The following is a 56632-nucleotide window of genomic DNA, read 5'->3' on the forward strand; positions in this document are numbered from 1 at the left end:
CTGGGCGTCTGCAATGCTCCGCGGCCGCCGGGCCGCAAGCTTCTGCTTGAGCTCATTGGACAATCCCACAATCGTATCGAACGTCATATCATCCGGTATGAGCCGCGCTTCTTCTCGCCGCAGCATCGCGGCGTCACTTCCCTGCCGTTCAAGATAGACGGCGTATCGCGCCTCCGTCTCGACGAGCTCCGCGAGCTTCGGAGGGATAGAGGAGAAGTCATTCCAGATGGTAGTAAGTCGGCTCATATCGATATTTGGATAGGACAAGAGATCGTAGGCGGAGCGCCGGACACCGTCCTTGTTCAGCGCTATGCCATGACGCTCGGCTTCATTGGGGCTCAGGTCACGGCTCTTGATCAGCGCTCGCGCATCGTCCAGCGTCGTCTGCATCTCGCTGAAGCGCTTCCGTCTCTCTGACGACGCAATGCCCAGTTCAATGGCCAGAGGCGTCAGGCGCATATCCGCATTGTCTGCCCGCAGCGACAGGCGATATTCCGCGCGCGAGGTGAACATGCGATAGGGTTCACTCACACCGCGCGTCACCAGATCGTCGATCATCACGCCGATATAGGCATCCGCTCGGCCGAGGGTGATCATGCCGGTGCCGGACGCCGACCGCGCTGCATTGATGCCGGCAAGAATCCCTTGGGCTGCAGCCTCTTCATAACCGGTCGTGCCGTTGATCTGTCCCGCCAGGAACAGCCCCTTCACCCGCCGGGTCTCAAGCGTCGGTTCGAGATCTCGCGGATCCACATGGTCATATTCAATCGCATATCCCGGCTGAAGCACCACGGTCTCAGCCAAGCCGGGAATGGTCTTGAGAAGCGCGACCTGCGCATCTTCAGGCAGCGAAGTCGAAATACCGTTCGGATAAACCGTGTGGTCATCGAGACCTTCCGGCTCCAGGAATATCTGATGCCCTTCCCTGTCGCCAAACTTGACGATCTTGTCTTCAATGGACGGACAATAGCGCGGTCCGATTCCGTCAATCGCGCCGGAGTACATGGCCGAGCGATGCAGATTGTCCCGGATCACCTGGTGGGTTTCCGGTGTCGTTCGCGTGATGCCGCACTCTATCTGCCGATTCACAATCCTGTCTGTCAGCAGGGAGAATGGTGTCGGATTGTCGTCCGCTGGCTGCATGTCGAGCGATGCCCAGTCAATCGTACGACCGTCCAGCCTGGGCGGGGTCCCCGTCTTCAAACGCCCGAGCCTGAAGCCAGCCGCTTCCATAGAGAGCGACAGGCGCTCGGCAGCCTGCTCATTCATGCGCCCCGCCGGTATCGTCTTTTCACCGATGTGGATGAGGCCGCGCAGAAACGTACCAGTGGTCAACACAACAGAGCCACAGTTGAGATGACGCTCTCCGGACACAACAACCCCCGTGACCCGCCCCGCATCAATGACCAGTTCCAGCGCCTCGCCTTCGATCACTTCGAGATGCTCTTGAGAACGGATCGCCTCCTGCACAGCAGACCGATAGAGCTTGCGATCTGCCTGTGTACGCGGACCGCGAACTGCCGGACCCTTGCGGCGATTGAGTAAACGAAACTGAATGCCGGCGGCGTCTGCCGCACGTCCCATAATGCCGTCCAGCGCATCGACTTCCCGAACAAGGTGCCCCTTGCCAAGCCCACCGATTGCCGGGTTGCAGGACATCGCGCCGATGGTATCGAAGCGAAGTGTAACCAGCGCGGTCTTTGCACCGCTGCGCGCAGAGGCGGATGCCGCTTCAGCGCCGGCGTGCCCGCCGCCGATCACAATCACATCAAAGGTTTCATTCGTCATTATTCATATCCATCTGCTCTGCGCAAACGTCTCGACCAGAGAAGAAAGCTGGCTGGATTTAAGGACATTGGCTTTGGGACGTTGGATGACATGTCCTTTTCCAACCCATCAGTCAAGAGATTTGAGGTCGATGGGTTTCACGTGAAACAATGAGTCAAGACTGTTCAATCTCCTATCCCGTGTTTCACGTGAGTCATTTGCCAATACAGAACTGCGAGAAAATCGTGTCGAGGAGGTCCTCGACATCAATGCTTCCAGAGATGCGTCCCAGCGCATCTGCAGAAAGTCGCAGCTCTTCCGCGCGCAGTTCGAGTGGTGTGTCCTCGGACGCAATTGCTGTCTGAGCATGACGTGCGGCTTCTTCGATCAGCTGTACGTGACGCTGTCTGAAAGGCAGGATCTCTGTCGCATTCCGGGTCGCATCCCCCACCCGCTGACGTAGTTCTGCCAGAAGAGCATCGATCCCTTCACCGGATTTGACCGAGATCTCAAAGTCGTAGTCCCGCTGATTTCGATCTTTGGCCGGAAGATCAGCCTTGTTTCCGACCCGTAGAGAAGGTGCATCGGCCGGTGCTTCCACAGTGTCTTCAGCAGACATGTCTTCGAGAACAAGGATCAGATCCGCGTCTTTCGCTCTGCTGATCGCGCGTTCGATCCCGAGTGCTTCAACGCGGCCGGGGTTCTCCCGAATGCCAGCCGTATCCGTCAGGATCACTTTCGCACCGTCAATATCGAGTGCGGTCTCCAGCGCATCGCGCGTGGTTCCTGGCTCATCCGTCACGATGGCGATATCGCGTTGGGCAAGCGCATTGAGAAGGCTGGATTTTCCGGCATTGGGCGCACCGAGAATCACGACGCGGTATCCCTCCCTGATGATCTCGGCATTCCGATATCCGGCGGCATGCGTCCGCAAGGATCGGTGCAACGCAGTGACATCGTTCCAGACCTGCTCCGCAACCGAACCCGGAACGTCTTCCTCATCCGAGAAATCAAGCTCTGCCTCGATCATGGCGCGGGCCTGAATAAGTGTCCTGCGCCAGCCATCGTAGAGTGCGCGATGCCGTGTCTCCGCATTGGCCAGCGCAAAGCGGCGCTGCGCTTCTGTTTCTGCGGCAATCAGGTCGGAAAGCGCTTCTGCTTCCGTGAGGTCGAATTTTCCGTTCAAGAAGGCGCGTCGGGTAAACTCTCCGGCTTCTGCCAGACGAAACCCTGCAAAGCCGGACAGCGCGTCAAGCACTGCCTGAACCACGGCGCGTCCACCATGCAGATGCAGCTCCGCACAATCTTCACCTGTGAAACTGTGCGGAGCCGGAAAGAAGAGAACAAGCCCCCGATCGAGAAGCACGCCGTCACGGTTGTGAATCCCGCGCAACGCAGCCTGTCGCGCTACAGGCAAGGCACCCGCCATTTCCTCAAGGGCCTGACGGGTGCCTTCGCCGGAAAGCCGCACAACGGCGACCCCCGATGGCAGTCCACCGCTGGAAAGTGCGAATATCGTTGCCCGCATCTGAATTGCCCTTACGTCCAAAGCGCCCTACCGTGCCGGTAGATATTTTCCATAACGATCCGATGTGCAAGGAATCCTGATGGCTCTGCCAGCAAAAAATCTGCTTTCCAACGAAACCAGTCCCTATCTGTTGCAGCACAAGGATAATCCGGTCCATTGGCGCCCCTGGTCTGCGGCGGCCCTGCAGGAAGCCCGGGAGACGGACCGTCCCATTCTTCTCTCCGTTGGATACGCCGCGTGCCATTGGTGTCACGTGATGGCTCATGAGTCATTCGAGAATCCAAAAGTTGCGGAGGCCATGAACCGGCACTTCGTCAATATCAAGGTGGATCGGGAAGAGCGGCCTGAGATCGATCAGATCTATATGGCGGCCCTGTCTGCGACCGGCGAGCAAGGCGGCTGGCCGCTCACCATGTTTCTCGATTCGGACGGAAACCCGTTCTGGGGCGGCACCTATTTCCCGCCTGAGCAGCGGTATGGCCGGGCTGGCTTCCTCCAGGTGCTCGAGGCGGTCAATGCAGCCTGGAAGAACAAGCGCACCGATCTCCTGAAGAGTGCCACGGCGTTGAAGTCGCATGTCGAGAGTCGGCTCTCCCCCGCTTCCGGTCGCTCCGCCTCCCCTTCTGCGCTACTGGACGATCTTGCGCCGAAAATTCAGCGCATGATCGACATGGAACTGGGCGGCCTTCGCGGTGCCCCCAAATTCCCCAATGTCCCGTTCATGCGCATACTCTGGCTTCATGCGCTTCAATCCGGCGATGTTTCCTCTAAAGAAGCAGTTCTGTTCAGCCTCAAATCCATGCTTTCGGGCGGCATTTACGATCATGTAGGCGGGGGCCTCGCGCGTTATGCGACAGACGATCAATGGATCGTGCCGCATTTCGAGAAAATGCTCTACGACAACGCACAGCTCCTTCGCATGCTGTGCTGGGCGTATGGCGAAACGCAAAATGAATTGTTTCGGTATCGAATCGAAGAAACCGTCGGCTGGCTGCTCCGCGAGATGCGGGACGTGAATGGCGCGTTCATATCCAGTCTGGACGCGGATACTGAAAGCGTTGAGGGGCAAACCTATCTCTGGACGGAAGGAGAGCTCAATTCCGTCCTGGGTGCGGACGGAAATCGCTTTCTGGAAGTCTTCTCGGTCGCTCAACCGGAAGGCTGGGAGGGCGCGCCGATCCTGCATCGTCGTTCGACGCCGGAGTCTCAGGGGCGTGAGACAGAAACCGCGCTGCGCAGCATGCTCGACAGACTGCTTGAAGCCCGCAACTCCCGTGCCCAACCGGGGCGTGACGACAAGATTCTGGTCGACTGGAACGGCCTCACGATCACAGCTCTCGCCGAAGCCGGTCGCACCCTTGGGCGCCGGGACTGGATTGAAGCTGCGCAAACGGCTTTTCGTTTCGTATGCGAATCGATGGATCACGGCCGCCTGCCCCACAGCATCCGCGCCGGGAACCGGGTCTTTCCCGGGCTCACCAGCGATTATGCCTGCATGATTTCCGCTGCAGCGGCGCTTTATCAGGCGACAGGCGATGCAACACTGCTCGCACAGGCAGATGCCTGGCGCACCGTGTTGGATGAATGGCACGCGGATGCTGATGCGACAGGCTATTTTCTGTCCGCTTCAGACGCCGGAGACGTACCCATGCGCATTCGCGGTGATGTGGATGAGGCCATCCCGTCGGCCACCAGCCAGTGCATAGAAGCGCTCCTTGCCCTCTCCGTGCTCCACAACGGCGCTCTCGGCGCCCATCTGGCCCACGTCGTTGAAAAGGCTCTCGGGCGCGCTGCGAGCCAGACCTATGGCCAGGCGGGCACTGTCTATGCTGCGGCTCTGGCGGAAGAACCCATAAAGCTGGTCATGGTTGAACCCGATGCAGAACAGGTTTTTGTTCCGGTAGCGAATCGACATCTGGATCCACGCCGTTTCGACATCGTTCTCTCTGGAGAGAAAGAAGCGATGGAACTGCCCGGCGGTGTCACCGTCGATCCGACACGGAAAGCGGCCTATCTCTGCATCGGCCAGACCTGCCTGCCCCCATTCGACACCGCCAATGCACTGGAAGAGGCGCTGCGCAGAAGGCACTGAGAAGGATTTTATGCTGAACAAAAGATTAAGGCGGCGTCACGGTTTCCGGTGACGCCGCCTTTTAACTGCTGCCAGAACGGCAGATTTCGTCAAACCACCATCAGGTGTTCATCGAATCGAAGAATTCCGAATTGGTTTTGGTCTGCTTGAGCTTGTCGTTAAGGAACTCAATCGCGTCCGTGGTGCCCATCGGAGCCAGGATGCGGCGCAGAACGAAGATCTTCTGGAGATCCTGACGCGCGATAAGGAGGTCTTCCTTACGCGTACCGGACTTGAGAATGTCGATGGCCGGGAAGATACGCTTGTCGGCAACCTTGCGGTCCAGAACGATTTCCGAGTTGCCCGTGCCCTTGAACTCTTCAAAGATCACTTCGTCCATGCGGCTGCCCGTATCGATGAGCGCCGTGGCGATGATCGTCAGCGAACCGCCCTCTTCGATGTTGCGCGCCGCGCCGAAGAAGCGCTTGGGGCGCTGCAGGGCGTTGGCGTCCACACCACCGGTCAAAACCTTGCCGGAAGACGGCACGACCGTGTTGTAGGCGCGGCCAAGACGGGTGATCGAATCGAGCAGAATGACCACGTCGCGGCCATGCTCGACCAGACGCTTCGCCTTCTCGATGACCATTTCGGCAACCTGCACGTGGCGCGAGGCCGGCTCGTCGAAGGTCGAGGAAATAACCTCGCCATTCACCGAGCGCTGCATGTCGGTCACTTCTTCCGGACGTTCGTCGATCAGAAGAACGATCAGGAAGCATTCCGGGTGATTCGAGGTGATCGAATGGGCGATGTTCTGCAGAAGAACCGTCTTACCCGTGCGCGGCGGCGCGACGATCAGGCCACGCTGGCCCTTGCCGAGCGGCGCCACCAGGTCGATCACACGCGCCGACAGGTCTTTCTTCGTCGGATCCTCGATTTCCATGTTCAGCCGCTCATCGGGATAGAGCGGTGTCAGGTTATCGAAGTGGATCTTGTGGCGGATCTTCTCCGGATCCTCAAAATTGATCGTGTTGACCTTGAGAAGGGCGAAATAGCGCTCGCCTTCCTTGGGGCTGCGGATCGGACCCTCGACCGTATCGCCCGTCTTCAGCGAGAAGCGGCGGATCTGGGAGGGGGAGATGTAGATATCGTCCGGACCCGGCAGATAGTTGGCGGTTGCGGAGCGGAGGAAGCCGAAGCCATCCTGCAACACTTCCACGACGCCTTCGCCGATGATCTCGATATCCTGCGTGGAGAGCTTCTTCAAAATCGCGAACATCAGCTCCTGCTTGCGCATGATGCTGGCGTTCTCGACCTCAAGCGATTCTGCGAACGCAATGAGATCGGTCGGCGATTTGCTTTTCAGCTCTTGGAGTTTCATTTCCTGCATGTGCGGACTCTGGAAAGGCAAACAAAAAGATGGGGGTAGGCGTATTTGAAGCCAGCCGGTTTCACTCGGAACGGAAGATGTGCGTGGAACCGGACAAAAAGGAAGGAACCGACTCTTAGCGCCGTCTTGTTCAAAGGGCAAGACGGCATCGCCGGTTCCGCATCAAAGGCAGTCTGTCAAACCCGTATCAGAAGGGTTTGACGATAACAAGCACGACAATCACGATCATCAGAAGCGTCGGCGCTTCGTTCATTATACGCCAATGACGGGCGGGCTTGGTGTTCTGATCAGCCGCAAAGCGGCGAACGGAGGCCGAGAAATAGCCGTGCACGCCCGACATGGCGATAACAAGCGCGATCTTTGCGTGCAGCCAGCCGCCCGAAAAGCCGAAACCGTCCCAGGCCAGCCACAGGCCGAAAACCCAGGTCACGATCATGGCCGGGTTGATGATCAGCCGTAACAGACGCTGCTCCATCACCTTGAATGTCTCGGATTTCTCCGAACCCGGCTCGGCATCCGCGTGATAGACGAACAGCCGCGGCAGGTAGAGCATGCCTGCCATCCAGGCAATCACGGCGATCACATGGATGGCCTTGGCCCAGAGATAGAAACCGGACGGATTGTAGAAAAACAAAAGCGCCGTCAGGCCGATGAAAATCGCCAGCGCCGTGAAGGCCCTGCCCGCAGCTTTTTTGCCGCCCGTGTCACTCGCAGCCATCACTCGGCCTCCCTGATCTGCTTCAGCATGGCTTCTACATGCTCAACCGGCGTCTTGGGCGTGATGCCGTGGCCGAGGTTGAAGATGAAGGGTCCATGTCTCAGGGCGTCCAGAATGGCCGCCACGCCCTCGTGGAGCGCCTCTCCGCCCGCAATCAGCCTCAGGGGGTCCAGATTGCCCTGAACGGCTCCCTCGGCCTGCAGACGGCGCGCTGTGCCCAATGGAACGGTCCAGTCGAGGCCCAGCGCCGTCACGCCCGTCTCCCGGCGATAGCCCGCATAATGCGCGCCCGCGCCCTTGGGAAAGCCGATGATCGGCACATCGGGGTGCTTTTCGCGCACTTTCGCCACGATCCGCGCCATCGGCTTCACGCACCAGCGCTCGAAAGAGAGCTCATCGAGAACACCGGCCCAGGAATCGAAGATCTGAACCGCATCCGCGCCCGCATCGATCTGGCGGATCAGATATTCGGCCGAACAGTCCGCAAGACAGTCGATCAGCGCGGAGAAGGCCTCCGGCTGTTCCAGAGCGAACATGCGGGCCGGCGCCTGGTCCGGCGTTCCATGCCCGGCGATCATGTAAGTCGCCACCGTCCAGGGAGCGCCACAGAAGCCGAGCAGCGTCGTTTCGTCTGGAAGTTCTTTCCGAAGCCGCCGCACCGTCTCGTAGACCGGCGCCAGATGATCATGAAAACCGTCGGTTTCCAGCCTGGCGATGCCGCCGGCGTCGATTGGCGTCAGGAGCGGACCGCGCCCTTCCTCGAAGCGCAGATCGCGTCCGAGGGCATGAGGCACGACGAGAATGTCGGAAAACAGGATCGAAGCGTCGAAGTTGAAACGCCGGATCGGCTGTAGGGTCACTTCCACGGCCAGATCGGGATTGTAGCAGAGATCCAGGAACCCACCGGCGTGTTTCCGGGTTTCCCGGTATTCCGGCAGATATCGCCCTGCCTGGCGCATCATCCATACGGGAGGCGGAAACACCGTCTCGCCTCTAAGCACGTCGAGGATTTTTCGCTGCCCCATCAGGATGCTCCACAGTCAGGATTCAAAAGATAATTACAGATCTGAAGATTCTTCTGATTCTTAGACTCTGTTTGTAATGTGGATTCAAATCTGTCCACGGTTTCGCGCATCGCCCCTTCGGTCTTATTGCCGCGCCCCATGGCAATGCACATCTTCAGAAGAACGGGGATAATGCGGATTCAGCACGCAGATTCAATAGGCTGAGCCAATTTCGTTTTTCCGCGTGTGGTGGACAATGAAGGAAGGTTCGGGGATTGTCGATTGTTCTCCACATGGGCGCATCACAATTCACACCGGGCTGATCTGTGGAAGACTCTATGGACTTATCCAGAGGCGCGGCCTCGCCATTTTTTTGAGCCCGCGTTATCAACAATCATCCACATGGCGGGGCAGAAAACCGTGCAACAGCCGCAGCGCTTCTTCCATCTTCACATGATTTCTGATGCGACCGGAGAGACTCTTCTGGCCGCTGGACGCGCCGCAGCCGCGCAATACAAGGATGCGCGGGCGATCGAGCACATCTACCCGCTGATTCGAAATGAGAAGCAGCTGGCCCGCGTGCTCGATGAAGTGGAGCGCGAGCCGGGCATTGTTCTCTACACAGTGGTGGATCAGAAACTCGCCCGGCAGGTGGATGAAAGCTGTGCCGCGCTCGGCCTGCCCTGCGTTTCCGTGCTCGAACCGGTGCTGATGGTTTTCCAGTCCTATCTGGGAACACCCGCCGGACGGCGCATGGGCGCGCAGCATGTGCTGGATGCGCAGTATTTCCACCGCATCGAAGCGCTCAATTTCACCATGGAGCATGATGACGGGCAGCTTCCGCTGAACATTGAAGATGCGGACGTTGTGCTTGTGGGTATCTCCCGCACATCCAAGACGCCCACCAGCATCTATCTGGCGAACCGCGGTGTGAAGACCGCCAATGTTCCAATCGTTCTGGACATGAAGCTTCCCGAAGCGCTGGCAGAGGCCAGGCGGCCGCTGATCGTGGGCCTCGTTGCTTCCGCCGAGCGCATTTCACAGATTCGCCAGAACCGCATTCTGGGCTCTGTGGATGAAACAGCCTTCAATCCCTATACGGATCGCGCAACAATCTCGCGCGAGATTGCCTATGCGCGCCAGCTTTGCAGCCGGCATGGCTGGCCGGTGATCGACGTTTCGCGCCGGTCCATTGAAGAAACCGCAGCCGCCATTCTCGCATTGTATGCGAAGTCACGAGAAAACAGAGGGTGACACCATGACAGACAAGCCCGCCATCATCCTGGCGTCGGGAAGCGCCTTTCGTCAGAAAATGCTGCGCGATGCCGGCGTCACGTTTCGCGTCGAACGGTCCGAGATCGACGAGCGCGCTGTGGAAAACACGCTGGAAGGAAGCGGCGCGGATCCTGAAACCGTCGCCCAGGTGCTTGCCGAAGCCAAGGCCGTGGACGTTTCCGAGCGCTCCCCCGGCGCGCTTGTCATCGGTGCGGACCAGACCCTGTCGCTCGGTGATGAAGTCTTCCACAAGCCAGCAGACATGGAAGGCGCGCGCCGGCATCTTCTGAAACTTTCGGGCCGCACCCATCAGCTCAACAGCGCCGTCGTCATCGCGCGTGATGGCGAGGTGATCTGGCGGCATGTGGGCATTGCGCGCCTCACCATGCGCGATCTCGATCCCGCTTTCATCGGGCGTCATCTTTCCAGTGTGGGCGAAAACGCCCTGCACAGCGTAGGCGCTTATCAGATCGAAGGTGAAGGCATTCAGCTTTTCGAAAAGATCGAAGGCGACACCTTCACGATTGTCGGCCTGCCGCTCCTGCCGCTTCTGGCCGAGCTGCGCACGCTGGGGGCGATCGATGGCTGATATTCACGCCTTCGTCTGCGGGCATCCCATCGCGCATTCCCGCTCGCCGCTCATTCATGGCTACTGGCTTCATAAGCACGGCATCGCCGGCAGCTATGAAAAGCTGGATGTCGCACCGCTCGATTTTCCGGCGTTTCTCGCTGGCCTGTCATCTTCCGTATATGCCGGTGGCAACGTCACCCTGCCCCACAAAGAAGCAGCCTTTCAGGGTGTCGATCAGTGCGACGAGGCGGCCGAGATGATCGGCGCCGTCAACACGCTGTGGTTCGAGGGTGGAAAACTCATCGGCGGAAACACGGACGCCTATGGTTTTTCTGCAAATCTGAGCGCCATTGCTCCCGGCTGGACGTCTGGCGAGACCGCCGTGGTGCTGGGTGCAGGCGGTGCGGCGCGCGCCATCATCCACGCCATCCAGAAGGCCGGCTACCGCAAGATTCGCGTGGTCAATCGCACCATTGAGCGGGCCGAGGAGCTGGCGCAGCGTTTCGGAACGGGCGTCAGCGCCCATGGCTGGGACGCGCTTCCGGCACTTCTGTCCGATGCGCATCTTCTGGTGAACACGAGCGCGCTCGGCATGACCGGGAAACCGCCGCTGGAGATTTCGCTCGATCCAATGCCTGAAGGCGCGGTCGTCAGCGACATTGTCTATGCGCCGCTCAAGACGGACCTGCTTGCCGCCGCCGAGGCGCGCGGGCTCACGCCGGTCGACGGGCTGGGCATGCTGCTGCATCAGGCCGTGCCCGGTTTCGAGCGCTGGTTCGGCATGCGGCCAGAGGTCACCGGGGCCCTGCGCACGCATGTTCTGTCCGATGGAGAACAGGTGTGACAGTCATTCTCGGCCTCACCGGCTCCATCGGCATGGGGAAATCCACAACCGGCCGCATGTTTGTGGAAGAAGGCGTGCCGGTGCACGATTCCGATGCAGCGGTTCACAGGCTCTATGCGGGTGCGGCTGCACCGCTCATCGAGGCGCGTTTCCCCGGAACCGTTGTTAACGGCGCGGTGGATCGTGAACGACTGGCCAGGGCCGTTTTGGGGAAACCCGAAGCCTTCAAGGCGCTGGAAGAGATCATCCATCCACTGGTGCGTCAGGATGCAGACGCGTTCGTTGCCGAAAACAGGCAAAAGGGAACGCCCATTGTCGTGCTCGACATTCCGCTCCTGTTCGAAACGGGCGGTGAGGATCGTGTTGATCGCATTGTTGTCGTCACTGCGCCGGCTGAAGAGCAGCGCAGCCGGGTTCTGTCACGCCCCGGCATGACGGAAGAAAAGTTCGCCGCGATCCTTGCCCGTCAGGTGCCGGATGCGGAAAAGCGCGCGCGCGCCGACTTCATCATCGACACGGGCAATGGGATGGAAGCGGCGCGCGATGCCGTGAAATCGGTGATCGCAGCACTTTCCCCAGCCGAAACACCATCCCCATAAGGCCATGCTTGCGTCACCCGCATCGGGTGCGCATGTTGCTCACGAACTGGCGCTCTGGAGCGAATGAATGCGCGAAATCGTTTTCGATACGGAAACTACGGGTCTCGACAACAATCTGGATCGGGTGATCGAGATCGGCTGTGTCGAGCTGGACAACCGTTTTCCCACGGGGCGTTTCCTGCATCACTACATCAATGCGCAGGGCCGTTCGGTTCACCCGGAGGCGCAGGCGGTTCACGGAATTTCCGATGCCGATCTGGCCGATAAGCCGGTGTTTGGCGCGGTTCTGCAAGAATTTCTGGAATTCATCGACGGCGCAAAGCTGGTCGCCCACAATGCGAACTTCGATATCGGCTTCATCAATGCCGAATTCGACCGGCTGGGCGTTCCCCCGGTGGAGCCCTCGCTTGTGGTCGATACGCTGGCCATCGCGCGGCGCAAACACCCGATGGGGCCGAATTCGCTCGATGCGCTGTGCCGTCGCTATGGCATCGACAACAGCCGCCGCACCAAGCACGGCGCTCTCCTCGACGCCGAACTTCTCGCCGAAGTCTATATCGAGCTGATCGGCGGCAAGCAGGCCGCTCTTGGTCTGGAGATTTCAGGCGGTGGCGACAAAGCGGGCGAAAGCGCGCTGGCCGCTTCGGTCACCCTCTCGGCGCGACCGACTCCCCTTCCCCCGCGCATCAGCGAGGAAGAGCGCGCCGCTCATGAGGCGCTGGTCGAAAAGCTCGGCGAGAAATCGCTCTGGCACAATCTGCGCGCCTGAGGTCAGGCAGCTTTTCCGGAAAATTCCGGCTTTCTCCGAAAATCGAAAAAACCTGCGCCAGAAATGATGCGCCAGAAATGATTCGGGGCGGCGCCCGAAAGCGCCACCCCGAAAAAAACTCAGAAAATCTGGCTGGATCAGGAAACCTGAACCTGGCCCTTTGCCTGTTCCTCGGCAACGCGCTGCTGGAACATGCGGGCAAAGTCGATCGGGTCGATCATCAGCGGCGGGAAGCCACCGGCGCGGGTTGCGTCGGCGATGACCTGACGTGCGAACGGGAAGAGCAGACGCGGGCACTCGATGAAGAGAACCGGCAGCATGTGCTCCTGCGGGAAACCGGCAACGCGGAAGACACCGCCATAAACCAGCTCTACGTTGAACAGCACCTTGCCTTCGGCTTCTGCCTTGGCGTTGAGCGTCAGCACGACGTCATAGTCGGTCTCGCCAAGCGGGTTGGCGTTGACATTGACGTTGATGTTGATTGCCGGAGCTTCCGAACGACCGCGCAGAGACTGCGGAGCGCCCGGGCTTTCGAAGGAAAGATCCTTCACATACTGGGTCAGAACGTTCAGTGCGGGCTGTGCGCCGTTGCCGGCCTTTGCCGCTTCGTTCGCGCCTGCAGTGTTTTCTTCTGGTTTCTTGGCCATGCGTGTTCTTCCTCAAGCGTGGTTGGCAGCCGCGCGGCTCCCCGAAAATAATTGTTTGCTCGCTAGCATGGGCTTTGGCGCATGACAAGGCGCGGCGGGGTCGCGGGACGGTCCGCTTTAGTCGCGATCGGGTCCGCGCCAGGGCGAATTATCGTTCGGTTCGTCGCTGTAATCGTCTGCCGAAAGATCAATTGTGTGCGGCCCGGTGTCGCGTCGATAGGGGTTTTGGCGCTGTGCGCCGGCGCCTGCCGCCCCGCCCATGACGACGATCCGGCTGCGCAGGAATTTCCAGCCGATGTCGCGGATTGCCGGAATAAACAGGAGGAAACCGAGCGTATCGGTGATGAAACCGGGCGTGAGAAGAAGCACGCCGGCCACCATGATCATCATGCCATGCACGAGATCGCGGCCGGGCACGCCGCCCTCATTCATCGTTTCCTGAATGCGGCGAACGACGCCAAACCCCTGAATTCTCAGAAGGATGGAGCCTGTCACGGCTGTTATCAGAACCAGCGCCAGCGTGGGGAACACGCCGATCTGGCTGCCGACAACGACGAACATGGCGATCTCGCCCAACGGGATGGCGAGAAGGAGGAAGGGAACAATCGAAAATCGCACGAACTTGTTAGCCTTGTTGCCTGTTTAAGCGGATTCTGACCGTTCCATGCTGGCCAGTGGGGAAAACATAGGTATTCTGACCGAAAATTTGAATGATGGCGGTCTGCGTTCTATATGATTTCCGGTAAGGACGGGGTGCCGTCGCCTCTGCACCTGGCCTGAGCCGGCAGGTGCTGCGGAACACAGTGGCTCGTTTGGCTGGACGTTATGGAATTCTTCGATTTCGGCACGATTTTCTTTCTGATTGCCGCTGTGGTGATCTTCTTTCAGCTGCGCAATGTGCTCGGCCGGCGTACGGGCAATGAACGTCCGCCCTTTGATCCCTACACCGCAGGGCGCAGGTCTTCCAGCGAAGAAAAGTCCGGCGACGGCGAAAACGTGGTCTCCCTGCCGCGCCGCAAGGGCGCTCCGGAACCCGACCTGACCTATGCCGATATCGACAAGGCCGCCAAGCCGGGCAGCGAATTGAACAAGGGCATGCGCGCCATTCGCGACGCCGACGCCTCGTTCGCGCCCAAGAGCTTCGTCGAAGGCGCGAAGATGGCCTATGAGATGATCGTCATGGCCTATGCCGATGGCGACCGCCGCACCCTCAAGAACCTGCTTTCGCGCGAGGTTTATGAAGGTTTCGTCGCTGCAATCGACGAGCGTGAGAAGCGCAACGAGAAGATCGAATCCTCGTTTGTCGGCATCGACAGCATGGATATCGTCGCCGCCGAGATGAAGGGTTCGGAAGCCCATGTCACGCTGCGCATCGTCAGCGAGCTCATCTCCGCCACCCGTGACGGGTCCGGAGAGGTGATCGACGGCGATCCCGAGACCGTGGCCGAAGTCAAGGATGTGTGGACCTTCGCGCGCGACAGCCGTTCCCGCGACCCCAACTGGAAGCTCGTCGCCACCGAAGCCGAGGATTGATCCTTGCCGGGCGGAGCGTCGTGCATGGCCGCGCAGTCTGCGGCGCTTTCGCCATCCCTTGAGAGGGTTTCGTTCAGCGACATGCCAGGCTGGCGGGAAGACAAGGTTCTTTCCGCCTTTCGTGCATTTGCCCGTTCCGCCAGGCGCGTTGCCGTAAAGCCCTATCGCACGGGCGCTCTGGGCATCGCGCTTTCCGCCTTCGCTCCCGCTCACAAAGCGGCACTGGCCATGCCCGACGCCGATGAAGCATCGGCCCGGGCATTCTTCGAAGAACATTTCATTCCCTGCCATATCCGCGCTGAAGACGGCGGTTCCGGTTTTGTGACCGGCTATTACGAGCCGGAGGTTGAGGCCTCGCGCGAAAGGACCGAGCGCTTCTGCGTGCCGCTCTACCGGCGTCCCGACGATCTGGTGGATGTGGATGATGAGAACCGCCCCGCCGGGCTCGATCCCTATTTTGCGTTTGCCCGGAAAACGGACAGCGGCCTTGTGGAGTATCACGACCGCGGCGCAATTGACCGTGGCGCGCTGGACGGGCGTGGTCTGGAACTCGTCTGGCTCGACAACAGGGTCGATGCCTATTTCATCCATGTTCAGGGTGCGGCAAGGCTGCGGTTTGAGGATGGATCCGTCATGCGGGTCACCTATGCCGCGAAGTCGGGTCACTATTTTACGGGCGCCGGAAAGGTGCTCATCGAGCGCGGCGCGCTTTCTCCGGAAACGGTCACAATGCAGAGCATTCGGGGCTGGTTTTCGGAAAATCCGGAGCGAATTGACGAAATTCTCTGGCAAAACCGCTCTTTCATCTTTTTCCGCGAAACCGATGCGGGAGCGCCGGAACTTGGTCCCGTGGCAGCCGCCAAGGTGCAGCTCACGCCGGGACGCTCGATCGCCGTCGACCGGCTGTTGCATACATTCGGGACCCCGTTCTTCATCCATGCGCCGGAACTCGATGTGGTCGATGGCCGGCCATTCCGCCGCCTGATGATCGCGCAGGATACGGGCTCGGCGATCACCGGACAGGCGCGGGCCGATCTCTTCATCGGCAGCGGTGCTGCGGCGGGCGAGATCGCCGGTGTTATCCGCCACAGAGCGGATTTTTATGCGCTGGTTCCCAGAGCGCTTGTGGAAGGCTGAGCAATGACCAGCCACACGCCGAAACGTCTGAGTATGGAAGACCGCATTCTGTGGAACCGCGTGGCGCGGACCACGGAACCGCTCAAGGGCAAGTTTCTTGAAGAAACGGCAGAGCCCGATGACGACACGATGGCCGAGCTTTCGCGCCTGGTGGCGCAGGACACATCGCGGCCTGCTGCGACATCCAGCAGTTCCGGCAAGGCTTCGCCTGCTCCGGTCAAGGCGCATCCGACCCGTCCCATCGACAAGCCGACCCATACCAAGATTGCCCGTGGCCGGCTTGTTCTGGAGGGGCGCGTGGATCTTCACGGGCTGACCCAGTCGGAAGCGCACAGCCTGCTTCTCTCCTTCCTGAACCGCGCCCATGCGGAGGGCATGCGCCATGTTCTGGTGATTACCGGCAAGGGCGCATCGTTCGGCAGTGATGGCGTGCTGCGCCGCGCCCTGCCGCGCTGGCTTGCAACACCGCCCTTCTCCGGCCTGGTGAGCGGGATCGACGAGGCAAGCCGGCGTCATGGCGGCGGCGGCGCGTTCTATATCCGCCTGAAGCGCAGGCACAGGAGCGGCATGTGACCCCGCTTGGCGAGAAAATCCGCGAGCTGCGGCGTGAGCGCGGGGTGAGCCAGAAGGAAATGGCGGCGGCCATCGGCGTCAGCGCGGCCTATCTTTCTTCTCTGGAGCACGGTCGCGCCAGCCCACCCAACTGGGCGATGGTTCAGAAGATCATCGGTTTTTTCAACGTGATCTGGGATGAGGCGGACGAGTTGCAGCGGATCGCCGAGCTTTCACACCCGCGCGTCGTGGTGGACACGGCGCATCTTTCGCCCTGTGCAACGGAACTCGCAAACCTTCTGGCGGCGCATATCGCTTCTCTGAAGGATGGCGAGATCAAGGTGCTTCTGAAGCAGTTGAAAGCCGTCACCGGCGACCGGGCGACGGACGGGACATAAGATTCTGATGGTTCAGGAATCCTGGAAAAGCGCCTTCAGCTCATCCAGCTTCTCGTTCACCAGCCAGCCATAATAGTTCTCTTCCGGAAGCTTGACCCGCTGGCCTTTGGCCCGGCGGACGCGGTTTTCCGCTGCCAGACGCGCGGCGCGTGCTTCCGGATTGCCGAGATTGTAGAGCGTGGCGGTGATGCCGGGGTTCTTCGAAATGTCGAAATCGGCAATCTGCCTGTAGGCGGCGATGGACTTCTTCACCGTCGCGGCCACATAGGCGAGCGATTTATCCGGGTCCATGATCGTCTGGTAGACTTCCTGCGGGTTGGTGTGGCTGATCTGGCGGAAGCCGGAAACCCTGTTCACCGTGTCGGTCATCTTGAGGGCGGTCAGCGGATTGAGCTGACCGATGCCGAAGGTCTGGCCTGCATAGAAAGGCTGGAAGAAAACGGCCCCGAACCGGTCGTTCGGCCATTTCTTGCCGTCGACGGATTTGCCGCGGAACGATTTGTCCCAGACGGCTTCGCGGCACGACCAGACGTCGTAGCTGCCCTTTTCCTTTTCGCAGTCGGCGAATTCGGGCCGTTCCACGAACTGGCCGACTGTCTCACCGCCATAGGAGAAGGAGAAATCGCTTTTCAGATAAGAGACCGCCTTCACATAATAGGTCTGGAGGCGGTCATAGGCGTCTACATTGTAGGTGTGCTCACCGACGATGGCGCCGACCATGTGAACGGGATCGATGTTGTATCGGGATGAAATGGAGCGGATCTTGGAAACAAGCCCGCCATCGGTTTTCAGAAGCTGGTAGACCTTGCCATATTTGGCTTCATAGGTGGTCTGGGCCGACTTCGTGCGCTTGGCCGAAACACCGGGCACCGGGGGCTGTTTGGCGTTCCGGTTTCCTTCGGGAACGAGTTTGGCCGCGGAAACGGGAAGTGTTCCGACGCAGAAGAAGCCGAGGCAAATGCCTATAACCAGTCGTGCCCGTGGTGCCATGTCGCGCTGCTTGCGCCCCCTGCGTGGTTCTGACTTTTTTGGATTATCGGCAAATTAGGCAAAGCTACCGACCAAGTCGAGAGGCATTCGCGGCCCGACAATCATCACGCCCCGACCGCGGCAGAGATGTCACACTTGCTTATATGCGGGCCTCTTATGCGCCCCTCTTATGCGCCATGCCCCGCCGGTTCTGAACCGGCGGGGCATGGGACGGGGAATGGGCAGATTTCGGAACTGTACGGGGTCTTCAGAGGATGAAGCGTGACAGGTCCGTGTTTTTGGCGAGGTCGCCGACATTCTTGTCGACATAGGCCGCGTCGATGGAAAGCTCGGTTCCCGAACGATCCGGTGCGTTGAACGAGATCTCGTCGAGCACGCGTTCCATCACCGTCTGCAGCCGGCGTGCGCCGATGTTCTCGACGCTGGCGTTCAGATCGACGGCAATGGCCGCCAGACGGTCGATGGCGTCGTCGGTGAAGTTCAGCGAAACGCCTTCGGTTTCCATCAGCGCCACATACTGCTTGATGAGGCTCGCCTCGGTTTCTGTCAGGATGCGGCGGAAATCGTCTTTTTCCAGCGCGCGCAGCTCGACGCGGATCGGCAGACGGCCCTGAAGCTCCGGCAGAAGATCCGAAGGCTTGGAGACGTGGAACGCGCCGGAGGCGATGAACAGGATGTGGTCGGTTTTGACCGGACCGTATTTGGTCGCAACCGTCGTGCCTTCCACGAGTGGAAGCAGGTCGCGCTGCACGCCTTCGCGCGAAACGCCGGCGCCCGCACCGTTCTCACGGTTGGCGATCTTGTCGATTTCGTCGAGGAAAACGATGCCGTCATTCTGCGCCGATTCCAGGGCCCGCTGGGTGACTTCTTCCTCATCGAGAAGCTTGTCGGACTCGTCGGCGATCAGAAGTTCGTAGGACTCCTTCACGGTCGTCTTGCGCAGCTTGGTCGGCTTGCCGCCCATGGCCTTCTGGAGCATGTCGTTGATGTTCAGAACGCCGATATTCGCGCCGGGCATGCCGGGCATTTCAAAACCGGGCATGCCGCCGCCGGAATCGGAGACTTCCACCTCGATTTCCTTGTCGTCCAGCTCGCCATTGCGCAGCTTCTGGCGGAAACTGTCCTTGGTGGCGGGGCTGGCGGTCTTCCCGACCAGCGCTTCAAGAACGCGCTCTTCGGCGTTCATGTGGGCGCGGGCCTTCACGTTCTCGCGCATCTTTTCACGCACGAGACCGATGGAGACCTCCACCAGATCGCGGATGATCTGCTCCACATCGCGGCCGACATAGCCGACCTCGGTGAACTTGGTGGCCTCGACCTTGATGAAGGGCGCGCCGGCGAGCTTTGCCAGGCGACGCGAGATCTCGGTCTTGCCGACGCCGGTGGGTCCGATCATGAGGATGTTCTTCGGCATCACCTCTTCGCGCAGCTCCGGCTCGAGCTGCTGGCGACGCCAGCGGTTGCGCAGCGCAATCGCCACGGCGCGCTTGGCGTCATTCTGGCCGATGATGTAGCGGTCGAGTTCGGAGACGATCTCGCGCGGGGAAAATGTGGTCATGTGTCCGTCTCGTTGTTCGTGTCGTATTGCATGATCAGGTAGTCCCCTGTGCGTCCGGCCAGATGAGGCACCGGCTGGAAGCCGGCCTTTTCATAGGCGCGGACCGCACGCGTGTTCTTGGGGTCCGGATCGATGATGATGTTTCTGCGTTCCGTCTCCAGAAGGTGGCGCACCATCAGCCTCACTGCGGTGCTGCCGATCCCTTTCGAGAGCAGGTCTTTCGCGCCGATGATCAGGTCGACGCCGACTGTATCCGCCGGAAGGTCGTCCACCCACTGATCGATCCCGTCGCGATTGTCCGCCAGAAACCAGTACTGAATGTAGCCGACAGGCCGCCCTTCCAGTTCGATCATGAAGGGGCGCGTCGTGTCGCGTCCCTCGATCATGTCGCGGATCTGGCCCAGCTCGATTTCAGGCTCGCCCCACCATTCGCGTATGTGCGGCTGGCGGAGCCAGTCGAGGAGCACTGGAAAATGATCCGCGGTTACCGGAGAAAGGGCAACCCGGTCTGCCTCATTCGGCGTCAAGGGTTTCCACCACCACATTGTCATTGGTGTAGATGCAGATGGACGCGGCGATCTCCATCGCCTTGCGGGCGATTTCCTCGGCGTCCTTGTCGGTGTCGGCGAGCGCACGCGCGGCAGCAAGCGCATAATTGCCACCGGAGCCGATGGCCATGATGCCCTGCTCGGGCTCCAGCACATCGCCATTGCCGGTAAGCGCCAGGGTGACGCTCTTGTCGGCCACGAGCATCATCGCTTCGAGCCGGCGCAGATAGCGGTCGGTCCGCCAGTCCTTGGCAAGCTCGACGCAGGCGCGCATCAACTGCTCGGGATACTGCTCCAGCTTGGCTTCCAGCCGCTCCAGAAGGGTGAAGGCGTCGGCGGTAGCCCCGGCGAAGCCGGCGATCACATTGCCCTTGCCGATGCGCCGCACCTTGCGCGCATTGCCCTTCATCACGGTGTTGCCCAGGCTGACCTGCCCGTCACCGGCAATCACCACTTTGTCGCCCTTGCGCACAGTGACGATTGTCGTGGCGTGCATGGATTTTTCTTCGCTCATCGCACACTCCTTTTCGCGCCGCCCGAAGAGGCACGGCGCCGTCAGATCGAATATGTAAGTTGATCATTGTGGAATGCAAACGCGCAGATGGATTTGCCATGTCGGTGCCAGGCGCCCTCGCCCTTCGACAAGCTCAGGTTGAGGGCTGTTGTTGCGTTGTGCGGCGGGTCCCTTGAGGGTTTGAATATGGGGGTGAACATGGCAGCACATCGCTACGTCGCGTCACCATCCGTCACATCAATCCTCATGGTGAGCCTCTTGAGCTTGCTGAAAGGCGAACCACGAGGGTGCCTGGCGGGGTGTTGAGCACTTTGCAGATGTGGCGATGATGGGTATTGCGGGCGGAGTTTGAAATCAGGCTCTGCCGGTCTTGGCGTACCGTCTGGGCGGCAACGGTTCTGGTCTTTGGCGGAACATGCTGCTAGAAGGCTGGCCTTCATGCAGCGCAAAGGGACAGACCATGGCTTCCAGCACAACGCGCACCGCCGAAATCAGCCGCAAGACCAATGAAACGGCCATTGCCGTTCGGGTCGAAATCGATGGCGAAGGCCGTTACGACATGGCTACCGGCGTGGGCTTTTTCGACCATATGCTGGAGCAGCTTTCCCGCCATTCGCTGATCGACATGACGGTGAAGGCCGATGGCGATCTGCACATCGACGATCACCACACGGTCGAGGATTGCGGCATCGCGCTCGGCAAGGCCATCTCGGAGGCGCTGGGCGACCGGCGCGGCATCACGCGTTACGCCTCGCTCGATCTCGCGATGGACGAATGCCTGACGCGCGCGGCGATCGATGTTTCGGGCCGCCCCTTCCTCGTCTGGGATGTTGAGTTTCCGACGCAGAAGATCGGCACGTTCGACACCGAACTGGTGCGCGAGTTCTTCCAGGCCCTTTCCCAGAATGCCGGCATCACACTGCATGTGACCAATCATTACGGCGCAAACAGCCACCACATTGCCGAGACCTGCTTCAAGGCGGTGGCGCGGGTGCTGCGTACGGCCTGCGAAGCCGATCCGCGCCAGCTTGATGCAGTCCCCTCCACCAAGGGCAGCCTGAAGGGATAAGCCGATGGCAAGCTATGTTGTGATGGAGCCGCCCGAACGCAATCCGGAACAGGCGGTTCTGGTGCGCGACGGCTTTGCGATCCTGGCGTTCATTGCGCCGTTCCTCTGGTTCCTGTGGCATCGCATGTGGCTGGAAGCGCTGGCTGCGGTTGCCGCCGCGCTGCTGCTCGGCGCGCTTGGCGCGCTGGAGGGCTGGTCGGTTGCGGCAACGGTGGCCTCGCTCTGCCTGTCGCTGTTCTTCGGGCTGGAGGCGCGCAATCTGCGGGTCTCCATGCTGAAGCGGCGCGGCTGGCATGAATGGGGCGTTGTCGACGCCGACAATCGCGACGAGGCGGAAACCCGTTTCATGGCGGAACTGGTGTTTGCCGACGATGAAGCGCGGCAGGAAACGCCATCCCCTGCCCTCACCGACAGACCCGCACCGGCCAAGGGCTTCGGCCGTGGCAGCGAGCCGGCGCTCGGTCTCTTTTCCTATCCTGGAGCGCGCTGACCATGAAGGTTGCGATTATCGATTACGGCTCGGGCAATCTGCGCTCGGCCGCGAAAGCCTTCGAGCGCGCCGCGCGCGAAAGCGGCATCGGGGCCGAGATTTCAGTTACGGCGGATGCGGATGCGGTGCGCGCCGCAGACCGGATCGTGCTTCCCGGCGTGGGCGCTTATGCCGATTGCCGGCAGGGTCTCAGCGCGGTGCCCGGCATGGTCGAGGCGATCACGGATGTGGCGCTCGAAAAGGGTCGTCCGTTCCTCGGCATCTGCGTCGGCATGCAGCTGATGAGCGAGCGCGGGCTTGAAAAGACGGTGACCGAGGGGCTCGGCTGGATCGCCGGAGACGTGGTGGAAATGACCCCGTCCGACCCGGAATTGAAGATTCCGCAGATCGGATGGAACACGATTCACGTGAAACATTCGCATCCCCTGTTCGATGGAATCCCCACCGGAGAGGACGGTTTGCACGCCTATTTCGTGCATTCCTATCATTTCGCGGCGCGCAATGAGGCCGAGATTCTGGCCACCACCGACTATGGCGGGACGATCACGGCGGCCGTTGCGCGGGACAATCTGGTGGGCACGCAGTTCCACCCTGAAAAGAGCCAGGCGCTTGGCCTGGCCCTGATCGCAAACTTCCTGCGCTGGAGGCCCTGATGACGGTTTCGACCAAAAAAGGCTACTGGATCGCGATGGTCGATATCGCCGATCCGGAAGGGTACAAGAAGTATATCGAAGCCAATGCGAAGGCTTTTGAGAAATACGGTGCGAAATTTCTCGCCCGTGGCGGGCAGCATACCGCGCCCGAAGGCCCTGCCGGCGACCGGCAGGTGATCATCGAATTCAGCTCCTATGAGCAGGCGCTTGCCTGCTACAACTCGCCGGAATACCAGCACGCGCTGGGCATCAGGCGGGATTATTCAACGGCGAAGCTCAGCATTATCGAGGGCGTCTGACACATGATACTTTTTCCCGCCATCGACCTGAAAGACGGCCAGTGCGTGCGGCTCAAGCTGGGCGACATGGACGAGGCGACGGTCTACAACACCGATCCCGCCGCGCAGGCCCGCTCCTTTGAGGAGCAGGGTTTCGAGTGGCTGCATGTGGTCGATCTGAATGGCGCATTCGCCGGCGCAAGCGTGAATGGCGATGCGGTCGAGGCGATCCTCAAGGCGACCAAGAACCCGGTGCAGCTGGGCGGCGGCATCCGCACGCTGGAGCACATCGAGGCGTGGCTCGACAAGGGCCTGTCACGCGTGATCCTCGGCACGGTTGCGGTGCGCGATCCGGCTCTGGTGATCGAGGCCTGCAAGGCGTTTCCGGGCAAGGTTGCCGTCGGCATCGATGCGCGTGGCGGCAAGGTTGCGGTGGAAGGCTGGGCGGAGACCTCGGATCTTTCGGCAATCGAGCTTGCGCGTCGCTTCGAGGGTGCCGGCGTGGCCGCCATCATCTACACGGACATCGACCGTGACGGCGTTCTGACCGGCATCAACTGGGAATCGACCATTGAACTGGCCGACGCCGTTTCCATTCCCGTGATCGCTTCGGGCGGGCTCGCCTCCATTGCCGACATCGTGCGCATGACCATGCCCGATGCGGCGAAGCTGGAAGGCGCGATCTCCGGTCGCGCGCTCTATGACGGCCGCATCGACCCCGCCGAGGCGCTGAAGGTGCTTAAGGGAGAGGCTGCGTGAGCGCTGACGGTCGCCTGAGCCGGGGCACCAAGAGAACCTTCATCGTTCTTCTGGTGGTGATCCTCGTTCTGGCGGCGCTGCCCGTTCTTTCGGTTGTCGCCTCCAGCATCCTTGCCAGCACTTATGGCTGCACGGTTCACGAGGGCTTCAGCAATCCCTGCATGATCGCCGGTGAAGACCGGGGCGACATGCTATATTCCATGTTCGTGATGGGCTGGCTGGGGCTGATAAGCCTGCCCTTCGGCATGGCCGCGCTAATCGCCTGGACAGTGGCGTTGATGATCGCCGTGATCCGGGCCCGCAAGAAGGCGAACCTCGCATGACACTCAAAGCCCGCGTCATCCCCTGTCTCGATGTGAAGGACGGCCGCGTCGTCAAGGGTGTCAACTTCGTCGACCTGATCGACGCCGGCGACCCGGTGGAAGCCGCAAAGGCCTATGACGCCGCCGGTGCCGACGAGCTCTGCTTCCTCGACATCACCGCTTCCAGCGACAACCGCGAAACGATCTTCGACGTGGTGGCGCGCACGGCCGAGCAGTGCTTCATGCCGCTCACCGTGGGCGGTGGCGTGCGCGAGGTTTCCGACATCCGCAAGCTGCTGCTTGCCGGCGCGGACAAGGTGTCGATCAACACGGCGGCGGTGAACGATCCCGAACTGGTGGCGCGCGCCGCCGACAAGTTCGGCAATCAGTGCATTGTCGTTGCCATCGACGCCAAACAGGTTTCCGGCGAAGGCGAGCCGCTGCGCTGGGAAATCTTCACCCATGGCGGGCGCAGGGAAACGGGCATCGACGCCGTCGAATTCGCCCGCAAGGTGGTGGATCTCGGCGCGGGGGAAATCCTGCTCACCTCGATGGATCGCGACGGCACCAAGGCGGGCTACAACATTCCGCTGACCCGCGCCGTGGCCGACGCCGTGCGCGCGCCGGTCATTGCATCGGGTGGCGTGGGCACGCTGGATCATCTGGTGGAAGGTGTTCGCGACGGACATGCGACCGCCGTTCTGGCCGCGTCGATCTTCCATTTCGGCACTTACACGATCGGCGAGGCCAAGGCGCATATGGCGGCTGCCGGCATTCCCATGCGGCTCGATCCCGCGCAGACCCCGGAGCAGGCATGAGCCAGTTCGACCTCACCCGTCTGGAAGCCATCATCGCCGAGCGCGCGCGTTCGGGCGATGAGAACTCGTGGACCGCAAAGCTGTTTGCCAAGGGCACACCGAAGGCTGCGCAGAAGCTTGGCGAAGAAGCCGTGGAAGCGGTGATCGCCGCCGTTTCGCATGATCGCGAAGACCTGATTTCCGAAAGCGCCGATCTCCTTTATCATTGGCTCGTCGTGCTGGCGCTGGAGGGCGTTTCGGTTGATGAGGTGATGGCGGAACTGGAGCGCCGCACCGCGCGCACCGGAATTGAGGAAAAGGCATCCCGAAAGGGATAGATCGTTTCCGCTCTGGGTGGCATCATCCATCGCATGATGGATGGCGACACCGATAAGACAACCATGGCGGCAAGGAAGGGGGCCGCGGACTTCATGGACCAGCTTGTCTCTGGGGAGAACTACTCCCCCTATCGCATTTTCACCGCCGAGAAGTGGGCGAAGTTCCGCGCCGACACGCCGTTGACGCTGACCGAGGACGAGGTGCAGCGCCTGCGCTCGCTGAACGATCCGGTCGATCTGGAAGAGGTGCGGCGGATCTACCTGTCCATGTCGCGGCTCCTTTCGGCGCATGTGGAGGCCACCCAGCTTCTGTTTCGCCAGCGGCAGGTCTTCTTCAATTCCGAAGACGTGGTCAAATCCCCCTTCATCATCGGCATTGCCGGCTCTGTGGCCGTTGGAAAATCGACCACGGCGCGCGTTCTCCAGGAGCTTCTGACCCGCTGGCCGTCGAGCCCGAAGGTCGACCTGGTGACAACGGACGGGTTTCTCTATCCCAACGAGGTCCTGCGACGCGAGAACCTGATGGAGCGCAAGGGTTTTCCCGAAAGCTACGATGTTGGCGCGGTTCTGCGCTTTCTCTCGGCGATCAAGGCCGGTGTGCCGAATGTTCCGGCGCCGCTCTATTCGCACCTCACCTATGACATCCTGCCCGGCGAGTTCCGCACCATCGACCGCCCGGACATCCTGATCTTCGAGGGCATCAACGTTCTGCAGACCCGCGATTTGCCGCAGGATGGCACCGCAATCCCGGTGGTTTCGGACTTCTTCGACTTCTCGATTTATATCGATGCGCCGGAAGACCTGATCCATCAATGGTATGTGGACCGCTTCATGCGGCTGCGCGAAACGGCCTTCCAGAACCCGGAATCCTTCTTCCACCGCTATGCGGCGCTCAAGCCGAGCGCGGCGCTGGCCATTGCCGAGCAGCTCTGGGAGACGATCAACCTGAAGAACCTGCGCGAGAACATTCTGCCGACGCGACCGCGCGCCGATCTGATCCTGCGCAAGGGTGCGGATCACCTGACGGACGAAGTGGCGCTCAGGAAGCTGTGACGCGGCGCAGGGTCAGGTTGATGCGCCCCGGTGCGCTGAGCAGCGTCGAGGTGCCGGGATAGATGCGGTCGACGCCGTGAAAGGCGAGCCGCCCTGCCCCGCCCAGCACCACCACATCGCCGCTTTGCAGCTTGACCGAAACGGTCTTGTCGCCGCGCTTTGCGCCGCCGACGCGAAACAGGCAGGCATCACCGAGTGAAACCGAGACCACGGGTGCGGCGAATTCCTGTTCGTCACGATCCTGATGCAGGCCCATTTTCGCGGTTTCAGCATAGTGATTGACGAGACAGGCCTCCGGCGGAGCCGGGAAATCCGCCACCTCATCCCACAGGGCGAGTAGTCGCGCCGGTATCGGCGGCCATGGTTTTCCGGTCACGGGGTGCGTTTCCTGATAGCGATAACCGCGCTCCCGGTCGGTGACCCAGCCAAGCGGGCCGCAATTGGTCATGCGCACGCTCATTTCCCTGCCGGTTCGCGGCATGACCGGGACGAAAAGCGGTGCCTCGCGCACCACGGCGCGAATGTCTTCAACAAGCGCTTCCTGGGCGGTGCGGTCGAGATAACCCGGCAGATGGCGCACGCCTTCGGTGAGGGTTGGCAATTCAGTCTCCTTACATCTCGAGCACGGTGCATGGTGAGCCGCTGCATTGATGTGGTGCGTGGTTCGACAAGCTCACCATGAGGGATGCAGCGGCCTTGCAGAAAGGTCTGATTCTGCAACATCGCAGATGGGTTTTGCAGGCGTATTTCCACCCTCATGGTGAGCTTGTCGAACCACGCACAACGTCGTTGCCACATGATCGGACACGGCATGTAACCGTGCGATCTCACCCGGGAAACTTACACCCACACAAAAGAAAACGGCGACCCGAAAGCCGCCGTTCCTGTCAGATCGTGCCGGGGGCGCTTATGCCTCGGCGAGGTCGGGAATGCGCAGAACCTGGCCGGGGTAGATCTTGTCCGGGTCATCAAGCATCGGCTTGTTGGCCTCGAAGATCATGGTGTATTTCGCACCCTTGCCCTTGCCGTAATTGGCTTCGGCGATCTTCCAGAGATTGTCGCCCTTCTGGACCGTGTAGAAGACAGGCGCCTTGGCTTCGGCGGCGGCAACCTTGAGCTCGCCTGCTTCCACCTTGGAAATGCCGAGCGTGTTGCCCACGGCCACGACGGCCTTTTCGAAGGCCGACTGGTCAGCGACCTCGCCCTTCAGAACGACCTTGTCCCCTTCAACAACCACGTCGACCTTGTCGGTGCCGAGGCTATGGGAATCGAGTTCCTTCTTCAGTTCGTCTGCTGCCGGCGGCTCCTCGTCCACCACGCCGAGCTTCTTGCCGACGGATTTGACGAAATCGAAAATGCCCATGGATACGTCTCCAGTTTGAGTTGGCGGATATTTGACGTGTAACGGTTGTAGATTTCAACTGTAAAACACTGAATGGTAATAAGCGGCGATTTTGCCCCGGAATCTTCGGCAACTTCTAGTCGTGGCTGACCTTGCCACGCATCTTCTTGATGGAGGAGCGGCCAGCCTTGGCTTTCAGGCGGCGTTCGATGGCGGAGCGGGTGGGCTTTGTCTTCTTGCGCGGCCGTGGCGGTGGCTCGGCGGCGCGGGTCAGAAGTTCGGTCAGCCGGTCGCGCGCATCGGCGCGGTTCATCTCCTGGGTGCGGTAGCGTCCGGCCTCGATGACGATCTCGCCTTCCTTCGTGGCGCGGCTTCCCGCCAGTTCCAGAACCTTCTCGCGAATGCGCTGCGGCAGGCCGCGCGCGTTCCTCGCGTTGAAGCGCAGCTGAACGGCGGTCGCCACCTTGTTGACGTTCTGACCGCCGGGACCGGAGGAACGGATGAACTGTTCCTGCAATTCGTCCTCGAAGACGGTCACGCCATTTCTGATGTTGAGGTCGCCCTCGGCCATTGCGCCAGTCCGGTTGTGTTTTCTTGCATCAAAACAAAGGGCCCGACCAAATGGCCGGGCCCTGAAAATGCGCGTTCAGGTCCTGGGATGCAAGTCTGCGCGTTACTCGGCGGCTTCCGCCGGATGCGGTGCGGCCTCGCGCACGCTGGCGTCGACATGGGTTTCGAATTTCTCGAAATTGTCGATGAACATGCCAACCAGGCGACGGGCCTGCGCGTCATAGGCTGCCTTGTCGGCCCAGGTCGAGCGCGGGTCGAGCAGGCTGGAATCGATGCCCGGAACGTCGACCGGCACGGCGAAGCCGAAATGCGGATCGGTGCGGAACTCGGCATCGTTCAGCTTGCCGCTGAGCGCTGCATTGAGCAGGCCGCGCGTGACCTTGATGGGCATGCGGTTGCCGACGCCGTAGGCACCGCCGGTCCAGCCGGTATTGACCAGCCAGCAATCCACACCGTGACGGGCGATCAGATCGCGCAGCAGATTGCCGTATTCCGAAGGATGGCGCGGCATGAAGGGAGCGCCGAAGCAGGTGGAGAAGGTTGCTTCCGGTTCGGTAACGCCCTTTTCCGTGCCGGCCACCTTTGCGGTGTAACCGGACAGGAAGTGGTACATGGCCTGCGCCGGGGTCAGCTTGGCAATGGGCGGCAGCACGCCGAAGGCATCCGCCGTCAGCATGATGATGTTGTTGGGATGGCCGCTGCGGCCCGTTTCGCTGGCATTCGGGATGAAGTGCAGCGGATAGGCGCAGCGCGTGTTCTCGGTCAGGCTGCCATCGTCGAAGTCGGGGCGGCGCTGGTCATCGAGGACAACGTTCTCCAGCACCGTGCCGAAACGGCGGGTGGTGGCGAAGATTTCCGGCTCGGCCTCTTCCGACAGACGGATCGTCTTGGCGTAGCAGCCGCCTTCGAAGTTGAAGAGACCGGTCTCGCCCCAGCCATGCTCGTCGTCGCCGATAAGCGTGCGCGACGGATCAGCCGAAAGCGTGGTCTTGCCGGTGCCCGACAGGCCGAAGAAGACGGCGGCGTCGCCATCGGGGCCGACATTGGCCGAGCAGTGCATCGGCATCACGCCCTTGGCGGGCAGGATGTAGTTGAGCGCGGTGAAGACCGACTTCTTCATCTCGCCGGCATAGGAGGTGCCGCCGATCAGAACGATGTTGCGGGTCAGATCCACGGCGATGACCGTCTCGGTGCGGCAGCCATGGCGCTCGGGATCGGCGCGGAAGGACGGCAGGTCGATGATCGTCATCTGCGGAACGAAAGCGTCGAGCGCCTCGACTTCCGGACGCAGGAGCAGGTTACGGATAAACATGGAATGCCATGCATATTCCGTAACAACGCGCACCGGCAGGCTGTTTTCCGGATCGGCGCCGCCGACGAGATCCTGCACGAACAGGTCGCGGTCGGCCGCCTGCTTCACGAAATCGGCATAGAGCGCTTCGAAATGCTCCTGCGAGATGGGCTTGTTGTTGTCCCACCAAACGGCGTCTTCAGTGTCGGCGGTACGCACGACGAACTTGTCCTTGGCGGAACGGCCGGTGTGCTGGCCGGTCTCGGCAACGAGCGCGCCATCGGCGGAAAGCCGTGCCTCACCGCGACGCAGCGCTTCCTCATAGAGGGCAGCGGCCTGAAAGTTGTAATAGACGTTTCCCGTCGTTTTCAGACCATTGCTCTCAATCCCGCAAGCCGGGTTGCGCGTGCCGGTTTCGTTCATCGTAACCACCAAAAATCCCTTGAGATGCCTGTCTCCGCAGGCGATCCAAGCTGAAAACACAAATAATCGAGGGATTTCAAACCATTAATCGATTTAAAGATTTTAAAATCGTTTAAATCGTTTAAAAAGTACGTGATTCGACCGATATATGCACAGTTCCGAAGGGGACTGTGATGGCGCATGGCCGTGTCGGTGTGACACAGACTTCTTTATATGCCACATTTTGTACCCAATTTGTCCTGCATCTGCGCAGCCGATTGATGCAGATAGGGACGATATGCCCATGAGGGAGCCGCTAGACATGGCAACAATCGCGCTTGTCGATGACGATCGCAACATTCTCACATCCGTCTCCATAGCGCTGGAGTCCGAGGGATACCGTGTGGAGACCTACACCGATGGCGTTTCGGCGCTTGAGGGTCTGGGTGCGCGTCCGCCAAACCTTGCGATCCTCGACATCAAGATGCCGCGCATGGACGGCATGGAGCTTCTGCGGCGCCTGCGCCAGAAGAGCGACGTGCCGGTGATCTTCCTTACCTCCAAGGACGATGAGATCGATGAACTCTTCGGCCTGAAGATGGGGGCCGACGATTTCGTGCGCAAACCGTTTTCGCAACGTCTTCTGGTGGAGCGGGTACGCGCTGTCCTGCGCCGCGCCAGCACGCGGGAAACGGCGGCCAAGACGCCCGGCAAGCAGTCGGAATCGCTGGAGCGCGGCCAGCTGGTCATGGACCAGGAGCGCCACACCTGCACCTGGAAGGGGCAGCCGGTGACGCTGACCGTGACGGAATTCCTGATCCTGCATTCGCTGGCGCAGCGACCTGGCGTCGTGAAAAGCCGCGATGCGCTGATGGATTCCGCCTATGACGAGCAGGTCTATGTGGATGACCGCACGATCGACAGCCACATCAAGCGGCTTCGCAAGAAGTTCAAGGCAGTTGACGGCGAGTTCGACATGATCGAAACGCTCTATGGCGTGGGCTACCGCTTCCGCGAGATCTAGGCCGAAAATCAATTCGGCTGCGTGGCGTGCGCCCGGACAAGACAGTGGCGATGAGTGTAAAGACGGAAAAGACGGAGCAGCGGCCTTCAAGGGCTGCGCGACCGACGGGCCCGGCCTTTCTTGGCCGGCTCGCCGTGCCGTTGCGCCGTCTTTTCGGGCATTACGTCTTCTCCAGTCTCACCCGGCGCATTCTGTTTCTCAACCTGGCGGGCCTCGGCGTTCTGGTCGTCGGCGTTCTTTATCTGAACGAGTTCCGCGAGGAACTGATCAGCGCGCGCGTGGAAAGCCTGATGACGCAGGGCGAGATCATCGCCGGCGCCATTGCAAGCTCCGCCGAGGTGGAAACGGACTCGATCCTCGTCGATCCCGACAAGCTGCTTGAGCTACAGGCCGGACAGAGCCTGCCCCTGCGCGCCGATCAGCTGGAAAGCCTCGACTTCCCGATCAATCCGGAGCGGGTGGCCCCTCTCCTGCGACGGCTTATTCCGCAGACCCGCACCCGCGCGCGCATTTACGACCCGGATGCGAACCTGCTGCTCGATTCCCAATATCTTGGCCAGGTGCTGCGCTATGAACTGCCGCCGGTGGATGATGAACCCTCGGGCGTGTTCGAAAGCATCTGGCAGCGGCTGCGCGAGATTTTCCGTCGCCGTGACCTGCCGGTCTATCGCGAGCAGCCCGGCGGCAGCGGCGTTGCCTATCCGGAGGTGATGAAGGCGCTGACGGGCACCACCAATTATGTGGTGCGGATCAGCGAACAGGGCGAGCAGATCGTTTCTGTCGCCGTGCCGGTTCAGCGGTTCCGGGCGGTTCTCGGCGTGCTTCTGCTGTCGACGCAGGGCGGTGATATCGACAAGATCGTTGCAGCCGAGCGCAAGGCGATCCTGCGCGTGTTCGCCGTTGCCGCGCTGGTGACGGCCATCCTGTCGCTGCTGCTGGCCTCGACCATCGCCAATCCGCTGCGCCGGCTTTCGGCAGCTGCGGTGCGGGTGCGCCGGGGCGCGCGGTCGCGCGAGGAAATCCCGGATTTCTCACATCGTCAGGATGAGATTGGCAATCTTTCCGCAGCATTGCGCGACATGACCAAGGCGCTTTATGCGCGCATTGACGCCATTGAGAGTTTTGCCGCCGATGTGGCGCATGAGCTGAAAAACCCGCTGACCTCGCTCGGCAGCGCGGTGGAAACGCTGCCGCTCGCCAAGGATGAGCGGTCGCGCGAACGTCTTCTGGAGATCATTCAGCACGATGTGCGCCGCCTCGACCGGCTGATCAGCGACATTTCGGATGCGTCGCGGCTCGATGCGGAACTCTCGCGCGAAGATGCGAGCCGCCTGGAGCTGAAACAGTTTGTGGGTGATCTGGTGAGTGCGATCCGCGAAGCAGGGTCCAGCAAGAAGCCGGTGGAGATTACCTTCGCCACCGAAGAGCGGGATGGCGCGGACGCGACCTATTACATTCAGGGCCACGATCTGCGGCTTGGGCAGGTCATTACCAATCTGATCGAGAACGCCCGTTCCTTCGTGCCGGAAAAGACGGGGCGGATCGATGTGCGTCTGGCGCGTGTCGGCAAGCGCATCATCCTGTCCGTGGAGGACAACGGGCCGGGCATTCGCGTCGAGAACATCGACCGCATCTTCGAGCGGTTCTACACGGATCGTCCGGCGGGTGAGGCGTTCGGCCAGAATTCCGGCCTTGGCCTTTCCATCAGCCGGCAGATTGTGGAAGCCCACGGCGGCACGCTGACGGCGGAAAACATTGCGGGCGGGAAGCCCGGCGACATTCAGGGCGCACGGTTCATCGTCGCGCTGCCTGCGGAGACCTGATCCGCCATGCACAACCGCCACGCCACCGCCATCGTCGTCGCCGGTCACGGCATACTGATCGAAGGCGCGTCGGGCAGCGGCAAGACCATGCTGGCCTTCGAGGCCCTCTCCTTTTTCAAGGCGGCGGGCCTGTTTGCCTGCTTCATTTCAGACGATCAGGTATTTCTTTCCGCCCGCAATGACCGGCTGATCGTGCGCACGCCCGCACCCATTGCCGGGCTGGCGGAAGCGCGCGGGCTCGGGCCTGCAAAGCTTGCGCACATGCCGGCCGCCGTGATGGATCTCGTGGTGCGTCTTGTCGACGAACAGGACGCGCCGCGATTTTCCGAAGGGCAGCAAATGGTCCATGAAGGCATCGCGCTTCCGTGCGTGGAATTGCCGCAACGACAGGCACGAAGGGCCGTTCACGCCATCGCGGCAACCCTTCAATTGCCGCCTTTTGGCCCCTCTCAAGTCACCGTTTGAACTTTATTTAGGCGACTCGCCGCAGTTTTGGGCTTGTCAACGGCCTGTGCGTTGACAAGATAGCGCTCTTGTCGTGAGGCAGTCTGGGGTCTGGTCTTCAGAGATGGGGCCTCAGGGGTCGACCATCGCGGACCGAGGCCTAAATGAGAATAACCGGATATGCGGGCAGGCCCGCAAAGTCAGCTGGATGGAGTGAACGCGTGACAGCCTCGAGCGCAGCCTTGAAAGCCAAACCAGGAAATCGGATGATGTGCCGATGATTGGGCTCGTATTGGTGACGCATGGCCAATTGGCCGAAGAATTCCGCCACGCCGTTGAGCATGTGGTGGGTCATCAGGAAAACCTTGAAACAGTCTCCATCGGCGCTGAAGACGATATGGAGCAGCGGCGGCGCGACATCGTAGACGCCGTGGCGCGGGCCGATACCGGCTCGGGCGTGATCATCCTCACCGACATGTTCGGTGGAACGCCGTCGAACCTGGCCATCTCGGTCATGGATGCGGGCCGCGTTGAGGTGATTGCCGGCATGAACCTTCCCATGCTGATCAAGCTTTCCTCCGCACGCGCCAATGACGACATGGCGCAGGCGCTTGAAGAGGCGCAGACCGCAGGGCGGAAATACATCAATGTCGCAAGCCAGGTCCTGAGCGGAAAATGAGCGAGCCGCAGACGAACGACATGCCGGTTCGCGCACCGGCCGCCGAGGAACTCAGGCGCGAGTTCACCATCGTCAATCAGCGTGGTCTGCATGCGCGTGCTTCCGCCAAGTTCGTGCAGACGGTGGAAGCCCACGATGCCGATGTCGAGGTCGAGAAGGACGGGATCACCGTCGGCGGAACCTCGATCATGGGCCTGATGATGCTGGCGGCCAGCCCCGGCTGCAGCATCCGGGTCAGCGCCAGTGGTCCCGAAGCCGAAGGGCTTCTCGATGCGCTCGAGGCTCTGATCGCCGACCGTTTCGGCGAGGAATGCTGAGACCGCGCCATATCAGTCGACATGCACGAATAAAGATTTCTTTATATCCATTGTGAGCGCCGCATTGTTCTGGTAGTCAAAAGCCAGCATTCGCGCCCGGCCGTTCGCCTGTGGCGCCCGGATTCATCACAATCGGAGAGTACGCCAATGAGCGCTGACAAGGACTATGTGGTCGCCGACATTTCGCTGGCCGACTGGGGCCGCAAGGAAATCGAGATCGCCGAAACGGAAATGCCGGGCCTGATGGCCTGCCGCGAAGAGTTCGGCAAGGAAAAGCCGCTGAAGGGCGCGCGCATCTCCGGCTCGCTGCACATGACGATCCAGACCGCTGTTCTGATCGAGACGCTGAAGGCGCTTGGCGCGGATGTGCGCTGGGCATCGTGCAACATCTTCTCGACCCAGGACCACGCCGCTGCGGCCATCGCCGAAGGTGGCACGCCGGTCTTCGCCATCAAGGGCGAGACGCTTGAAGAGTACTGGACCTACACGGACCAGATCTTCCAGTGGACGGATGGCGAGCCCTCCAACATGATCCTCGATGATGGCGGCGACGCCACCATGTACATCCTCATCGGCGCGCGCGCCGAGGCCGGCGAGGACGTTCTGTCCAACCCGGGCAGCGAGGAAGAGGAAGTTCTGTTCGCGCAGATCAAGAAGCGCATGGCGGCAACGCCGGGCTTCTTTACGCGCCAGAAGGAAGCCATCAAGGGCGTGACCGAAGAGACGACCACCGGTGTGAACCGTCTCTACCAGCTGCAGAAGAAGGGCCTCCTCCCCTTCCCGGCAATCAACGTCAATGATTCCGTGACCAAGTCGAAGTTCGACAACAAGTATGGCTGCAAGGAATCGCTGGTCGACGGCATTCGCCGCGCAACCGACGTGATGATGGCCGGCAAGGTGGCCGTGGTCTGCGGCTATGGTGACGTGGGCAAGGGCTCCGCGCAGTCGCTTTCGGGCGCCGGCGCACGCGTGAAGGTGACGGAAGTCGACCCGATCTGCGCGCTCCAGGCCGCCATGGACGGCTTCGAGGTCGTCACGCTGGACGAAGCCGCGCCGACCGCCGACATCGTGATCACCACGACCGGCAACAAGGACGTCATCACCCTCGATCACATGCGCAAGCTGAAGGACATGGCGATCGTCGGCAATATCGGCCATTTCGACAATGAGATTCAGATCGCAGCGCTGCGCAATCTCAAATGGACGAACATCAAGCCGCAGGTCGACATGATCACCTTCCCGGATGACAAGCGGATGATCCTGCTGTCGGAAGGCCGTCTGTTGAACCTCGGCAATGCGACGGGTCACCCGAGCTTCGTGATGTCGGCATCCTTCACCAACCAGGTGCTGGCGCAGATCGAGCTCTTCGTGCGCGGCGAGGAGTACAAGAACGAAGTCTACGTTCTGCCCAAGCATCTCGACGAGAAGGTTGCCCGTCTGCACCTCGACAAGCTTGGCGCTTCGCTGACCACGCTGTCGGATGAGCAGGCCGATTACATCGGTGTGACGCCGCAGGGTCCCTTCAAGCCGGAGCACTACCGCTATTAAGCGGCGTTAACCAAAGCACAACATATTGATCCCGGACCATTGACTTTTGGTCCGGGATTATTTTTGTCGCCCGTCCTTCTTCACGACGATTCGCTCACGCGGTACAGTGCTGTGATTCGCGAGGCGGCTGACCTTCCGGGCTGTGGGCCTGGCGAAAGGAAGGGGCGGTCTTGCCACACCATGCGGCGAAGAAGGATCAAGACATGCCGGGGCTGGACCCGCTGAACGGCGGATCTATGGGCCCTAGGGGCCGACAGCGCAAAACAGGCATCACACGGGGATTGATGCGGTTTCTGACGCTGACGACGAGCGTGGTCATGCCATTCACGGCGGCCGCGCAGACGAGCGCGCAGGTTGCGCCAGGCGTGTCCTTTGCTGCTTCCGATGTCATTGAAGTCGCGGTGTTCGCCGGCATCATGGGCGCGGCGTTTCTGTCGGCCATCTGGCTGATCCGCCAGCGCGCGCGCATCGCTGCTGAAAATCTGGAGCTTCGCGCCCGTGTCGCTGAACTGAGCGGCGCACTGGGGCGTTCGGAAGCCCTTCTCAATCTCAAGGATCAACGCGCTGTCGTGTGGGGCGGTGGCGCGGACAAGCCGGCCATCGTCGGCGATCTGCCGCCGGGCTGCGGCGCGCCGGATGAACGCTCGGCGTTTCTGGCATTCGGCCGCTGGATGATGCCGCGCGCGGCGTCTGCGCTGGACCGGGCGCTGGCGAACCTGCGCGATGAAGGCGAGAACTTCGATCTGACCATCGAGACGCGCTCGGGCACGCTGCTTGAGGCGCAGGGACGCAAGTCGGCGCAGCACACCGTGCTGCGTTTCATCTCGCTTGCCGGCGTGCGCGAAGAACATGCGCGGATGCAGGTGGAGCAGGAGAACCTGCTTTCCGAGCGCAGGACCGTTCTGGGACTGCTCGATTCCCTCGACATGCCGTTCTGGCTGCGTGACAAGGCAGGCCAGCTTGCCTGGGTGAACCGCGCGTTCACCGGTGCTGTCGACGCGCCGAGCGGTGATGCGGTGCTACGCGAGCAGCTTGAATTCCTGCCCATGTCGGCGCGTGAAGAGATCACCAGCCGCCACCGCGAGGCCAATGAGGTGTTCAGGCAGTCGCTCTCCGCCGTTGTGCGCGGCGAGCGCCGGGTGTTTGCGATCACCGATTATGCGGGTGCGCATGGTTCGGCCGGCATCGCCAGCGATGTCAGCGAGGTGGAGACGATCCGCCGTGAGTTCGAAAGCACGGTGCAGAGTCATTCCGACACGCTGGATCAGCTCACCACGGCTGTCGCCATTTTCGACGAGAACCAGAAGCTGCGCTTCTTCAACCAGTCGTTCCAGAAGCTCTGGGATCTGGACACGCCCTTCCTGGAGAGCGCGCCGGACAATGCGCTTCTGCTCGACCGTCTGCGCAGCGAAGGCACGCTTGCCGAGCAGCCCGAATGGCGTCGCTGGAAGCAGGAGCTTCTTTCCGCCTATCGCAGCATGAAGCCGGAAGAACACTGGTGGCATCTGCCCGACGGGCGCACGATCCGTGTCATCGCCAATCCGCAGCCCAAGGGCGGCGTGACCTGGGTTTTCGAAAACCTGACGGAAAAGTTCGACCTGGAAAGCCGCTACAATGCGGCCATGCGGGTGCAGGGTGAAACGCTCGACAATCTGACCGAAGGTGTGGCCGTGTTCGGCCCCGATGGTCGCCTGCGCCTTTCCAACCCGGCCTTCCAGCGGCTCTGGAGCCTGCCCGATACGCTGATCGCTTCGGGTGCGCACATCGCCGATATCCGCACGGTCTGCGACCCGCTGGCGAAGGAAAGCCCCTGGCGCAGCTTCGTTGCCTCGGTCACCGGTTTCGATGACGAGCGCCGCAGCCAGCACGGACAGGTGGAATTAAGCAATGGCTCGGTGCTGAGCCACGCGACGATCCCGCTGCCCAACGGGCAGGTGATGATCACGTTTGTCGACATGACCGACAGCGTGAACGTGGAACGTGCGCTGAAGGAAAAGAACGACGCGCTGCAGAAGGCGGACAAGCTGAAGAACGATTTCGTTCAGCACGTCTCCTACGAGCTGCGCTCGCCGCTGACCAACATCATCGGTTTCACCGAGCTTCTGAACATTCAGGACACCGGATCGCTGAACCAGAGGCAGCGCGAATATGTGGACCATATCGGTTCGTCGTCTTCGGTGCTTCTCACGGTGGTGAACGACATTCTCGATCTTGCCACGGTCGATGCCGGCATCATGGAGCTGGAGATCGGCGAAGTGCGGGTTGGCGACATGGTCGAGGCTGCGGCCGGGCTCATCTCCGAGCGGCTGCGCGAGCACCAGATCCGCCTCGACGTGCAGATGGACGATGCCGCGCTGGTCTTCCATGCGGATGAGAACCGGGTGCGGCAGGTGCTGTTCAACCTGCTCTCCAACGCGGCCAATTATGCGCCGGAGCACAGCATTATCCGGCTTGTGGCGCGGCAGTATGACGACGCGGTCGAATTCAGCGTGCATGATGACGGTCCGGGCATGGCGCCGGACGTGCTGGAGACGATCTTCCGGCGCTTCGAGCCGCATGTGAATGGCGGTCGCCGTCGCGGCGCGGGGCTCGGCCTCTCCATCGTCAAGAGTTTCGTCGAGCTGCATGGCGGCTCTGTTCACATCGACACGGGCGAAGGGCGTGGAACCACGGTAACCTGCCGTTTCCCCTCCGCGCCGACACAGGCGCGGGTCGCCGCAGAGTAGCCACACCCTATGACCGCGCGCGTTCTGGAACGCTTCCTGCCGGATGAAAACGCAACGACGCTGTTCGGCGAAGACATCGCCGTGGCGCTGCGCGCCGGCGATGTGCTTGCCCTGAAGGGGGATCTCGGCGCCGGCAAGACGACGCTGGCCCGTTCCATCGTTCGCGCGCTGGCCGAAGACCCGGACATGGATGTGCCGAGCCCGACCTTCACGCTGGTGCAGAGCTATGATGCGCGCATTCCCGTGCATCATTTCGATCTCTACCGGCTGGGCGAGCCGGACGAGCTGGAAGAACTTGGCCTGTTCGAAGCGGCGGAAGACGGCGTTGCGCTGGTCGAATGGCCGGAGCGCGCCGGTGACGCGCTTAAGGATGCGATCCGGCTCGAACTGCATGACGAGGGCGAAGGCCGGCTGGCGGTGATCACCGGACCGGACGACGCCATGCTTCGGCTGGAGCGCAGCTTCGCCATTCGCGATTTTCTGAACAAGGCCGGTGAAAAGCGGGCGCATCGCGCGTTTCTTCTGGGTGACGCCTCGCTGCGCGCCTATGAGACCGTGACCACGCGGCTTGGCGCGCGACGCATCCTGATGAATGCGCCGGAACGGCGCGACGAGCCGCTTCTGGCATGCGGGCGGCCCTATAGCCGGATCGCGCATCTGGCGCAGTCGGTCGCGGCATCCGTGGCGATGGCGAACACCATTCGCGCGCGTGGGTTCGCGGCCTATGAAGTCTATGCGCAGGATCTGGAAACCGGGCTGCTTCTGACCGAGCATCTGGGCGTGACGCCGTTTCTTTCGCCCGAGGGCGAGCCGGTGGCCGAGCGTTATGTGGAGGCGGCGCGCCTGCTGGCAGCACTGCACCGCGATGCCTGGCCGACCGAGATGCCGGTGGATGAAGGGCATGTGCATGAACTGCCGCCCTATGACCGGGAGGCGCTCGGCATCGAGGTGAGCCTGCTCACCGACTGGTACATGCCGTTCATGGCGGGCCGTCCGGCAAGCGATGAAGAACGCGCGGGCTATATGGAATGCTGGGACCGGCTTTTCGCGCGCCTTGAAGATTTTGAAAAGAACCTGGTGCTGCGCGACTTCCATTCGCCCAACCTGATCTGGCGCGGCGAGCGCGAAGGGTTTGACCGGCTGGGGCTGATCGACCTGCAGGACGCTGTGTGCGGACCGGCGGCCTATGACGTTGCCTCGCTGGCGCTCGATGCGCGCGTGACGATGCCGGAAGAGCTGGAGCGCGCCGTGGTGGAGGCCTATTGCGCCGCCCGCGCCGAGCAGGGACCATTTGACCGCGCGGCGTTCGACGAGGCCTATGCGATTTGCGGAACGCAGCGCAATTCGAAACTGCTTGGCACCTTCGTGCGGCTGGAGCAGCGCGATCACAAGCCGTTCTACATCAAGCATCTGCCGCGCATCCGCACCTATCTGCGCCGGGCGATGCGCCACCCCGCGCTGGATGAGCTGCGCGGCTTCTACGAAGAGGCGGGTTTCCTCGGCGGAGATGAAGAATGAGCGGGGCGAGACCCGACAATATGCCTGATACGGCGATGGTGCTGGCGGCGGGGCTGGGAAAGCGCATGCGGCCCATCACCGACACGCTGCCCAAGCCGCTGGTCCAGGTCGCAGGCCGCACGCTGATCGACCGCGCGCTGGACATGCTTGAGCATGCCGGCGTCGGCACGGCGGTGGTGAATGTGCATTATCTGGCCGACCAGATGGAGGCGCATCTGGCTGACCGCGTTACGCCGCATGTCATCATCTCCGATGAGCGCGACCGGCTCATGGATTCGGCTGGCGGCGTCATCCGCGCGCTGCCGCATCTGGGCGATGCGCCATTCTTCATTCTCAACGCCGACACGTTCTGGCTCGAGGGTGAGACATCCAATCTGGAGCGGCTGGCCCTTGCCTGGGACGACGCGACCATGGATATTCTCCTCATGGTTGCGGATACCGAACAGGCGACGGGTCATTCCGGCTCGACCGATTACCGAATGGATGCGGATGGCCGCCTTGCCCGCGACCGGGGCGTGGCGGGCGGCGTCATCTATGCGGGGGCGATTGTGCTCAATCCGCGTATCTTCGACGGGGCCGGCGATGAGCCGCAATCACTGAACACCTATTTCGATGCAGCGGAACGCAAGGGCCGGCTGTTCGGCATGAAGATGGACGGCGCGTGGATCACCGTCGGCACGCCGGATGCGATCGCGCCCGCCGAAGCGGTGGTGGCCGCGCACGGTGAGCAGTGCGATGCCGGCTAAGCATCCGCCGCGCGTCTATTCCATTCCCCCCGGCGTCCACTTCCTGGAGACGCTTGCAGAAGCGCTGCTTGACGGGCGGCTTGTTCCCGGTTTTCGTCATGATGGCGATCCGCTGGCGCTGGCGGATGTCACGATCTATCTGCCGACCCGCCGCGCCGCACGCGCGCTGCGCGATGTGCTGCTTGAAAAGCTGAGCGGCCAGTCGGCCATCCTGCCTGTCATTCGCCCGCTGGGTGAGTTCGACGAGGAGGCGGCGCTGTTCGACACGGAGGGCGCATCCGCACTCGATCTTGCGCCGCCCATCGAGGCGCTGGACCGCATCCTGCTTCTGGCGCCGATGGTGCAGGCGTGGAAGGCGCGCCTGCCCGGCCATGTGGCCGCGCTCTTCGAGGAAGGCGTGGTGGTGCCGGCCTCGGCGTCGGATTCCATCTGGCTCGCGCGGGATCTGGCCGCGCTGATGGACGAGATCGAAACCGAGGAAGCGGACTGGACGAAGCTTGCCGGTCTTGCGCCCGACGCGCTGGCGCACTGGTGGCAGGTGACGCTCGAATTCCTGCAGATCGTCACGGCGCACTGGCCCAACCTGCTTGACGCGCTTGACCGCTCCAACCCGGCGGCGCATCGGAACGCCATGCTGGCCGCCGAGACGGCGCGGCTCAGGACGCAGGCCCACAGGGGACCGGTCATCGCGGCAGGCTCCACCGGCACCATTCCGGCGACGGCGCGGCTTCTGGCGACAATTGCCGGGCTGGACAATGGCGCGGTGGTGTTGCCGGGGCTGGACAAGCGGCTCGATGCGCGCGCCTGGGACGCGGTGGGCGATGCGTCCGAGCCATCCGCCTTCGGGCACCCGCAGGCGGGCTTGAAGAAGCTGCTTGCCGCAATGGGCATGGAGCGGGCGGATGTGGTGGAGATCGGCGCGCCCTCGCCGGCGCTTGCGCTGCGGCGCGCGCTGGTGAGCGAAACGCTGCGCCCGGCGGAAACCACCGATGCCTGGCTTGAAAACCGGGCGCTGGCGGACGATGCAACGGAAGGCGGTGCGCTGGCCGGCGTCACGCTGGTGGAAACGGCCAACGAGCGCGACGAGGCGCTTTCGATTGCCGTTGCGCTGCGCCTCGCGCTGACCAGCGACAGGGCCACGGCGGCGCTAGTGACGCCGGATCGCGGGCTGGCGCGGCGGGTGGCCGTGGAGCTGCGGCGCTTCGGCATCGAGGCGGACGATTCCGGCGGCACGCCACTGGCCGACAGTCCGCCGGCGACGCTGGCGCGGCTCCTTCTGGAAACGGTGTTTCGCCCCGGCGAACCCATCGCCATGGTGGCCCTGCTCAAACATCCGCTCCTGCGGCTCGGACTGAAACGCGCCAGAGTGCGACGGGCGGCGGAGACCATTGAACTGGTGGCGCTGCGCGGTGGCACGGGAAGGCCCGATATCGCAACGCTCGACACGCTGTTCGAGACGCGCTGGGCGGGCATCGAGAGCAGCACGCGCAAGCCCTTCTGGTTCGTGCGCGTCAACGATGCAGCCCTTGCCGAAGCCCGCGCCGTACTGGAGGCGCTGCGCGCGGCGCTTACGCCCTTGGTCGAGATGCGCGGCGTGCGCGGTGTTGGCGTGCCGGACATGGCGCGCTTTACCGTGGAGGTGCTGGAGGCGCTGGGGCGCTCCGAGGATGGCAGCCTCACCAATTACTATGAGGGCGAGCGGGGGCAGGCCATGGCCGCCTTCCTGCGCGGACTGGTCGGCTCCGACACGACGCTGCCCTTCGACGCCAGCGAATGGCCGCCGGTCTTTGCAGCGCTGATCGCCACCGAAGTGGTGAAGCCGACCATGGGCGCAGACAAGCGCGTGGCGATCTGGGGCGCGCTTGAGGCGCGGCTTCTCAGTGTCGACACGCTGGTGCTGGGCGGCATGAACGAGGGCACCTGGCCAAGCATCCCCTCCTCCGACCGCTTCATGTCGCGGCTGATGAAGGCCGAGCTTTCGCTGGAGCCGCCGGAGCGGCGTATCGGTCAGGCGGCGCATGACTTCATGATGGCGATGGGATCGGAGAATGTGGTGCTGACCCGCGCCGCGCGCGCCGGCGATGCCCCCGCCGTCGCTTCGCGCTGGCTGCAGCGCATCACTGCATTTGCCGGCAAAGAAGCGACCGAGGCGATGCGCGTGCGTGGCCGCAGGCTGATCGGCTGGGCGCGCCTTCTGGACGACAGACCGGACGAAGATTTCGCTCCGCGACCCGAACCGGCCCCTGCGGTGGAAGCGCGGCCGACGCGCTTCTCGGTCACGGAGATCGAGACGCTGCGGCGCGACCCCTATGCGGTCTATGCGAAGCGCATTCTGGAGCTGGTTGCCCTCGACCCTCTGATCCGCGATCCGGGGGCTGCCGAGCGCGGCAATCTCTTCCACGACATTCTTGAGCACTTCATCAAGGAGGTGGACGATCCGTCCGGGCATGAGGCGCTCGAGTGTCTGATCGCCATCGGGCGACGGCTCTTTGCCGAGGCAGGGCTGCCGCAGGATGTGGCGACCGTCTGGTGGCCGCGTTTCGAGCGCACGGCCGCGGCCGTCATCGAATGGGAGCGGGCGCGCGCGGAGGGCATCGCCAGGCGTCATGCGGAAATCCGCGCATCGGCCATCGAGGTGGCGAAGCTCGGCCTTACCCTTTCAGGCCGCGCCGACCGCATCGACATTCGTGACGATGGCAGCGCCGACATTCTCGACTACAAGACGGGCGCGACGCCCTCGCGGCGTCAGGCGCATACGCTCATCTCGCCGCAGCTGGCGCTTGAGGCCGCACTTCTTCAGCGCGGCGCGTTTGCCGATGTGGGGGCTGCGCAGCCGAACGAACTTGCCTATGTGCGGCTCAAGGCGAATGGCGAGGTGTTTTCCGAGTCCATTCTCAAGATCAAGAACAGCGACAAGACAGCGCCCGGCATGGCCGAGGAAGCGTGGGAGCGGCTGTCGCAGCTTCTCGCGCATTACCACAAGGCCGAGACCGGCTACCGTTCGCGCGTCCTGCCATTCCGCGAAGGCGATGTGGGCGGCGACTACGATCATCTGGCGCGTGTGCTCGAATGGTCGGCCGGTGGCGATACGGGCGATGGCGGAGAGGGCGAATGAAGAAGCTGCCCTTCATCCCCGAAGACACGATCCGGGCGCAGGCGCTGGCCGCCGATCCGGCCAACTCCGCCTGGGTGTCGGCCAATGCCGGGTCGGGCAAGACCCATGTGCTCGCCCAGCGCGTGATCCGCCTTCTGCTGCAGGGGGCCGATCCGTCGAAGATCCTCTGCCTGACCTATACGCGCGCCGCCGCAGCCAACATGGCCAACCGCGTGTTTCGCGATCTCGCGGGCTGGAGCCTGATGTCCGATGATGCGCTGTCGGAGGTCATTGCCAAGCTTGAGGGCGGCAGGCCAGGCCGGGAAACGCTCGCCCGCGCGCGGCGGCTTTTCGCCCGTGCGCTGGAAACGCCGGGCGGGCTGAAGATCCAGACGATCCACGCCTTCTGCGAGGCGATCCTGCATCAGTTCCCGCTCGAGGCGAACATTGCCGGCCATTTCGAGCTACTGGATTCGCAGATGGAAGAGGCGCTGCTGGCCGAGGCGCGGCGCGATCTTCTGTCGGGCGCTGCCGGCGAGGACGCGGTGCTGTCGGACGCCTTCGCCGAAGTGCTGGAGCGCGGTGGCGAGAGCGGTCTTCAGGATCTCCTGTCGGAAATCGTCTCCCGTCGCGACGGGCTGCGCGCCTTCATCGACGAGATTGCCAACGACCCGGTTCCATACAGCGCGCTGTTCGAGGAATTCGGTTTTGCGCCGGGTGAGGACGCCGAGGCGATTGCCGCTTCGATCTGGCCGCTTCCCGGTTTCGACGCCAGCGCGTTTCGCGCGCTTGTGGCCGAGGCGGAGGCGGTGGACGCCAAGACGGTGCTGAAGGGCATCGTGCCAGAGGCGACGCTGGCCTTCGAGGAGCGCGACCCGCTGCGCCGGCTGGAGCATCTGCGGAAGGGTTTTCTCAAGGCCGATGGCGGCGTTTATGGCGAGAGCACGTTCAAGAAGGCGCTGCGCGCCGCCCTGCCCGATATCGTGGAGCGCTATGTCGAAGCGGCGGAGGTGATCCGCACTGCGGTCGACCGTGTGGCGTTGTTCCGCATGCTGGAGGCCACGCGTTCGGCGCTGGTGATCGCCGACGGCATGATTGCGCGCTACGAACGGCTGAAGCGGGCACGCGGTTTTCTCGATTTCAACGATCTTATCACGCGCACGATCCGGCTTCTGGCGCGCGCCGATGCCGGACCGTGGGTGCAGTACAAGCTCGACAAGGGCATCGACCACGTTCTGATCGACGAAGCGCAGGATACGAGCCCCGAGCAATGGCAGATTGTGCGACTGCTTGCCGAAGAGTTTTTTGCCGGCGAAAGTGCGCGCGAGGGATTGCAGCGCACCATCTTTGCGGTGGGCGACGAAAAACAGTCGATCTACTCCTTCCAGGGGGCGGAGCCGGCAGCATTCGGCGAAAGTGGACGGGCCTTCGAAAAGAAGGTGCGGGCGGCGGAGCGCCGTTTCGAGCGCCTGCGCCTGCGCTATTCCTTCCGCTCAACCGAGGATGTTCTGAAAGCGGCCGACCTGGTGTTCTCAAGGGAAGAGGCGGCGCAGGGGCTGACCCATGATCCCGAGCCGATCGAGCATCTTGCGGTGCGCGCGGGCCAGCCCGGCTATGTGGAAGTGTGGTCGCCCATCGCGCCGGAAGTGGTGGAGGAGCCGGACGACTGGACGGAAGCCATCGACCACGCGTCGGCTCCGGCGGTGCGACTGGCTGAAACCATTGCCCAGACAGTCGAGGACTGGATCCGGAATGGCGAGATCATTGAAGGCACGGGCAAACGCCTGACGGCGGGCGATGTGCTGGTTCTGGTGCGCAAGCGCGACCGCTTCGTGCATGCACTGTCGCGCAGCCTCAAGAACCGCCACATCGATGTGGCCGGTGCAGACCGCCTGCGGCTGACGGCGCATATTGCCGTGCAGGACCTGATCGCGCTTGGCCGCTTTCTTCTGCAGCCGCATGACGACCTTTCGCTGGCTGCGGTGCTGAAAAGCCCGCTGTTCGGCATGGATGAGGAGCGCCTGTTCCGGCTTGCCTGGAACCGTGGCCGGGCGGTTCCACTGTTTGACGCCATGCGGGCGCAGGCGCTGTCGGACCCGGCGGTGGCCGGCATGGTCGAGACGCTGCAACGCTGGCAGAACGAGGCGGCGTTCAAGCCGGCCTTTGAATTCTATGCCGGGCTGCTTTCGGGCAGCCGGGACCGGGAAGGCGCGCGCCGGCTGTTTGTCGCGCGGCTCGGTCATGAGGCGAATGACATTCTCGACGAGTTCCTGTCATTCGCGCTGGCCGGCGAGCGGGCGGGGCTCAACGGTCTTGAGGCGCTGCTCTCGGCGCTTGACGGGCAGGCCCCGGAGATCAAGCGCGAGATGGATCAGACGCGCGACGAGCTGCGCATCATGACGGTGCATGCCGCCAAGGGGCTGGAAGCGCCGGTGGTGTTTCTGGTCGATCCGGGCAGCGCGCCCTTCGTGGCGCAGCATCTGCCAAAGCTGATGCCGTTTGCGCCGCGTGGCGAGGGCTGGCAGGGCAAGGGCTTCCTCTGGCGCGCCGGCAAGGATGTCTCCAATTCGGTGGCGGCAGGCTTCGAGGCGAATGCAAAGGTCAAGGCGGAGGAAGAATACCGCCGGCTTCTCTATGTGGGCATGACGCGGGCCGAGGACCGGCTGATCGTGTGCGGGTATCACGGCGCGCGCGAACCGCAGGACCTGACCTGGCAGAACACGGTGCGGCAGGCGCTTTCAGGTGCGGAGGTCGCCGTGGAACTGGACCGTCCCGCAGCCTGTGCACCGGTCTATCGCTACCGTGTGAGCGAAGCGCCACCGGTCGAGGAAGAGGCAGCACCAGTGGCCGAAGCCGCGCCTGAAACGGCGCTGCCGGAAACTTTGCTGACGCCGCCGCCGATGCCGACAGACCTGCCGCGTCCGCTTTCGCCATCGCGGGCGGGTGCGTTGATCGAGGCTGATTACGAGCCGGTTCCCTCGCCGCGTTCGCCGGTGCTCGACGGGGAGCGGAAGCCGGGCTTTGCGATCCAGCGCGGTATTGCCGTGCACAGGCTTCTGCAATTGCTGCCCGACTGTCGCGAGGATGCGCGCGAGGCGGCCGCGCAGCGCTATCTCGACCGTGTCGGCAGCGGCTGGACCGCGCAGGAGCGGGAGAGCGTCTGGCGTTCGGTTCGGGCCATTCTCGATGATGCGCGTTTCAGCGCGATTTTCGCGTCCGGCTCGCGGGCAGAGATCTCCGTGATGGGCGAATTGACGCTCGGCGAGCGGCGCCATGCCGTCTCCGGCAAGATCGACCGCCTTGCGGTCACCGACGAAGCGGTGCTGATCGTCGATTACAAGACGAACCGCCCGACGCCGGAGACGCTGGCCGAAGCGCCCGGCGCTTATGTGGCGCAGCTGGCGCTTTATGCGGAGCTTCTCAAACCGCTCTATCCGGGTCGCCGGATCGAGGCTGCGCTGCTCTTCACGGAAGCGCCGGTTCTGCTGCCTGTTCCGGAGGAGGAGCTGGCGGCTGCGCTTGAACGTCTTGCCCCGGCGTGACACAAGAGCGCTTGACGCAGCGAAGCGCCACCCCCACATGTTGTACAACATGTTTTGCCGATAAGGAGAATCCCCATGGCCACCGTGAAGGCGGACAAGAACAATTTCCAGGCCGACGTTCTGCAGGCTTCCGAGCCCGTGGTTGTCGACTTCTGGGCCGAGTGGTGCGGCCCCTGCAAGATGATCGCGCCGGCTCTCGACGAGATCGCTGCCGAGCTCGGCGGCAAGGTGAAGATCGCCAAGGTCAACATCGACGAGAACCCGGAGCTCGCCGCTCAGTACGGCGTGCGCTCCATCCCCACGCTCATCATGTTCAAGGGCGGTGAAGTGGCTGACATGAAGGTCGGCGCTGCACCGAAGACGGCTCTTTCGTCCTGGATCAGCGGCGCAGCCGGCTAATCACCGACGATTTTCGTGACATGAAAAACCCGGCCTTGCGCCGGGTTTTTTGTTGGCTGGGTCAGCGTTCGTTTGTGAAGATGTGCCGCCCCATCACATCAATGCCACGATATCGAGCCGGGACAACTCGAAAACTGGTTTCCGCGTTTCGGCCCCCGCCCTGTCAGCCCCAGACGAGCAGGCCGATCAGGCCGGCGGTGCCGACGATGAGACGCCACCAGCCGAACAGCGCATAGCCGCGCCGCGACACGTAGCCGAGCAGCCAGCGCACCACCAGAAGCGCTGCGAAGAAGGCGGCGATGAAGCCGATGGCGATGATTTGCACATCGGCGGCGGTGAGCTGGTCGTAGTTTTTGTAGAGGTCGTAGGCGAATGCGCCGGTCATGGTCGGCATGGCGAGGAAGAAGGAGAACTCGGCTGCCGAGCGCTTGTCCGCCCCCATGAGAAGGCCACCGACAATTGTCGCGCCGGAGCGCGAGGTGCCGGGGATCATCGACAGGCACTGGAACAGGCCGATGCCGAGATACATGGGCATGGGAAATTTCGTGATGTCGCTATAGCGCGGCTTGGTCGCCCAGCGGTCGACCCAGAGCAGCACGAAACCGCCGAGAATGAGCATGACGCAGATCAGCAGAGGCGTTTCGAAGAGCACGGTCTTGATGATCTTGTAGGCGAGAACGCCGATCACCGCCGCAGGCAGGAAGGCGAGGAGAATGCCGATCACGAAACGCTGTGTTGCGGGATCGCGCGGCAGGTCGACAAGCATTTTCCACAGACGTCCAGCATAGACGCTGAGGATCGCCAGGATCGCGCCGAGCTGGATCAGGACCTCAAAGGCCTTGCCGGTGGATTCGAAGCCGAGGAAATGGCCGGCCAGAAGGATATGGCCGGTCGACGAGACGGGTATGAACTCCGTCAGTCCTTCGAGGATGCCAAGGAGAAGGGCCCCCACGATGGTCTGATCCGTCATGTCCGTTCCTCAATCAGGGCTTGCTTGTCAGTCTGCCAGTCTCCCCCTATAGCTGAGAGGACCAAATCGCAGAATCAGGTAATCGAAGGATTACCGCCACGGCCATGAAATGGCCAGAGCCTTCCTTTAGAAGCCGACAAATGCTGACGCTGTTTCATCATCCACTCTATGCTTCCTGCCGCTTCGTGCGGCTTTCCTTTGGCGAATATGGCGAGGAACTCGCCTTGATCGAAGAACGCCCCTGGATTCGTCGCGAGGAGTTTCTGACGCTCAATCCGGCCGGCACGATCCCCGTGCTTCTTGCCGAGGGGGATCATCCGATTGTCGGCCCGACCGTGATCGCCGAATATCTGGACGAGACCCGTGGCGCGCTCAAGCGCGACAAGCGGCTGATGGCCGAAGATCCGGTCCAGAGGGCAGAGATCCGCCGTCTGGTGGACTGGTATCTGATCAAGGCCGATGCCGATGTGACCCGCCATCTGGTGCGGGAGCGGGCGCTGAAGCCGCAGATGTCCAGCGCGGAAGGCGGCGGCTCGCCGGATTCGGCGGCCATTCGCGCGGCCCGCGCCAATGTGCGCCAGCATCTCAAATACACCAACTGGCTCGCCGGCACGCGCGACTGGATGGCCGGCAAGCGGCTCTCCTATGCCGATCTGGCCGCTGCATCCACGCTTTCGGTACTGGATTATCTGGGCGAGGTCGACTGGCAGGAATATCCGGCCGCGCGCGACTGGTATTCGCGCATGAAGTCGCGCCCCTGCTTCCGTTCCATTCTTGCTGACCGCGTGCGCGGGCTCTCCCCCGTTTCCCACTACGCGGATCTGGACTTTTGATGTCCGGCGCGCAGGCCGACCGGCTTCGCGCGTTCGTCGAGAAAGAGGCGCATGCGCTGGGCTTTGACGCCGTCGCGGTGGCGTCTGCCGAGGCTGCGCCGTCGCGTGCGCCCGAGCTTGGGCATTTCCTGAAAGAAGGCCGCCACGGCAGCATGCAGTGGATGGAGGAGACGGCGGACCGCCGCGCCCATCCGCAGGGCCTGTGGCCGGAGGTGCGCTCGGTCATCATGCTGGGGATGAATTACGGGCCGGATGAAAACCCGCTCGAAATCCTCAAGCGCCGGGACCGGGCGGCGATCTCGGTCTATGCGCGCAATCGCGATTATCATGACGTCATCAAGGGGCGGCTGAAACAGCTTGCCGGCAAACTGGCTGCGCGAACCGGCGAGGATGTGAAGGTGTTTGTCGACACCGCGCCGGTGATGGAAAAGCCGCTCGCCCGCGAGGCGGGGCTTGGCTGGCAGGGCAAACACACCAATCTGGTGAGCCGCGAATTCGGCTCCTGGCTGTTTCTCGGCTCGATCTTCACCACTGCGTCCCTGCCCGCCGATGCGCCGGAGCGCGACCATTGCGGCTCGTGCCGCGCCTGTCTCGACATCTGCCCGACAAAGGCGTTTCCCGCGCCTTACCAGATCGATGCGCGGCGCTGCATTTCCTATCTCACCATCGAGAACAAGGGACCGATCCCGCGCGAGTTCCGCATTCCCATGGGCAACCGCATCTATGGCTGCGACGATTGCCTTGCCGCATGCCCGTGGAACAAGTTCGCGCAGGATGCGGCCGAGGCGAAGCTTCAGGCGCGCGAGGATCTGAAGGAGCCGCCGCTTTCCGGGCTTCTCGAACTGGACGATGCGGGGTTCCGCGCCTTCTTTTCCGGTTCGCCGGTCAAGCGCATCGGGCGCAACCGCTTCATCCGCAATGTGCTGATCGCGGCGGGCAATTCCGGCGAGGCTGACCTGATCGATCCTTGCAGGCGTCTGGCAGAAGACGAAGCGCCGCTTGTGCGCGGCGCAGCCGTGTGGGCGCTGTCGCGGCTTATGGACAATAAGGCATTTGCTTTACTTGAAACGCAGCTGCGTCCGCGGGAAAACGATGCAGACGTGCAAGCCGAATGGGATGGGCGATCATGACCAAGAGCTTCTTCATCTTCGGCGCGGGCTATTCCGGCCGTGCGATTGCGCGCGAGCTTGCCGGTGAGGCGGCGTCCATCGCCGGCACCACGCGCAGCGCGGAGAATGCCGAACGCCTGAAAGAGGCAGGCATCGCGCCACATGTTTTTCAGGGCGGGGCCGCGCTTTCGCCGGATCTGGAAAAGGCGCTGGCCGAAACCACGCACCTCATCGTCAGCATTGCGCCCGACGCGTCGGGTGACCCGGTGCTTGCGGTCGCGCGTGAGACGATTTCCAAGGCCATGCCGGCGCTGAAATGGATCGGCTATCTGTCGACGGTGGGCGTCTATGGCGATCATGATGGCGCCTGGGTGGATGAAACGGCTGAATGCGATCCTGTCTCCGAGCGCTCGAAACAGCGGCTCGTTGCCGAAGCGGAATGGGCGCAGCTCGGGGCGGAAACGGGTCTGCCGGTGGCGATCATCCGGCTGTCGGGCATTTACGGGCCGGGCCGCAACGCCTTTCGCAATCTGGAGGCGGGCAAGGCGCGGCGGATCGTCAAGCCGGGCCAGGTCTTCAACCGCATCCATGTGGACGATATTGCCGGGGCCACGGCGCATCTCGCCCGCCGGTTCGAGACCGGAATTTTCAACGTCACGGATGACGCCCCCTCGCCGCCGCAGGATGTGGTGGCCCATGCTTCCGTGCTGATGGGGCAGGAAACGCCGCCGGACATCGCCTTCGAAGATGCCGATCTCAGCCCCATGGGGCGGTCCTTCTATGGCGAGTGCAAGCGGGTGAGCAATGCGCGGCTGAAAGCCACCGGCTACCGGATGCGCCATCCCGATTATCGCGCGGCGCTCGAGGCCATGTGGGCCGACGGGAACTGGCGGACGGAAAATTCGTAAACCGCGACCGTAAGCGAATCACAAGCTGTGCTATGCTTTGATGATCGCACGGGCGGGTCGAAAACGAGGAAACGATGCGATTCCAACGGATTCTGAAACTGGCGGCCACGGCCTTTCTGGGCTTTTCCGCCACGCTTGCATCGGCTGAGGCCGAGCCGCTGGCCAAGCAGCTTTTCGGCGCGAAAACACTTCCCGCCGCCACCCGCCCCGCCGTGCACGGGTTTTACTCAAAGGGTTGTTTCGCAGGCGGCGTGGCCATTGCGCCCGATGGGCCGAACTGGCAGGCCATGCGCCTTTCGCGCAACCGCCGCTGGGGGCACCCGGTCATGATCTCGGTGCTGGAAAAGCTCTCGCGCGAGGCGGCGCAGGATGGCTGGCGTGGTCTGCTCGTTGGCGACATCTCGCAGCCGCGGGGTGGCCCCATGCTCACCGGCCATGCCTCGCATCAGCTCGGGCTCGACGCCGATATATGGTTCACCGAAATGCCGGCGAAGCGGATGACGGTGGCGGACCGTGAGCGCATCAGCGCCATCTCCATGCTCAAGAAGGGCTCGCTCTACGTTGACGACAAAAAGTGGACGAAGGGACATGAGGCCGTGTTGCGCCGCGCGGCGAGCTATCCGGAAGTCGAGCGCCTTCTGGTGCATCCCGGCATCAAGAAGAAGCTGTGCGACACGGTGCGTGGCGACCGTTCGTGGCTGAACAAGGTTCGCCCCTTCTGGGGCCATCACTATCATTTCCACGTTCGCATCGGCTGTCCCGCCGGGTCGCCGGGCTGCGAGCCGCAGAATCCGCCACCACGCAGTGAGGGGTGTGATGACACGCTGGCCTGGTGGTTCACCGACGAGCCGTGGAAGCCGGCCAAGGGACCTGCCAAGCCGAAGGCGCGCGATGTCATGACCATGGCCGCCCTGCCCTCGGCCTGTCGCGCCGTGCTTGCCGCACCCGACCCGGTATCCGAGGTTGCCGTGACCGTGACGGGCGCCGGCGGCGTTCCGCAGGCGGCGACGGCTGAACTGCCCGTGCTCGGCTATCAGGCTGAAAGCCCGGCCAGTATCCTCTCGGCCATGCCGTCGGCCAGCGTGCCGCGCCCGAGCAACAGGCCGGCATTCCAGTAGATTATCAGCGCCGGACAGGACCAGGCGCGCCGGTTTTTTGGCGTTGGCGCGCTTGCCTTCTGTCTTCAACCGATTTAATTGCGCTCTAAAGGCGTGTTTCAGAGCGGCATATCTGCGTCTGTTCTGCTATGCGCCGGCAATAAAAGGGTTGTGGGGCAACGCGATTGGCGGTTCCATGACCATAAGCATGCTGGGTGCGCCGCACGGCGGGTCCGGGAACCATGCGGGGAGCAGAGCTAGCGCCGTCAGCGCAACGTCCCGTCGCCGGAAACATTCATCGGCGCGTCATCGAGAATGGGGCAAAGACTGACAGGCGCGCCGCGTTCGGCCGCGCCTGAAACCTGAGTCTATGTCATGCATTTCAAGAACGAAAACGATACTGCGCTTCGATTTCCCATCCTGATCGGCGATATCGGCGGCACCAATGCACGGTTTGCCATTCTGGTGGATTCCAACGCCGAGCCGAAAACCTTTCCGGTGGTGCAGACCGCCGATTATGAAACCATCGATGAGGCGATCCAGAGCGCCATCCTCGACCGCACCTCCATTTTACCACAGTCTGCCGTGCTGGCCGTGGCCGGACCCGTCGATGGTGACGAGATTGATCTCACCAATTGCGACTGGGTCGTGCGCCCCCGCCAGATGATGGAGAAGATGGGGCTGGGCGACATCATCGTCATCAATGATTTCGAGGCGCAGGCGCTGGCCGTTGTGGCGCTCGACGACGAGCATCTGGAAATGGTGTGCCCGGGCGAGGCGGACCCGACGGGCAGCCGCGTTGTTCTGGGGCCGGGAACGGGCCTTGGCATGGCCGGGCTGGTTCATGCGCAGCACACCTGGTTTCCGGTGCCGGGCGAAGGCGGGCATGTGGATCTGGGGCCGCGCAGCGAGCGCGATCTCGAGATCTTCCCGCATCTGGAGCGCATCGAGGGACGTGTCGCAGCCGAGCAGATCCTTTGCGGGCGCGGCATGGTCAACCTTTACCGGGCGATCAGCGCCGCCGATGGCAAGCAGCCCGTTCATGAAACGCCGGCCGAGATCAGCAGCGCGGGGCTCGATGGATCGGACCCGGTCGCCGTTGAGACGCTCGATCTCTTCGTCACCTATCTTGGCCGGCTTGCCGGCGACATGGCGCTGATCTTCATGGCGCGGGGCGGGGTTTATCTGAGCGGCGGCATCGCCCAGAAGATCGTACCGACGCTCAAGAACGGCAATTTCCGCAGGGCCTTTGAGGACAAGGCGCCCCATAGCGCACTGGTGAAAGAGATCCCCGTCTATGTGATCATGCACCCGATGGCAGCACTTGTGGGCCTTGCCGCCTATGCCCGCACACCGGTGCGTTTCGGGGTCGAAACCCAGGGCCGGCGCTGGAAAGCAGACTGAAAAGACGCCGCCCTCGACCGGATTCACCGTTGCATGAGCGAGAGCGAACGGGCATAGCCTGTTGGCAAAGCTGCACTGGAGCGCCAAGCGCCCGTATGGACGCCTGAAAATGCTCCCACGCTTTGGATCGCCGTGTGTCCGTTTGGACGCACAAAGGACGATCGAAAGCCCGGTTGAACAGGAACGGACGTTTTGAAGCTTGGAAAAAACAAGACGGATGTCGGTGAGGTCCTTCCCGTCATTCGCCGCATTTTCGCGGAGAACGGCCGCGATTACATCGGACATTACCTGATCGCGATTGCCTGCATGCTGGCCATTGCCGGCACCACGGCCTTCAGCGCCTGGATCATGCGCGACATCATCGATGAGGTGTTCTATCGACAGCGCTGGGAGCTGGTCGGCTGGATCTGTGGCGCAATCGTCGCCGCCTTTGCGATCCGCGGCTTCGCGACCTACGGCCAGTCGGTCATGCTCGCGAAGATCGGCAACAACATCGTTGCACGCTATCAGCAGCGCATGTTCGACCATCTGATGCGGCTTGGCATCGACTATTTCACGACCACCCGCTCCGGCCAGCTCGCCGCCCAGATCAGCCAGAACGTGACGGGCATCCGCGATCTGCTCAACATGACCGTGGCCTCCATCGCGCGCGACATGGTCACGCTGATTGCGCTTGTGGCGGTGATGGTGATGCAGGATCCCCTGCTCTCGGTCATCGCGCTGGTGATTGGTCCGCCGCTCATCTATTCGGTGAACTATCTGATGCGCCGCCTGCGCCGCGTCACGCGCGAGGCGGTGGATGTGAACTCCCGCCTGCTGGGCGCAATGCAGGAATCGGTGCAGGGCATCGCCATCATCAAGGCTTTCACCATGGAGCAGCAGCTCTCGGACAAGATGTCCGGGCTGATCGCCTATGCCGAGGACCGCTCCAACAAGATCGCCCGCGTTTCCGAACGCCTCGGGCCGATCACCGAGCTTCTGGCCGGTCTGGCGATTGCCGGCGTGATCGGTTACGCGGCCTGGCGGGCTTCCGTCAGCGCGCAGCCGCCGGGCTCCGTGTTTGCCTTCATCACCGCCTTGCTTCTGGCCTATGATCCGGTGCGCAAGCTGGCGCGCGTGCAGGTCAATCTCGAGCGCGCGCTGGTCAATGCCCGCATGATCTACGAGATCCTCGACACCGAGCCGCAGCAGCGCGATGCGCCGGGGGCCGGCACGCTCGCGGTGGAAAAGGGCACGGTCACCTTCGACAAGGTGGCGTTCTCCTATGGCGACGATCTGCCGGTGCTGCATGGCATCAGCTTTGTCGCGAAGGCGGGCGAGACCACGGCGATTGTCGGCCCGTCGGGTGCGGGCAAGTCGACCCTCTTCGCCCTGTTGCAGCGCTTCTACGATCTGGATGGCGGCAGCATCGAGATCGACGGGCAGGACATCTCCACCGTCACCAAGAGCTCGCTGCGCAGCGCCATCGCCTATGTTTCGCAGCAGCCCTATCTGTTTGAGGGCACGATCCGCGACAACATCCGCTATGGCCGTCCCGATGCGACGGACGCAGAGGTGGAAGAAGCGGCAAAGCTGGCCTTCGCCGATGATTTCATCCGCCAGCAGGTTCAGGGCTATGACACGCTGGTGGGCGAGAATGGCGCAAACCTTTCCGGTGGCCAGCGCCAGCGCATCTCGATTGCCCGCGCCATCGTGCGCGACGCGCCGATCCTGCTTCTCGACGAGGCGACCTCCGCGCTCGACAATGAGTCTGAAGCGCGTGTGCAGCAGGCGCTGGAAGACATCATGGAAACCCGCACGACACTTGTGATCGCGCACCGGCTTTCCACCGTGGTCAATTCCGACCGCATCGTGGTGCTTGAGGAAGGGCATCTGGTGGAAGAGGGCACGCATGAGAGCCTTGTGCGCCAACCGCACGGCATCTATGCACGCTTCCATCGCATGCAAAGCCAGAAGAGCGAGGATCTTCTCGCCAACACGACAGCAGACAATGGCGCGGCTGCGCCGCAGGAGAACTAGCATGACGGATATGGGGCTGGTGATCGTGGGAGCGGCAGGCCGCATGGGCCAGACGCTGATCCGCACCGTTCACGCCATGTATGGGGTGCGCGTCGCCGCCGCTGTCGAGCGTCCCGGCTCGTCTTTCCTCGGCAGGGACGCGGGTGAGCTGGCCGGCCTCGGCATCATCAATGTGCCGATCAGCGACGATCCACTGGCGGCCTTCGCCAAGGCCGATGGCGTTCTGGACTTCACCTCGCCGGATTCCAGCGTTGAATTCGCTGGCTATGCAGCGCAGGCCCATATCGTTCATGTGATCGGCACGACCGGTTTCGAGCCGGAGCATGAAGCGAAGATCAAGGCAGCGTCGCACCACGCCACCATCGTGAAGTCGGGCAATATGAGCCTCGGTGTGAACCTGCTTGCGGTTCTGGTCGAGAAAGCCGCCCGCGCGCTGGAGGCTTCGGATTTCGATATCGAGGTTCTGGAAATGCACCACCGTCACAAGGTGGACGCGCCTTCCGGCACGGCGCTTCTGCTCGGCGAGGCGGCGGCGCGGGGCCGCGAGATCGCGCTGGCGGAAAAGAGCGTGCGCGTGCGCGACGGCCAGACCGGGCCGCGCGAGGAAGGCACGATCGGCTTTGCCACGCTGCGCGGCGGTTCCGTCGTTGGCGAGCACTCCGTCATTCTCGCCGGGAC

At 62.4% G+C, this 56632-nt stretch carries 54 protein-coding genes (2 of these 54 only partly in view); 38 read left to right on the forward strand and 16 right to left on the reverse strand.

Annotation, left to right across the window (positions count from 1 at the left end):
* A protein-coding gene (gene mnmG / locus NDI72_RS12815) for a tRNA uridine-5-carboxymethylaminomethyl(34) synthesis enzyme MnmG (RefSeq protein WP_283800630.1) crosses the window boundary here: on the reverse strand, positions 1 to 1788 show its 5' portion. Its footprint begins 84 nt before the window's first position; the window shows 1788 of its 1872 coding nt (coding positions 1-1788); the start codon lies at positions 1786 to 1788; its stop codon lies beyond the left edge, outside the window.
* 193 nt (positions 1789 to 1981) lie between these two features.
* Positions 1982 to 3295, reverse strand: a complete 1314-nt coding sequence (gene mnmE, locus NDI72_RS12820; protein WP_283800631.1) for a tRNA uridine-5-carboxymethylaminomethyl(34) synthesis GTPase MnmE — start codon at positions 3293 to 3295, stop codon at positions 1982 to 1984.
* 79 nt (positions 3296 to 3374) lie between these two features.
* Between mnmE and NDI72_RS12825 the strand changes: the two genes are divergently transcribed.
* A complete protein-coding gene (locus NDI72_RS12825) occupies positions 3375 to 5387 on the forward strand; it encodes a thioredoxin domain-containing protein (RefSeq protein ID WP_283800632.1) in 2013 nt (670 codons plus the stop codon).
* Between the two features lie 100 nt (positions 5388 to 5487).
* Here NDI72_RS12825 and rho read toward each other — a convergent pair whose 3' ends face one another.
* The 3 genes from rho to hemE form a co-directional block, all read right to left on the reverse strand.
* Positions 5488 to 6753 carry a transcription termination factor Rho gene (gene rho, locus NDI72_RS12830; protein ID WP_113153616.1) on the reverse strand — a complete coding sequence of 422 codons (1266 nt, stop codon included), beginning with the start codon at positions 6751 to 6753 and terminating at the stop codon, positions 5488 to 5490.
* Between the two features lie 187 nt (positions 6754 to 6940).
* The gene (gene hemJ / locus NDI72_RS12835) at positions 6941 to 7471 is read right to left on the reverse strand and encodes a protoporphyrinogen oxidase HemJ (RefSeq protein WP_113153617.1); all 531 of its coding nucleotides are present in this window, start codon (positions 7469 to 7471) and stop codon (positions 6941 to 6943) included.
* The gene (gene hemE, locus NDI72_RS12840; RefSeq protein WP_206545573.1) at positions 7471 to 8496 is read right to left on the reverse strand and encodes a uroporphyrinogen decarboxylase; all 1026 of its coding nucleotides are present in this window, start codon (positions 8494 to 8496) and stop codon (positions 7471 to 7473) included. The genes hemJ and hemE overlap by 1 nt, the downstream gene beginning before the upstream one ends.
* Positions 8497 to 8895: 399 nt before the next feature.
* Here hemE and NDI72_RS12845 point away from each other — a divergent pair, with 399 nt between their 5' ends.
* From NDI72_RS12845 to dnaQ, 5 genes are all read left to right on the forward strand, one after another.
* Entirely contained in the window at positions 8896 to 9729 is an 834-nt protein-coding gene (locus NDI72_RS12845) for a pyruvate, water dikinase regulatory protein (RefSeq protein ID WP_206545572.1), read from the forward strand.
* A 4-nt stretch (positions 9730 to 9733) separates the two neighbouring features.
* Entirely contained in the window at positions 9734 to 10339 is a 606-nt protein-coding gene (locus tag NDI72_RS12850; protein ID WP_113153619.1) for a Maf-like protein, read from the forward strand.
* Positions 10332 to 11165 (forward strand): shikimate dehydrogenase, encoded by an 834-nt coding sequence (locus NDI72_RS12855; RefSeq protein WP_283800633.1) that lies wholly within the window; start codon positions 10332 to 10334, stop codon positions 11163 to 11165. The genes NDI72_RS12850 and NDI72_RS12855 overlap by 8 nt, the downstream gene beginning before the upstream one ends.
* Complete coding sequence (coaE, locus tag NDI72_RS12860) at positions 11162 to 11764, forward strand: dephospho-CoA kinase (RefSeq protein WP_283800634.1); 603 nt, start codon at positions 11162 to 11164, stop codon at positions 11762 to 11764. Before NDI72_RS12855 ends, coaE begins: the two co-directional genes overlap by 4 nt.
* A gap of 67 nt (positions 11765 to 11831) precedes the next feature.
* The gene (gene dnaQ, locus NDI72_RS12865; RefSeq protein WP_206995461.1) at positions 11832 to 12533 is read left to right on the forward strand and encodes a DNA polymerase III subunit epsilon; all 702 of its coding nucleotides are present in this window, start codon (positions 11832 to 11834) and stop codon (positions 12531 to 12533) included.
* 137 nt (positions 12534 to 12670) lie between these two features.
* Here dnaQ and secB read toward each other — a convergent pair whose 3' ends face one another.
* Together secB and NDI72_RS12875 are read right to left on the reverse strand one after the other, a co-directional pair.
* The gene (gene secB, locus NDI72_RS12870) at positions 12671 to 13180 is read right to left on the reverse strand and encodes a protein-export chaperone SecB (protein WP_113153623.1); all 510 of its coding nucleotides are present in this window, start codon (positions 13178 to 13180) and stop codon (positions 12671 to 12673) included.
* 117 nt (positions 13181 to 13297) lie between these two features.
* A complete protein-coding gene (locus NDI72_RS12875) occupies positions 13298 to 13798 on the reverse strand; it encodes an FxsA family protein (protein ID WP_283800635.1) in 501 nt (166 codons plus the stop codon).
* 207 nt (positions 13799 to 14005) lie between these two features.
* On the opposite strand from NDI72_RS12875, the gene NDI72_RS12880 reads away from it, so the two are divergent.
* From NDI72_RS12880 to NDI72_RS12895, 4 genes are read left to right on the forward strand one after another with little or no spacing between them, the layout of a single operon-like run.
* Complete coding sequence (locus tag NDI72_RS12880) at positions 14006 to 14713, forward strand: Tim44/TimA family putative adaptor protein (protein ID WP_113153625.1); 708 nt, start codon at positions 14006 to 14008, stop codon at positions 14711 to 14713.
* Positions 14714 to 14737: 24 nt separating this feature from the next.
* A complete protein-coding gene (mltA, locus tag NDI72_RS12885; protein WP_283800636.1) occupies positions 14738 to 15850 on the forward strand; it encodes a murein transglycosylase A in 1113 nt (370 codons plus the stop codon).
* Positions 15851 to 15853: 3 nt separating this feature from the next.
* Positions 15854 to 16423: a Smr/MutS family protein gene (locus NDI72_RS12890; protein ID WP_113153627.1), complete on the forward strand. Its 570-nt coding sequence runs from the start codon at positions 15854 to 15856 to the stop codon at positions 16421 to 16423.
* Positions 16420 to 16800 carry a helix-turn-helix domain-containing protein gene (locus NDI72_RS12895; RefSeq protein WP_113153628.1) on the forward strand — a complete coding sequence of 127 codons (381 nt, stop codon included), beginning with the start codon at positions 16420 to 16422 and terminating at the stop codon, positions 16798 to 16800. Before NDI72_RS12890 ends, NDI72_RS12895 begins: the two co-directional genes overlap by 4 nt.
* 12 nt (positions 16801 to 16812) lie before the next feature.
* On the opposite strand, the gene NDI72_RS12900 is transcribed toward NDI72_RS12895, so the two are convergent.
* The 4 genes from NDI72_RS12900 to hslV form a co-directional block, all read right to left on the reverse strand.
* On the reverse strand, positions 16813 to 17790 hold the full coding sequence (locus NDI72_RS12900; RefSeq protein ID WP_206548087.1) for a DUF1402 family protein: 978 nt from the start codon (positions 17788 to 17790) through the stop codon (positions 16813 to 16815).
* A gap of 247 nt (positions 17791 to 18037) precedes the next feature.
* Complete coding sequence (hslU, locus tag NDI72_RS12905; RefSeq protein WP_113153630.1) at positions 18038 to 19348, reverse strand: ATP-dependent protease ATPase subunit HslU; 1311 nt, start codon at positions 19346 to 19348, stop codon at positions 18038 to 18040.
* A complete protein-coding gene (locus tag NDI72_RS12910) occupies positions 19345 to 19875 on the reverse strand; it encodes a GNAT family N-acetyltransferase (RefSeq protein WP_283800637.1) in 531 nt (176 codons plus the stop codon). The genes hslU and NDI72_RS12910 overlap by 4 nt, the downstream gene beginning before the upstream one ends.
* On the reverse strand, positions 19862 to 20410 hold the full coding sequence (gene hslV, locus NDI72_RS12915; RefSeq protein WP_224924912.1) for an ATP-dependent protease subunit HslV: 549 nt from the start codon (positions 20408 to 20410) through the stop codon (positions 19862 to 19864). The genes NDI72_RS12910 and hslV overlap by 14 nt, the downstream gene beginning before the upstream one ends.
* Before the next feature lie 460 nt (positions 20411 to 20870).
* Here hslV and hisB point away from each other — a divergent pair, with 460 nt between their 5' ends.
* The 9 genes from hisB to coaA all read left to right on the forward strand — a co-directional run bounded on the left by hisB (position 20871) and on the right by coaA (position 26149).
* Positions 20871 to 21479, forward strand: a complete 609-nt coding sequence (gene hisB, locus NDI72_RS12920; RefSeq protein ID WP_113153633.1) for an imidazoleglycerol-phosphate dehydratase HisB — start codon at positions 20871 to 20873, stop codon at positions 21477 to 21479.
* Positions 21480 to 21483: 4 nt separating this feature from the next.
* Positions 21484 to 21969, forward strand: a complete 486-nt coding sequence (locus tag NDI72_RS12925; protein ID WP_206545565.1) for a DUF2628 domain-containing protein — start codon at positions 21484 to 21486, stop codon at positions 21967 to 21969.
* A gap of 2 nt (positions 21970 to 21971) precedes the next feature.
* A complete protein-coding gene (gene hisH / locus NDI72_RS12930) occupies positions 21972 to 22622 on the forward strand; it encodes an imidazole glycerol phosphate synthase subunit HisH (protein ID WP_113153635.1) in 651 nt (216 codons plus the stop codon).
* Positions 22622 to 22921: a DUF1330 domain-containing protein gene (locus NDI72_RS12935; RefSeq protein WP_206545563.1), complete on the forward strand. Its 300-nt coding sequence runs from the start codon at positions 22622 to 22624 to the stop codon at positions 22919 to 22921. The genes hisH and NDI72_RS12935 overlap by 1 nt, the downstream gene beginning before the upstream one ends.
* 3 nt (positions 22922 to 22924) lie before the next feature.
* A complete protein-coding gene (hisA, locus tag NDI72_RS12940; RefSeq protein ID WP_206548088.1) occupies positions 22925 to 23659 on the forward strand; it encodes a 1-(5-phosphoribosyl)-5-[(5-phosphoribosylamino)methylideneamino]imidazole-4-carboxamide isomerase in 735 nt (244 codons plus the stop codon).
* On the forward strand, positions 23656 to 23982 hold the full coding sequence (locus NDI72_RS12945) for a hypothetical protein (RefSeq protein WP_283800638.1): 327 nt from the start codon (positions 23656 to 23658) through the stop codon (positions 23980 to 23982). Before hisA ends, NDI72_RS12945 begins: the two co-directional genes overlap by 4 nt.
* Positions 23979 to 24779 carry an imidazole glycerol phosphate synthase subunit HisF gene (gene hisF / locus NDI72_RS12950; RefSeq protein WP_206545560.1) on the forward strand — a complete coding sequence of 267 codons (801 nt, stop codon included), beginning with the start codon at positions 23979 to 23981 and terminating at the stop codon, positions 24777 to 24779. The genes NDI72_RS12945 and hisF overlap by 4 nt, the downstream gene beginning before the upstream one ends.
* Positions 24776 to 25096 carry a phosphoribosyl-ATP diphosphatase gene (locus NDI72_RS12955; protein ID WP_206545559.1) on the forward strand — a complete coding sequence of 107 codons (321 nt, stop codon included), beginning with the start codon at positions 24776 to 24778 and terminating at the stop codon, positions 25094 to 25096. The genes hisF and NDI72_RS12955 overlap by 4 nt, the downstream gene beginning before the upstream one ends.
* Before the next feature lie 93 nt (positions 25097 to 25189).
* Positions 25190 to 26149, forward strand: coding sequence for a type I pantothenate kinase (gene coaA / locus NDI72_RS12960; protein WP_222474050.1), 960 nt, complete (start codon positions 25190 to 25192; stop codon positions 26147 to 26149).
* On the opposite strand, the gene NDI72_RS12965 is transcribed toward coaA, so the two are convergent.
* The 4 genes from NDI72_RS12965 to NDI72_RS12980 form a co-directional block, all read right to left on the reverse strand.
* Positions 26136 to 26750 (reverse strand): alpha-ketoglutarate-dependent dioxygenase AlkB family protein, encoded by a 615-nt coding sequence (locus tag NDI72_RS12965; protein WP_206545558.1) that lies wholly within the window; start codon positions 26748 to 26750, stop codon positions 26136 to 26138. The genes coaA and NDI72_RS12965 overlap by 14 nt on opposite strands.
* A gap of 306 nt (positions 26751 to 27056) precedes the next feature.
* Entirely contained in the window at positions 27057 to 27512 is a 456-nt protein-coding gene (gene lysM, locus NDI72_RS12970; protein WP_206545557.1) for a peptidoglycan-binding protein LysM, read from the reverse strand.
* 115 nt (positions 27513 to 27627) lie between these two features.
* On the reverse strand, positions 27628 to 28062 hold the full coding sequence (gene arfB, locus NDI72_RS12975; protein ID WP_113153643.1) for an alternative ribosome rescue aminoacyl-tRNA hydrolase ArfB: 435 nt from the start codon (positions 28060 to 28062) through the stop codon (positions 27628 to 27630).
* A 102-nt stretch (positions 28063 to 28164) separates the two neighbouring features.
* Positions 28165 to 29775, reverse strand: a complete 1611-nt coding sequence (locus tag NDI72_RS12980; protein ID WP_283800639.1) for a phosphoenolpyruvate carboxykinase — start codon at positions 29773 to 29775, stop codon at positions 28165 to 28167.
* 301 nt (positions 29776 to 30076) lie between these two features.
* Here NDI72_RS12980 and NDI72_RS12985 point away from each other — a divergent pair, with 301 nt between their 5' ends.
* From NDI72_RS12985 to trxA, 12 genes are all read left to right on the forward strand, one after another.
* A complete protein-coding gene (locus tag NDI72_RS12985; protein WP_113153645.1) occupies positions 30077 to 30778 on the forward strand; it encodes a response regulator transcription factor in 702 nt (233 codons plus the stop codon).
* Positions 30779 to 30828: 50 nt separating this feature from the next.
* Entirely contained in the window at positions 30829 to 32601 is a 1773-nt protein-coding gene (locus NDI72_RS12990; RefSeq protein ID WP_113156099.1) for a sensor histidine kinase, read from the forward strand.
* A 6-nt stretch (positions 32602 to 32607) separates the two neighbouring features.
* A complete protein-coding gene (locus tag NDI72_RS12995; protein WP_283800640.1) occupies positions 32608 to 33066 on the forward strand; it encodes an HPr kinase/phosphorylase in 459 nt (152 codons plus the stop codon).
* Positions 33067 to 33322: 256 nt separating this feature from the next.
* Positions 33323 to 33724 (forward strand): PTS sugar transporter subunit IIA, encoded by a 402-nt coding sequence (locus tag NDI72_RS13000; RefSeq protein WP_113153647.1) that lies wholly within the window; start codon positions 33323 to 33325, stop codon positions 33722 to 33724.
* Positions 33721 to 34041 carry an HPr family phosphocarrier protein gene (locus NDI72_RS13005; RefSeq protein ID WP_502888403.1) on the forward strand — a complete coding sequence of 107 codons (321 nt, stop codon included), beginning with the start codon at positions 33721 to 33723 and terminating at the stop codon, positions 34039 to 34041. Before NDI72_RS13000 ends, NDI72_RS13005 begins: the two co-directional genes overlap by 4 nt.
* Positions 34042 to 34188: 147 nt before the next feature.
* Positions 34189 to 35589, forward strand: coding sequence for an adenosylhomocysteinase (gene ahcY, locus NDI72_RS13010; RefSeq protein WP_206545555.1), 1401 nt, complete (start codon positions 34189 to 34191; stop codon positions 35587 to 35589).
* Positions 35590 to 35792: 203 nt separating this feature from the next.
* Positions 35793 to 38315 carry a sensor histidine kinase gene (locus NDI72_RS13015; RefSeq protein WP_371685962.1) on the forward strand — a complete coding sequence of 841 codons (2523 nt, stop codon included), beginning with the start codon at positions 35793 to 35795 and terminating at the stop codon, positions 38313 to 38315.
* A gap of 9 nt (positions 38316 to 38324) precedes the next feature.
* Positions 38325 to 39833: a tRNA (adenosine(37)-N6)-threonylcarbamoyltransferase complex ATPase subunit type 1 TsaE gene (gene tsaE, locus NDI72_RS13020; RefSeq protein ID WP_283800641.1), complete on the forward strand. Its 1509-nt coding sequence runs from the start codon at positions 38325 to 38327 to the stop codon at positions 39831 to 39833.
* Positions 39830 to 40579, forward strand: a complete 750-nt coding sequence (locus NDI72_RS13025) for a nucleotidyltransferase family protein (RefSeq protein WP_283800642.1) — start codon at positions 39830 to 39832, stop codon at positions 40577 to 40579. The genes tsaE and NDI72_RS13025 overlap by 4 nt, the downstream gene beginning before the upstream one ends.
* A complete protein-coding gene (gene addB / locus NDI72_RS13030; protein WP_283800643.1) occupies positions 40569 to 43694 on the forward strand; it encodes a double-strand break repair protein AddB in 3126 nt (1041 codons plus the stop codon). Before NDI72_RS13025 ends, addB begins: the two co-directional genes overlap by 11 nt.
* Positions 43691 to 47215 (forward strand): double-strand break repair helicase AddA, encoded by a 3525-nt coding sequence (gene addA / locus NDI72_RS13035; RefSeq protein WP_283800644.1) that lies wholly within the window; start codon positions 43691 to 43693, stop codon positions 47213 to 47215. Before addB ends, addA begins: the two co-directional genes overlap by 4 nt.
* 75 nt (positions 47216 to 47290) lie before the next feature.
* Complete coding sequence (gene trxA / locus NDI72_RS13040) at positions 47291 to 47614, forward strand: thioredoxin (protein ID WP_113153654.1); 324 nt, start codon at positions 47291 to 47293, stop codon at positions 47612 to 47614.
* Positions 47615 to 47777: 163 nt separating this feature from the next.
* Here the strand turns inward: trxA and NDI72_RS13045 are convergent, their stop codons facing one another.
* Positions 47778 to 48584 (reverse strand): undecaprenyl-diphosphate phosphatase, encoded by an 807-nt coding sequence (locus tag NDI72_RS13045; protein WP_206545550.1) that lies wholly within the window; start codon positions 48582 to 48584, stop codon positions 47778 to 47780.
* Between the two features lie 140 nt (positions 48585 to 48724).
* Here NDI72_RS13045 and NDI72_RS13050 point away from each other — a divergent pair, with 140 nt between their 5' ends.
* From NDI72_RS13050 to dapB, 7 genes are all read left to right on the forward strand, one after another.
* On the forward strand, positions 48725 to 49417 hold the full coding sequence (locus tag NDI72_RS13050) for a glutathione S-transferase family protein (protein WP_206545549.1): 693 nt from the start codon (positions 48725 to 48727) through the stop codon (positions 49415 to 49417).
* Positions 49417 to 50547, forward strand: coding sequence for a tRNA epoxyqueuosine(34) reductase QueG (gene queG / locus NDI72_RS13055; RefSeq protein WP_283800645.1), 1131 nt, complete (start codon positions 49417 to 49419; stop codon positions 50545 to 50547). Before NDI72_RS13050 ends, queG begins: the two co-directional genes overlap by 1 nt.
* On the forward strand, positions 50544 to 51434 hold the full coding sequence (locus NDI72_RS13060; RefSeq protein WP_283800646.1) for an SDR family oxidoreductase: 891 nt from the start codon (positions 50544 to 50546) through the stop codon (positions 51432 to 51434). The genes queG and NDI72_RS13060 overlap by 4 nt, the downstream gene beginning before the upstream one ends.
* 74 nt (positions 51435 to 51508) lie before the next feature.
* Positions 51509 to 52552 carry a penicillin-insensitive murein endopeptidase gene (gene mepA, locus NDI72_RS13065; protein WP_206545546.1) on the forward strand — a complete coding sequence of 348 codons (1044 nt, stop codon included), beginning with the start codon at positions 51509 to 51511 and terminating at the stop codon, positions 52550 to 52552.
* Positions 52553 to 52906: 354 nt separating this feature from the next.
* Positions 52907 to 53935: a glucokinase gene (locus NDI72_RS13070; protein ID WP_283800647.1), complete on the forward strand. Its 1029-nt coding sequence runs from the start codon at positions 52907 to 52909 to the stop codon at positions 53933 to 53935.
* A gap of 192 nt (positions 53936 to 54127) precedes the next feature.
* Positions 54128 to 55954, forward strand: a complete 1827-nt coding sequence (locus NDI72_RS13075) for an ABC transporter ATP-binding protein (RefSeq protein WP_206545544.1) — start codon at positions 54128 to 54130, stop codon at positions 55952 to 55954.
* A gap of 1 nt (position 55955) precedes the next feature.
* On the forward strand, positions 55956 to 56632 hold the 5' portion of the coding sequence (dapB, locus tag NDI72_RS13080; RefSeq protein ID WP_283800648.1) for a 4-hydroxy-tetrahydrodipicolinate reductase. Its footprint extends 136 nt past the window's final position; the window shows 677 of its 813 coding nt (coding positions 1-677); it begins with the start codon at positions 55956 to 55958; its stop codon lies off the right edge, out of view.

This window comes from Nitratireductor sp. GZWM139 (assembly GCF_030068685.1).
GTDB classification, from domain to species: domain Bacteria; phylum Pseudomonadota; class Alphaproteobacteria; order Rhizobiales; family Rhizobiaceae; genus Nitratireductor; species Nitratireductor aquimarinus.

What these genes read in the sequence shown, in the direction of transcription:
- hslU (WP_113153630.1), bottom strand. Translation starts at nt 19,348, where the DNA reads ATGACCACATTTTCCCCGCGCGAGATCGTCTCCGAACTCGACCGCTAC.
- hemJ (WP_113153617.1), bottom strand. Translation starts at nt 7,471, where the DNA reads ATGGCTGCGAGTGACACGGGCGGCAAAAAAGCTGCGGGCAGGGCCTTC.
- NDI72_RS12925 (WP_206545565.1), top strand. Translation starts at nt 21,484, where the DNA reads ATGGCAAGCTATGTTGTGATGGAGCCGCCCGAACGCAATCCGGAACAG.
- coaA (WP_222474050.1), top strand. Translation starts at nt 25,190, where the DNA reads ATGGACCAGCTTGTCTCTGGGGAGAACTACTCCCCCTATCGCATTTTC.
- NDI72_RS12900 (WP_206548087.1), bottom strand. Translation starts at nt 17,790, where the DNA reads ATGGCACCACGGGCACGACTGGTTATAGGCATTTGCCTCGGCTTCTTC.
- hisH (WP_113153635.1), top strand. Translation starts at nt 21,972, where the DNA reads ATGAAGGTTGCGATTATCGATTACGGCTCGGGCAATCTGCGCTCGGCC.
- hslV (WP_224924912.1), bottom strand. Translation starts at nt 20,410, where the DNA reads ATGAGCGAAGAAAAATCCATGCACGCCACGACAATCGTCACTGTGCGC.
- NDI72_RS13050 (WP_206545549.1), top strand. Translation starts at nt 48,725, where the DNA reads ATGCTGACGCTGTTTCATCATCCACTCTATGCTTCCTGCCGCTTCGTG.
- mltA (WP_283800636.1), top strand. Translation starts at nt 14,738, where the DNA reads ATGGCCGCGCAGTCTGCGGCGCTTTCGCCATCCCTTGAGAGGGTTTCG.
- queG (WP_283800645.1), top strand. Translation starts at nt 49,417, where the DNA reads ATGTCCGGCGCGCAGGCCGACCGGCTTCGCGCGTTCGTCGAGAAAGAG.
- NDI72_RS13015 (WP_371685962.1), top strand. Translation starts at nt 35,793, where the DNA reads ATGCCGGGGCTGGACCCGCTGAACGGCGGATCTATGGGCCCTAGGGGC.
- NDI72_RS12890 (WP_113153627.1), top strand. Translation starts at nt 15,854, where the DNA reads ATGACCAGCCACACGCCGAAACGTCTGAGTATGGAAGACCGCATTCTG.
- NDI72_RS12850 (WP_113153619.1), top strand. Translation starts at nt 9,734, where the DNA reads ATGACAGACAAGCCCGCCATCATCCTGGCGTCGGGAAGCGCCTTTCGT.
- arfB (WP_113153643.1), bottom strand. Translation starts at nt 28,062, where the DNA reads ATGGCCGAGGGCGACCTCAACATCAGAAATGGCGTGACCGTCTTCGAG.
- NDI72_RS12855 (WP_283800633.1), top strand. Translation starts at nt 10,332, where the DNA reads ATGGCTGATATTCACGCCTTCGTCTGCGGGCATCCCATCGCGCATTCC.
- NDI72_RS13060 (WP_283800646.1), top strand. Translation starts at nt 50,544, where the DNA reads ATGACCAAGAGCTTCTTCATCTTCGGCGCGGGCTATTCCGGCCGTGCG.
- NDI72_RS12955 (WP_206545559.1), top strand. Translation starts at nt 24,776, where the DNA reads ATGAGCCAGTTCGACCTCACCCGTCTGGAAGCCATCATCGCCGAGCGC.
- mnmE (WP_283800631.1), bottom strand. Translation starts at nt 3,295, where the DNA reads ATGCGGGCAACGATATTCGCACTTTCCAGCGGTGGACTGCCATCGGGG.
- NDI72_RS12990 (WP_113156099.1), top strand. Translation starts at nt 30,829, where the DNA reads ATGAGTGTAAAGACGGAAAAGACGGAGCAGCGGCCTTCAAGGGCTGCG.
- NDI72_RS12995 (WP_283800640.1), top strand. Translation starts at nt 32,608, where the DNA reads ATGCACAACCGCCACGCCACCGCCATCGTCGTCGCCGGTCACGGCATA.
- hisB (WP_113153633.1), top strand. Translation starts at nt 20,871, where the DNA reads ATGGCTTCCAGCACAACGCGCACCGCCGAAATCAGCCGCAAGACCAAT.
- dnaQ (WP_206995461.1), top strand. Translation starts at nt 11,832, where the DNA reads ATGCGCGAAATCGTTTTCGATACGGAAACTACGGGTCTCGACAACAAT.
- NDI72_RS12880 (WP_113153625.1), top strand. Translation starts at nt 14,006, where the DNA reads ATGGAATTCTTCGATTTCGGCACGATTTTCTTTCTGATTGCCGCTGTG.
- hisA (WP_206548088.1), top strand. Translation starts at nt 22,925, where the DNA reads ATGATACTTTTTCCCGCCATCGACCTGAAAGACGGCCAGTGCGTGCGG.
- NDI72_RS12985 (WP_113153645.1), top strand. Translation starts at nt 30,077, where the DNA reads ATGGCAACAATCGCGCTTGTCGATGACGATCGCAACATTCTCACATCC.
- hisF (WP_206545560.1), top strand. Translation starts at nt 23,979, where the DNA reads ATGACACTCAAAGCCCGCGTCATCCCCTGTCTCGATGTGAAGGACGGC.
- ahcY (WP_206545555.1), top strand. Translation starts at nt 34,189, where the DNA reads ATGAGCGCTGACAAGGACTATGTGGTCGCCGACATTTCGCTGGCCGAC.
- rho (WP_113153616.1), bottom strand. Translation starts at nt 6,753, where the DNA reads ATGCAGGAAATGAAACTCCAAGAGCTGAAAAGCAAATCGCCGACCGAT.
- addB (WP_283800643.1), top strand. Translation starts at nt 40,569, where the DNA reads ATGCCGGCTAAGCATCCGCCGCGCGTCTATTCCATTCCCCCCGGCGTC.
- secB (WP_113153623.1), bottom strand. Translation starts at nt 13,180, where the DNA reads ATGGCCAAGAAACCAGAAGAAAACACTGCAGGCGCGAACGAAGCGGCA.
- addA (WP_283800644.1), top strand. Translation starts at nt 43,691, where the DNA reads ATGAAGAAGCTGCCCTTCATCCCCGAAGACACGATCCGGGCGCAGGCG.
- NDI72_RS13005 (WP_502888403.1), top strand. Translation starts at nt 33,721, where the DNA reads ATGAGCGAGCCGCAGACGAACGACATGCCGGTTCGCGCACCGGCCGCC.
- mepA (WP_206545546.1), top strand. Translation starts at nt 51,509, where the DNA reads ATGCGATTCCAACGGATTCTGAAACTGGCGGCCACGGCCTTTCTGGGC.
- NDI72_RS12935 (WP_206545563.1), top strand. Translation starts at nt 22,622, where the DNA reads ATGACGGTTTCGACCAAAAAAGGCTACTGGATCGCGATGGTCGATATC.
- NDI72_RS13025 (WP_283800642.1), top strand. Translation starts at nt 39,830, where the DNA reads ATGAGCGGGGCGAGACCCGACAATATGCCTGATACGGCGATGGTGCTG.
- NDI72_RS12980 (WP_283800639.1), bottom strand. Translation starts at nt 29,775, where the DNA reads ATGAACGAAACCGGCACGCGCAACCCGGCTTGCGGGATTGAGAGCAAT.
- NDI72_RS13070 (WP_283800647.1), top strand. Translation starts at nt 52,907, where the DNA reads ATGCATTTCAAGAACGAAAACGATACTGCGCTTCGATTTCCCATCCTG.
- NDI72_RS12825 (WP_283800632.1), top strand. Translation starts at nt 3,375, where the DNA reads ATGGCTCTGCCAGCAAAAAATCTGCTTTCCAACGAAACCAGTCCCTAT.
- hemE (WP_206545573.1), bottom strand. Translation starts at nt 8,496, where the DNA reads ATGGGGCAGCGAAAAATCCTCGACGTGCTTAGAGGCGAGACGGTGTTT.
- tsaE (WP_283800641.1), top strand. Translation starts at nt 38,325, where the DNA reads ATGACCGCGCGCGTTCTGGAACGCTTCCTGCCGGATGAAAACGCAACG.
- trxA (WP_113153654.1), top strand. Translation starts at nt 47,291, where the DNA reads ATGGCCACCGTGAAGGCGGACAAGAACAATTTCCAGGCCGACGTTCTG.
- NDI72_RS13045 (WP_206545550.1), bottom strand. Translation starts at nt 48,584, where the DNA reads ATGACGGATCAGACCATCGTGGGGGCCCTTCTCCTTGGCATCCTCGAA.
- NDI72_RS13000 (WP_113153647.1), top strand. Translation starts at nt 33,323, where the DNA reads ATGATTGGGCTCGTATTGGTGACGCATGGCCAATTGGCCGAAGAATTC.
- lysM (WP_206545557.1), bottom strand. Translation starts at nt 27,512, where the DNA reads ATGGGCATTTTCGATTTCGTCAAATCCGTCGGCAAGAAGCTCGGCGTG.